The sequence below is a fragment of the Paenalcaligenes niemegkensis genome (assembly GCF_022230885.1).
Taxonomy (GTDB): domain Bacteria; phylum Pseudomonadota; class Gammaproteobacteria; order Burkholderiales; family Burkholderiaceae_B; genus Paenalcaligenes; species Paenalcaligenes niemegkensis.
Genome location: NZ_JAKGCT010000004.1, coordinates 1,607,734 through 1,665,404, shown reverse-complemented (window position 1 = coordinate 1,665,404; position 57,671 = coordinate 1,607,734). Strand labels below are relative to the sequence as shown.

Annotated in this window: 52 protein-coding genes and 5 pseudogenes (2 of these 57 only partly in view); 42 read left to right on the top strand and 15 right to left on the bottom strand. The window is 54.8% G+C overall.

Annotated features, from left to right (window positions below):
- From cueR to L1889_RS12030, 3 genes and pseudogenes are all read right to left on the bottom strand, one after another.
- Positions 1-203 carry the start of a Cu(I)-responsive transcriptional regulator gene (gene cueR, locus L1889_RS12040; protein WP_238665324.1) on the bottom strand. Its footprint begins 205 nt before the window's first position, so the window shows 203 of its 408 coding nt (coding positions 1-203); the start codon lies at positions 201-203; the stop codon falls past the left edge of the window.
- 19 nt (positions 204-222) lie between these two features.
- Positions 223-2,735 (bottom strand): annotated as a pseudogene (locus L1889_RS12035) (heavy metal translocating P-type ATPase).
- A gap of 243 nt (positions 2,736-2,978) precedes the next feature.
- Positions 2,979-3,170 (bottom strand): heavy-metal-associated domain-containing protein, encoded by a 192-nt coding sequence (locus L1889_RS12030; RefSeq protein ID WP_238665323.1) that lies wholly within the window; start codon positions 3,168-3,170, stop codon positions 2,979-2,981.
- Between the two features lie 201 nt (positions 3,171-3,371).
- On the opposite strand from L1889_RS12030, the gene L1889_RS12025 reads away from it, so the two are divergent.
- Positions 3,372-4,457, top strand: a complete 1,086-nt coding sequence (locus tag L1889_RS12025) for an LLM class flavin-dependent oxidoreductase (protein WP_238665322.1) — start codon at positions 3,372-3,374, stop codon at positions 4,455-4,457.
- Between the two features lie 93 nt (positions 4,458-4,550).
- Here the strand turns inward: L1889_RS12025 and L1889_RS12020 are convergent, their stop codons facing one another.
- Positions 4,551-5,102: a cysteine hydrolase family protein gene (locus L1889_RS12020; RefSeq protein WP_238665321.1), complete on the bottom strand. Its 552-nt coding sequence runs from the start codon at positions 5,100-5,102 to the stop codon at positions 4,551-4,553.
- Between the two features lie 552 nt (positions 5,103-5,654).
- On the opposite strand from L1889_RS12020, the gene L1889_RS12015 reads away from it, so the two are divergent.
- From L1889_RS12015 to L1889_RS18835, 21 genes and pseudogenes are all read left to right on the top strand, one after another.
- Positions 5,655-6,332 carry a response regulator gene (locus L1889_RS12015; RefSeq protein WP_238665320.1) on the top strand — a complete coding sequence of 226 codons (678 nt, stop codon included), beginning with the start codon at positions 5,655-5,657 and terminating at the stop codon, positions 6,330-6,332.
- Entirely contained in the window at positions 6,329-7,684 is a 1,356-nt protein-coding gene (locus tag L1889_RS12010; RefSeq protein WP_238665319.1) for a sensor histidine kinase, read from the top strand. Before L1889_RS12015 ends, L1889_RS12010 begins: the two co-directional genes overlap by 4 nt.
- 57 nt (positions 7,685-7,741) lie before the next feature.
- Complete coding sequence (dsbD, locus tag L1889_RS12005; RefSeq protein WP_238665318.1) at positions 7,742-9,589, top strand: protein-disulfide reductase DsbD; 1,848 nt, start codon at positions 7,742-7,744, stop codon at positions 9,587-9,589.
- Entirely contained in the window at positions 9,586-10,221 is a 636-nt protein-coding gene (locus L1889_RS12000) for a TlpA family protein disulfide reductase (RefSeq protein WP_444329665.1), read from the top strand. The genes dsbD and L1889_RS12000 overlap by 4 nt, the downstream gene beginning before the upstream one ends.
- A gap of 38 nt (positions 10,222-10,259) precedes the next feature.
- Complete coding sequence (locus tag L1889_RS19375) at positions 10,260-10,418, top strand: TlpA family protein disulfide reductase (RefSeq protein ID WP_444329664.1); 159 nt, start codon at positions 10,260-10,262, stop codon at positions 10,416-10,418.
- 5 nt (positions 10,419-10,423) lie between these two features.
- Complete coding sequence (locus L1889_RS11995) at positions 10,424-10,804, top strand: TlpA family protein disulfide reductase (RefSeq protein WP_238665317.1); 381 nt, start codon at positions 10,424-10,426, stop codon at positions 10,802-10,804.
- 195 nt (positions 10,805-10,999) lie between these two features.
- Positions 11,000-11,773 carry a thiol:disulfide interchange protein DsbG gene (dsbG, locus tag L1889_RS11990; protein ID WP_238665316.1) on the top strand — a complete coding sequence of 258 codons (774 nt, stop codon included), beginning with the start codon at positions 11,000-11,002 and terminating at the stop codon, positions 11,771-11,773.
- Between the two features lie 52 nt (positions 11,774-11,825).
- Positions 11,826-12,070: pseudogene (locus L1889_RS11985) on the top strand (sulfite exporter TauE/SafE family protein); the annotation flags it as partial.
- 949 nt (positions 12,071-13,019) lie between these two features.
- Positions 13,020-13,634, top strand: coding sequence for a cytochrome c biogenesis heme-transporting ATPase CcmA (gene ccmA / locus L1889_RS11980; protein ID WP_238665315.1), 615 nt, complete (start codon positions 13,020-13,022; stop codon positions 13,632-13,634).
- 124 nt (positions 13,635-13,758) lie between these two features.
- Positions 13,759-14,331: a heme exporter protein CcmB gene (gene ccmB, locus L1889_RS11975; protein WP_444329663.1), complete on the top strand. Its 573-nt coding sequence runs from the start codon at positions 13,759-13,761 to the stop codon at positions 14,329-14,331.
- Positions 14,324-15,061, top strand: coding sequence for a heme ABC transporter permease CcmC (gene ccmC, locus L1889_RS11970; protein ID WP_238665314.1), 738 nt, complete (start codon positions 14,324-14,326; stop codon positions 15,059-15,061). The genes ccmB and ccmC overlap by 8 nt, the downstream gene beginning before the upstream one ends.
- Entirely contained in the window at positions 15,058-15,240 is a 183-nt protein-coding gene (gene ccmD, locus L1889_RS11965; RefSeq protein WP_238665313.1) for a heme exporter protein CcmD, read from the top strand. Before ccmC ends, ccmD begins: the two co-directional genes overlap by 4 nt.
- On the top strand, positions 15,237-15,683 hold the full coding sequence (gene ccmE, locus L1889_RS11960) for a cytochrome c maturation protein CcmE (protein WP_238665312.1): 447 nt from the start codon (positions 15,237-15,239) through the stop codon (positions 15,681-15,683). Before ccmD ends, ccmE begins: the two co-directional genes overlap by 4 nt.
- A gap of 5 nt (positions 15,684-15,688) precedes the next feature.
- The gene (locus tag L1889_RS11955; RefSeq protein WP_238665311.1) at positions 15,689-17,653 is read left to right on the top strand and encodes a heme lyase CcmF/NrfE family subunit; all 1,965 of its coding nucleotides are present in this window, start codon (positions 15,689-15,691) and stop codon (positions 17,651-17,653) included.
- Complete coding sequence (locus tag L1889_RS11950; protein ID WP_238665310.1) at positions 17,650-18,174, top strand: DsbE family thiol:disulfide interchange protein; 525 nt, start codon at positions 17,650-17,652, stop codon at positions 18,172-18,174. Before L1889_RS11955 ends, L1889_RS11950 begins: the two co-directional genes overlap by 4 nt.
- A complete protein-coding gene (locus L1889_RS11945) occupies positions 18,171-18,620 on the top strand; it encodes a cytochrome c-type biogenesis protein (RefSeq protein ID WP_238665309.1) in 450 nt (149 codons plus the stop codon). The genes L1889_RS11950 and L1889_RS11945 overlap by 4 nt, the downstream gene beginning before the upstream one ends.
- A gap of 2 nt (positions 18,621-18,622) precedes the next feature.
- Positions 18,623-19,480, top strand: coding sequence for a c-type cytochrome biogenesis protein CcmI (gene ccmI / locus L1889_RS11940; protein ID WP_238665308.1), 858 nt, complete (start codon positions 18,623-18,625; stop codon positions 19,478-19,480).
- Between the two features lie 177 nt (positions 19,481-19,657).
- Complete coding sequence (locus L1889_RS11935; protein ID WP_238665307.1) at positions 19,658-20,116, top strand: TlpA family protein disulfide reductase; 459 nt, start codon at positions 19,658-19,660, stop codon at positions 20,114-20,116.
- Between the two features lie 43 nt (positions 20,117-20,159).
- The gene (locus L1889_RS11930) at positions 20,160-20,906 is read left to right on the top strand and encodes a cytochrome c biogenesis CcdA family protein (protein ID WP_238665306.1); all 747 of its coding nucleotides are present in this window, start codon (positions 20,160-20,162) and stop codon (positions 20,904-20,906) included.
- An 835-nt stretch (positions 20,907-21,741) separates the two neighbouring features.
- Positions 21,742-22,041 (top strand): DUF4148 domain-containing protein, encoded by a 300-nt coding sequence (locus L1889_RS11925; protein WP_238665305.1) that lies wholly within the window; start codon positions 21,742-21,744, stop codon positions 22,039-22,041.
- Positions 22,042-22,273: 232 nt separating this feature from the next.
- Entirely contained in the window at positions 22,274-22,582 is a 309-nt protein-coding gene (locus L1889_RS18835) for a cytochrome c biogenesis protein CcdA (RefSeq protein ID WP_238665961.1), read from the top strand.
- 12 nt (positions 22,583-22,594) lie between these two features.
- Here the strand turns inward: L1889_RS18835 and L1889_RS18830 are convergent.
- Positions 22,595-22,732: pseudogene (locus tag L1889_RS18830) on the bottom strand (hypothetical protein); the annotation flags it as partial.
- Positions 22,733-23,309: 577 nt separating this feature from the next.
- On the opposite strand from L1889_RS18830, the gene L1889_RS11910 reads away from it, so the two are divergent.
- From L1889_RS11910 to L1889_RS11865, 10 genes and pseudogenes are all read left to right on the top strand, one after another.
- Positions 23,310-23,681 carry a hypothetical protein gene (locus tag L1889_RS11910; RefSeq protein WP_238665304.1) on the top strand — a complete coding sequence of 124 codons (372 nt, stop codon included), beginning with the start codon at positions 23,310-23,312 and terminating at the stop codon, positions 23,679-23,681.
- 189 nt (positions 23,682-23,870) lie between these two features.
- Positions 23,871-25,136 carry a TolC family protein gene (locus L1889_RS11905; protein WP_238665303.1) on the top strand — a complete coding sequence of 422 codons (1,266 nt, stop codon included), beginning with the start codon at positions 23,871-23,873 and terminating at the stop codon, positions 25,134-25,136.
- A complete protein-coding gene (locus L1889_RS11900) occupies positions 25,133-26,410 on the top strand; it encodes an efflux RND transporter periplasmic adaptor subunit (RefSeq protein ID WP_238665302.1) in 1,278 nt (425 codons plus the stop codon). Before L1889_RS11905 ends, L1889_RS11900 begins: the two co-directional genes overlap by 4 nt.
- Positions 26,411-26,424: 14 nt before the next feature.
- The gene (locus tag L1889_RS11895) at positions 26,425-29,616 is read left to right on the top strand and encodes an efflux RND transporter permease subunit (protein ID WP_238665301.1); all 3,192 of its coding nucleotides are present in this window, start codon (positions 26,425-26,427) and stop codon (positions 29,614-29,616) included.
- Between the two features lie 568 nt (positions 29,617-30,184).
- Positions 30,185-31,213: a glycosyltransferase family 2 protein gene (locus tag L1889_RS11890; RefSeq protein WP_238665300.1), complete on the top strand. Its 1,029-nt coding sequence runs from the start codon at positions 30,185-30,187 to the stop codon at positions 31,211-31,213.
- Between the two features lie 369 nt (positions 31,214-31,582).
- A complete protein-coding gene (locus L1889_RS11885) occupies positions 31,583-31,990 on the top strand; it encodes a hypothetical protein (RefSeq protein ID WP_238665299.1) in 408 nt (135 codons plus the stop codon).
- A 74-nt stretch (positions 31,991-32,064) separates the two neighbouring features.
- Complete coding sequence (locus tag L1889_RS11880) at positions 32,065-33,393, top strand: TolC family protein (RefSeq protein WP_238665298.1); 1,329 nt, start codon at positions 32,065-32,067, stop codon at positions 33,391-33,393.
- Positions 33,380-34,906, top strand: coding sequence for an efflux RND transporter periplasmic adaptor subunit (locus tag L1889_RS11875; protein ID WP_238665925.1), 1,527 nt, complete (start codon positions 33,380-33,382; stop codon positions 34,904-34,906). Before L1889_RS11880 ends, L1889_RS11875 begins: the two co-directional genes overlap by 14 nt.
- Positions 34,903-38,051: pseudogene (locus L1889_RS11870) on the top strand (efflux RND transporter permease subunit). The gene L1889_RS11875 and the pseudogene L1889_RS11870 overlap by 4 nt, the downstream one beginning before the upstream one ends.
- A gap of 55 nt (positions 38,052-38,106) precedes the next feature.
- Positions 38,107-38,463, top strand: a complete 357-nt coding sequence (locus tag L1889_RS11865) for a copper-binding protein (RefSeq protein ID WP_238665297.1) — start codon at positions 38,107-38,109, stop codon at positions 38,461-38,463.
- A gap of 209 nt (positions 38,464-38,672) precedes the next feature.
- Here L1889_RS11865 and L1889_RS11860 read toward each other — a convergent pair whose 3' ends face one another.
- On the bottom strand, positions 38,673-39,005 hold the full coding sequence (locus L1889_RS11860; RefSeq protein ID WP_238665296.1) for a DUF4148 domain-containing protein: 333 nt from the start codon (positions 39,003-39,005) through the stop codon (positions 38,673-38,675).
- A gap of 607 nt (positions 39,006-39,612) precedes the next feature.
- On the opposite strand from L1889_RS11860, the gene L1889_RS11855 reads away from it, so the two are divergent.
- The 3 genes from L1889_RS11855 (at position 39,613) to L1889_RS11845 (ending at position 43,156) form a co-directional block, all read left to right on the top strand.
- Positions 39,613-40,770, top strand: a complete 1,158-nt coding sequence (locus L1889_RS11855) for a porin (RefSeq protein WP_238665295.1) — start codon at positions 39,613-39,615, stop codon at positions 40,768-40,770.
- A gap of 356 nt (positions 40,771-41,126) precedes the next feature.
- Positions 41,127-41,822 (top strand): heavy metal response regulator transcription factor, encoded by a 696-nt coding sequence (locus L1889_RS11850; protein WP_238665294.1) that lies wholly within the window; start codon positions 41,127-41,129, stop codon positions 41,820-41,822.
- Complete coding sequence (locus tag L1889_RS11845; RefSeq protein WP_257793900.1) at positions 41,816-43,156, top strand: heavy metal sensor histidine kinase; 1,341 nt, start codon at positions 41,816-41,818, stop codon at positions 43,154-43,156. The genes L1889_RS11850 and L1889_RS11845 overlap by 7 nt, the downstream gene beginning before the upstream one ends.
- A 142-nt stretch (positions 43,157-43,298) precedes the next feature.
- On the opposite strand, the gene L1889_RS11840 is transcribed toward L1889_RS11845, so the two are convergent.
- Both L1889_RS11840 and L1889_RS11835 read right to left on the bottom strand, forming a co-directional pair.
- Complete coding sequence (locus L1889_RS11840; protein ID WP_257793899.1) at positions 43,299-43,583, bottom strand: DUF4148 domain-containing protein; 285 nt, start codon at positions 43,581-43,583, stop codon at positions 43,299-43,301.
- A 319-nt stretch (positions 43,584-43,902) separates the two neighbouring features.
- Positions 43,903-45,006: a porin gene (locus L1889_RS11835; protein ID WP_238665292.1), complete on the bottom strand. Its 1,104-nt coding sequence runs from the start codon at positions 45,004-45,006 to the stop codon at positions 43,903-43,905.
- A 1,118-nt stretch (positions 45,007-46,124) separates the two neighbouring features.
- Here L1889_RS11835 and L1889_RS11830 point away from each other — a divergent pair.
- The 5 genes from L1889_RS11830 (at position 46,125) to L1889_RS11810 (ending at position 49,627) form a co-directional block, all read left to right on the top strand.
- A complete protein-coding gene (locus L1889_RS11830) occupies positions 46,125-47,276 on the top strand; it encodes a glycosyltransferase family 4 protein (protein ID WP_238665291.1) in 1,152 nt (383 codons plus the stop codon).
- Positions 47,277-47,623: 347 nt separating this feature from the next.
- The gene (locus L1889_RS11825; RefSeq protein WP_238665923.1) at positions 47,624-48,133 is read left to right on the top strand and encodes a cupredoxin domain-containing protein; all 510 of its coding nucleotides are present in this window, start codon (positions 47,624-47,626) and stop codon (positions 48,131-48,133) included.
- 139 nt (positions 48,134-48,272) lie between these two features.
- Entirely contained in the window at positions 48,273-48,620 is a 348-nt protein-coding gene (locus tag L1889_RS11820) for a c-type cytochrome (protein ID WP_257793898.1), read from the top strand.
- Between the two features lie 70 nt (positions 48,621-48,690).
- Positions 48,691-49,107: a DUF411 domain-containing protein gene (locus L1889_RS11815; protein ID WP_238665290.1), complete on the top strand. Its 417-nt coding sequence runs from the start codon at positions 48,691-48,693 to the stop codon at positions 49,105-49,107.
- Between the two features lie 166 nt (positions 49,108-49,273).
- Positions 49,274-49,627, top strand: a complete 354-nt coding sequence (locus tag L1889_RS11810; RefSeq protein WP_238665289.1) for a hypothetical protein — start codon at positions 49,274-49,276, stop codon at positions 49,625-49,627.
- A gap of 32 nt (positions 49,628-49,659) precedes the next feature.
- On the opposite strand, the gene L1889_RS11805 is transcribed toward L1889_RS11810, so the two are convergent.
- The 3 genes and pseudogenes from L1889_RS11805 to L1889_RS11800 all read right to left on the bottom strand — a co-directional run.
- A complete protein-coding gene (locus L1889_RS11805; RefSeq protein WP_238665288.1) occupies positions 49,660-50,091 on the bottom strand; it encodes a DUF305 domain-containing protein in 432 nt (143 codons plus the stop codon).
- 142 nt (positions 50,092-50,233) lie between these two features.
- Positions 50,234-50,359 (bottom strand): cupredoxin domain-containing protein, encoded by a 126-nt coding sequence (locus tag L1889_RS19215; protein WP_372871757.1) that lies wholly within the window; start codon positions 50,357-50,359, stop codon positions 50,234-50,236.
- A gap of 71 nt (positions 50,360-50,430) precedes the next feature.
- Positions 50,431-51,921 (bottom strand): annotated as a pseudogene (locus L1889_RS11800) (multicopper oxidase domain-containing protein); the annotation flags it as partial.
- 442 nt (positions 51,922-52,363) lie between these two features.
- On the opposite strand from L1889_RS11800, the gene L1889_RS11795 reads away from it, so the two are divergent.
- Entirely contained in the window at positions 52,364-52,696 is a 333-nt protein-coding gene (locus tag L1889_RS11795) for a DUF4148 domain-containing protein (protein ID WP_238665286.1), read from the top strand.
- Positions 52,697-53,006: 310 nt separating this feature from the next.
- A complete protein-coding gene (locus tag L1889_RS11790; RefSeq protein ID WP_238665922.1) occupies positions 53,007-55,250 on the top strand; it encodes a heavy metal translocating P-type ATPase in 2,244 nt (747 codons plus the stop codon).
- Between the two features lie 21 nt (positions 55,251-55,271).
- Here L1889_RS11790 and L1889_RS11785 read toward each other — a convergent pair whose 3' ends face one another.
- From L1889_RS11785 to L1889_RS11770, 4 genes are all read right to left on the bottom strand, one after another.
- Positions 55,272-55,757 (bottom strand): c-type cytochrome, encoded by a 486-nt coding sequence (locus L1889_RS11785; RefSeq protein ID WP_238665285.1) that lies wholly within the window; start codon positions 55,755-55,757, stop codon positions 55,272-55,274.
- 81 nt (positions 55,758-55,838) lie between these two features.
- Positions 55,839-56,507 (bottom strand): M23 family metallopeptidase, encoded by a 669-nt coding sequence (locus tag L1889_RS11780; RefSeq protein WP_238665284.1) that lies wholly within the window; start codon positions 56,505-56,507, stop codon positions 55,839-55,841.
- Between the two features lie 119 nt (positions 56,508-56,626).
- A complete protein-coding gene (locus L1889_RS11775) occupies positions 56,627-57,139 on the bottom strand; it encodes a cupredoxin domain-containing protein (protein ID WP_238665283.1) in 513 nt (170 codons plus the stop codon).
- 63 nt (positions 57,140-57,202) lie between these two features.
- A protein-coding gene (locus L1889_RS11770) for a copper resistance protein B (RefSeq protein WP_238665282.1) crosses the window boundary here: on the bottom strand, positions 57,203-57,671 show its 3' portion. The gene runs 668 nt beyond the window's last position; the window shows 469 of its 1,137 coding nt (coding positions 669-1,137); the start codon falls outside the window, past its right edge — the gene reads right to left on this strand; its stop codon occupies positions 57,203-57,205.

Here is a 57,671-nt window from a genome sequence, read left to right as displayed (position 1 = left end):
CCCAGAAGCTCATTGATCTCGGCCACCGGAAAACCAAGGTCACGCCCCCGGCGGATAAACCGCAGCATGTGTATATCAGATGCAGAATAATTGCGATAACCCGACTCCCTGCGATTCGCTTGGGGGATCAGTCCAGTCTGTTCATAGTATCGGATCATCTTCGCTGAGACGCCAGAGGCTTTCGCTACTTCCCCAATATTCATTTCAATATCTCCTTTCCAATTACGCCGCCGTCGGCAGTTGAGAGGATTTGGTGGCCTCTATCGGTGAGCGGAACCCACGCAAACGCAGGGCGTTGCCCAGAACGAAGACGCTGGAAAGCGCCATCGCTCCCGCCGCGAAGATAGGCGACAAGAGAATGCCCCAGGCCGGATACAGCACGCCCGCCGCCACCGGAATCAGGGCGGTGTTGTAGGCGAAGGCCCAGAACAGGTTCTGGCGGATGTTGCCGATGGTCGCGCGCGACAGGGCGATGGCGGTGGGCACACCCATCAGGTTGCCCGACATCAACACCACGTCGGCCGCCTCGATGGCAATATCCGTGCCGGTGCCCACGGCCAGGCCCACGTCGGCTTCGGCCAGTGCCGGCGCGTCATTGATCCCATCTCCGATGAATGCCAGCTGCCCATGCTCGGCTTTGAGCTTGCGTACCGCGTCGACCTTGCCTTCCGGCAGGACTTCGGCAATCACTTCGTCGATGCCAAGCTGGCGCGCAATGGCTTCGGCCGTGCGGCGGTTATCCCCGGTGATCATCGCGACCTTCAGGCCCAGCGCGTGCAGCGCGGCGATGGCAGCCGGTGTTGTTGTCTTGATGGGATCGGCGACCGCTACGATCGCAGCCAGCCGGCCACCGATGGCCGCATAGAGCGGTGTCTTGCCTTCATTGCCCAAGCGCTCGGCGCTCGCCGCAAAGACATCAACATCGAGCCCCAGCTTGCGCATGTAGCGGTCCGCGCCGACTTCAATCTGTTCTCCGTTTACCAGCGCTTTTACGCCAAAGCCGGTGACCGATTCGAAGTCCGTGATATCGGGAATCGAGATCCCCTCGTTGCCGGCGGCTTCGACGATGGCGCGCGCGATAGGATGCTCGGACTTCGTCTCGACAGCCGCGATTTTGCCGAGCACGTCCTGGCGCTCGAAGCCTTCGGCGATGTCCAGATCGGTCAGCGTCGGGCGGCCCTCGGTTAATGTGCCGGTCTTGTCCACGGCGACGACCTTGGCATCTTTAAGCAATTGCAGCGCCTCGCCTTTACGGAAAAGCACGCCCAGCTCCGCGCCGCGCCCGGTGCCCACCATGATCGAGGTGGGTGTCGCCAGGCCCATGGCGCAAGGGCAGGCAATGATCAAGACAGCCACCGCATTCACCAGTGCGAAGGTTAGCGCGGGCTGCGGTCCGAAGATGAGCCAGACGAGGAAAGTCAGTGCGGCGGCCGCCATGACGGCGGGCACGAACCACATGGTCACTTTGTCCACCAACGCCTGGATGGGCAGCTTGGACCCTTGCGCTTGTTCGACCATGCGAATGATCTGAGCGAGCACGGTGGCGCCGCCCACCGCTGTCGCACGGAAAGACAGCGCACCCTTTTGATTGACCGTGCCCCCACCAGTTTGCTGTCCACCGACTTTGCAACCGGGATGGGTTCGCCGGTGATCATGGATTCATCGACATAACTTTGACCCTGCGTGACTTCACCATCGACGGGAATGCGTTCTCCTGGGCGCACCTCGATGATGTCGCCGGCCGCGACGTCGGCGATCGGAATTTCGACTACGGTACCGTCACGCTGGACGCGCGCAGTTTTTGCTTGCAAGCCGACCAGCCGCTTGATGGCCTCGGACGTGCGGCCCTTGGCGCGCGCTTCCAGAAAGCGGCCAAGCAGGATCAGCGTGACAATGACAGCCGCCGCTTCGTAATACACATTGACGGTGCCCGCGGGCAGTAGCGATGGCGCGAAAGTGGCGGCCAGGGAATAGGCATAGGCCGCGAACGTGCCGACCGCGACCAGTGAGTTCATGTCGGGCGCAAGACGCCAAAGCGCCGGGACGCCTTGCCGGTAGAAGCGGAAGCCCGGCATAGCCAACACCAGCGTCGTCAACGCGAACTGGATGTACCAGTTCCATTGCGCGCCGATCGTGCGCAGGATCAGGTCATGCATGCCTGGAATCAGGTGCGAACCCATTTCCAGCACGAAGACCGGCAACGTCAGGACGGCGGCAAGGGTCAGATCGCGCTTGAGTGCCGCGCGCTCAGCGTCTTTGCGCTCGTTTGCCGCTTCTTCGTCGGCGGATGCGCCAGCGTCGATGGGCCGCGCTTCATAGCCTGCCGCCGCGATCGCAGCAACCAGGGTGTCGGCGTTGACGTTGCCGCGCACGTGGGCGCGTTCGGTAGCCAGGTTTACCGTTGCCTCGGCAACACCGGGAACAGCTTTCAGCGCCTTTTCGACGCGGCCGACGCACGATGCGCAGGTCATGCCCTCGACCGAAAGGTCGAGGGTGGCAGCGGGTACGCTGTAGCCGGCGGCCTCGATCGTGTTGACCAGCGCCTGGCGGGTGACGGAGCTGCGCGCCTTGATGTCGGCCCGCTCGGTAGCCAGGTTGACCGTTACCGAATCAACGCCGTCGACCTTGCGCAGGGCCTTTTCCACGCGGCCCACGCACGATGCACAAGTCATGCCTTCAATAGGCAGGCTGATCGCGGTTAGCAAATCGCTTTCTTGATGGGTCAGGGCATTCAAATCGCACCTCCTTGTCGTTCAATTCCAATGGATTAGGATAAAAGTAAGGCTTCCCATCGTTGGAAGGTCAAGCCGGAATGTAGCAGAATAGAAACGAAGGCCGGCGATCGCGGCGACAAGGCATCCCGATGTGACGTCCACCACAATACGAAATGGGGGTGATGGCCTTGTGTCATCACCCCCATTGCTTCACCGGCTAATTGGCATCACGTGTTGCGACAACGGTCAGCGACGACGCATTGCTTACATGCGCGGTGCATAACCTGCTTCACGCAACGCCGCTTCAAGTTGCTCCTGGGTTGCCGACGATGTCACTTCCACGCGACGGCTGGGCGGATCGGTCATGATTTGCGCGTCGGCATCCACCGATTGAATGGCCTTGGTTACACTGCGGGCGCATCCGCCGCAGGTCATGCTGTCGATATGAAACTGCATGAGAATCTCCTTTGATTTATCTCAACGCCAGCATAAAGCTTGCCACGATAGGAAGGTCAAGCCATGAGTTGGCCCAAATTAATCTAATATTGTTATTTAGGTCAATTGTGGGGAAGGGCTGCGTCGCGCAAACTCTTGGGTATCTATCGGGCGACTAGCGTTCGCACCGCCCGGATGACCAACCTCTGCGAGAGAAACACAGTGAATGATTCGATTATCGGCGTGCGCCACGGCGCGGCGCCATTGCCCTTATCCATCCTCGACTTCGCCCTGGCGGGCAAAGGTCTGACGGCCCGCGAAGCGCTGGCAGCTAGCATTGAGCTGGCGCGCCTGGTGGACCGGCGTGGCTTTACCCGCTACTGGGTTGCCGAGCATCACTCCAGTCCGGGCGTCACCACTTCGTCGCCGGCGATGTTGCTTGCACGCCTGGTGGGCGAGACGAAACGGATCCGCCTGGGAGCGGGCGGCATGATGCTGCCCAACTTCCCGCCGCTGGTCGTCGCCGAGCAGTTTGGCTTGCTGGAGTCCATGGCGCCGGGACGCATCGACCTGGGCGTGGGCCGTGCACCTGGCACGGACATGAACACGGCGGCGGCGCTACGGCGCGGCCAGGTCGGCGCGGAGGACTTCCCGGCCCAGCTTATGGAGCTGCTAGCCTTCCTGGACGACGACTTTCCCGACGACCATCCCTTCAAAACCGACGTGTATGCCGTGCCCGGGCCCAGGCAGGACCAGGAGAATGGTGTGCCGCGCTCGTTCGCACGTCCGCCGGTCTGGCTGCTGGGGTCGTCGGACTACTCGGCGCGCCTGGCTGCAAGGCTGGGCTTTCCGTTCGCCTTCGCGGCGCACCTGGCGGACCAGAACGTAATGATGGCGCTGGATATCTATCGCCGCTCCTTTCAACCTTCGGCCGTGCTCGACCAGCCCTATGTGATCGCTAGCTTTGGCGTCATGGCTGCGGACGATGAGCATGAAGCGCGACGGCAAGCTTGGGCCTACTCCCACGCCATGATGCGCATGAGCACACGTCGCCCGTTCGTTGTTCCTACGGCGCAAGAAGCCGAAATCTACGACTACTCGCCCACCGAACGCCGGATCATGGATATGTGGAACGCCAAGGTCATGAGCGGCAGCGGTGCGCAGGTTATTGAGCAGCTCAATGCCTGGCAACAGTGCGTCAACGCCGATGAGCTGATGATCCTGAACCTTGGGCATTCCCCGCAAGCCATTTACCGTTCGACCGAACTGATAGCCGACGCATATGGCCTGCCGCAGAACGTCAACTAATGACCGAAGCCGTGCCCAGGAAATGAACAACAGCACTCCGGCGTATACCCGAAAGATACGCCGAGGTGCTTTCACGGTCGAAATTGGCGCTATTTATTCCGCAGTCAAATACGCCTGCGTGGATTTCACGGTGCCGTAGCCGAACTCAAAGGCCGCCATCATCGCCGCGTGCACATGCGCTGCCGGTACCGTCACGCCGTCAAAGCTAAGGTCAAGCGTCGCGCAGGCGTCATGCAGCACTGTAGCCGGGTAACCCATGTCGACCGCGGCGCGCACGACTGCGTCAATACACATGTGGCTCATTGCACCAACAACTACAACCTCTTCGACACCTTTGGCATCGAGCTGTTGCTTGAGATCGGTTTCGCGGAACGAATTGATGTGGTTCTTGACGATGACCGGCTCGTCTCCGACCGGCGCCACGGCCAGCTGAATCTCGACGCCATCGGAGCCCGGCACAAACAGGGGAGCATCGGCAGTGGCGAATTCGTGGCGGATATGGAAAACCGGAATGCCCTTGCTGCGGGCATCGGCGATGGCTAGCGCCGCATTGGCGGTGGCATCCTCAATGCCCGACAGTGGTAGTTTGCCAGTGGGTAGGTATTCGTTTTGCAGATCGACGACGATCAAACCGCGCTTCTTCATGATTTCATTCTCCTGATATGAATAACTGAGTAGCTGTATCTTCGCCCACTAACTGTTCGATGTGAAGTGGCGCCATCGACAATTTAAGGGTCGATACCGACACACCCCAGCGCAGCGGATGTTATATAGACGACCCTTTTGTGCAGTTAAGCATAAAGTGGCCAAATGGCCAGCTTATGCTTTATTTCACGTTTGGCCACACTATGCTTTATTGGGGGTTGGTGGCGCATCCCGGTTCCTAATGCCCAGTGCGACCAGAGATGCGACAAAGCTTGTCGCTAACAATATTCCAAGTATTGGAGTCATAACCTATTTGCTCGATGTTTCATGACAGCCGAGTCATTCCTTGAACCCCAATGGAGCTTGCAGCACACGTGCAAAGCGGAACTGTGGTGGACGAAGCAGCGAAATTGTTGACACCTTAAGCAGTCAGGATTAAGGCAGGATTAAGAGATGGTTCTACGGAGGCGGAGCTGGAAAGCCTGATAAGATATTTGCTCTCGTTGCAATAGCTGCGAGGATTTTTAGGGCCGGCGGTTCAAGGGAAACAATATGCATGTTCTGCTCGTCGAAGACGACCCACTGGTGGCTAGCGGTATTGAAACTGGGTTAAAACTGCACGGTTTGACGATTGATCATGTCTGTACCGCCAGCCAGGCCGACACCGCTTTAGCTTTGTCGCATTTTGATGTTTGTATTCTGGATCTTGGACTACCCGATGAGGACGGCATGGAGCTGTTGCGCCGTTGGCGCGACCAAGGCCATAACCTGCCCGTCCTCATCCTGACTGCCCGTGATGCACTCAGCCATCGTATAGATGGATTGCTTGGCGGCGCCGATGACTATTTGATCAAGCCGTTCGACTTGGACGAGCTGCAAGCCCGTTTGCATGCCTTGACACGCCGGATGGCCGGTCGCAGTAAAGACTGTATCGAGCACGGAAGCTTGGTTTTTTGTTCTTCGACGGGCGAGGTGTGGCTCGATGATGCGCCCGTCACGCTGGCTCGTCGCGAGCTTTCTTTGTTACGTGCGCTATTGCAGAATCCTCGCGCTATTCTCAATACACAGCAACTTTGCGATAGCGTCTATGGCTACGAGCAAAATCTGGAAAGCAATGCGATCAACGTCCATATTTATCATCTGAGACGCAAGCTTGGGAACAATATCGTTCAGACGGTGCGGGGGCTTGGCTACCGACTCGGCTCCGCCGAGAAGGCAGAAGAACAATGAGTCTGCGCCTGCGGCTTTTGCTGATTATCGGTATTTCACTGTCGGTGCTGTGGGCTGCAGTGGCTGGCTGGATGTTCATGGATGCACGGCAATCCTTGCGCGACGCGCTAGACAATCGGTTGGCCGCCTCGGCTCGGATGGTGGCCGGGCTGGTCTCTCAGTTTCCCGAGCCCGGAGATATCGCTGCAAACAGCAGTAAACCGTTGGACGTCATGGCGCGCGATGGGCTGGCTTGTGAGGTGAGCCTTGTGCGGAGCGAAGTGGTGATTGAAACCATCGCCCGCACAGCAGGCAGTCCCGATCTTGTTCGCGCTGATCCGGGGTTCAGCACTCATGTTTACGGCAATAAGCGTTGGCGCACGTATGTGCTGCGTCAAGGCAACATTCAGATTGCCACGGCAGACAGCATTGAAGTGCGAGAGGCCCTGGTTAAAGAGTTGGTGCTATCGGCGGGCTTGCCATTTGTTGTCGCTCTGTTTGGAACGCTGATCCTGCTCTGGATTGGCATTACTCACGGGCTGGCTCCCGTAGAGCGTATTCGCCTTTTGCTGGCTCGGCGCCGTCCGGGTGACGATAGTCCGTTGCCCCAAGTGAAAGCACCGGTTGAGCTCCAGCCACTCCTGCATACTATCCAGCAGCTCCTTGAAAGATTGCAGGGCGCAATCGTGCGCGAACGCCGCTTCACCGATAGCGCCGCACACGAATTGCGTACGCCCCTTACAGGTATAAAGACGCATATTCAGGTCGCAAAGCTGGCATCGCAAAGGCCTAATGAAAGTGCAACGCTGGAGGCTGCGCTGGTTAAAGCAGATCAAGGGGTACAGCAACTGCAGGATATACTTCAACGGTTACTTGACCTGGCGAGACTGGAAGGTCAGCCTATCGAAATGGAGTCCAGCGACCCGATTGACGCGGTGTATGCCGCGATCGAGGCGGTGCAGCCTCTTTACGGCGATTCTATAAACAGGATAGTCGTGCAAGGCGCTGCTAATTCCCGCCCAGTACGTGTTGCACGTCCCCTTTTACTTGCCGCGCTTCAGAATCTAATTGATAACGCGATGCGCTATGCGCCTGCAGATACACCGCTTATTGTTCGTATCGAACGGCAAAGCGATGCTGCTATGCAGATCAGCGTGCTCGATGAAGGGCCAGGCTTGGATGCAGAAGATCGGACTCAAGCTGTTAGCCGGTTCTGGCGTGGAAATCCGACAATACCGGGCTACGGTCTAGGTTTGTCGATTGTTGAGGCCATCGCACGCCGGCATGGGGGTGCGCTTGAACTTTTGGAGCGCAGTGGCGGGGGCCTGGAGGTTCGACTTGTGCTTCCCATTGCGCCCCAGCCTACGCCTTAATTTTCTCTTAATCCTGCAGGCGCATCATCTAAGGTAGTTTATTTAGAGGAGTGCAGCTTGTCTGTTTATCGGATCGCCCGTGCAGCGTTAATTCTGTGTTGTTTTGCCGTGGGTAGTGCTTGGGCAAGCAGCAGTCTATTCTCTTCGGGCAATGAGCCTGAATTTCTCGATCCTGTGGATGTCTTCACGTTAGAGCACGTGCAACAACAGGGGGACAAATACCTGCTGGAAGGACATGTTGCCGATAGCTATTATGTTTACCGCCATTCACTGAAGTTAGTCGACAGTCAGGGAAATGACATCAGTCTGGATCTGCCCTCCGGAACACCAAAGCACGATGAGTTTTTTGGCGATACGGAAATTTATACAGGCGATGCGGCCCGGTTGCACTACCCCGCGACTGCATCTGGCCCGCTGACGCTGCATTGGCAGGGGTGTGCGGACGCCGGTATTTGCTATCCGCCGCAGACTATACAGATCAGCACGGTAGAGTCAACTGCACTGGTTGATGGTCAGACGGCCGATCAACAGCCTGCGATCTTGCAGACCGGATCGGCCTCGAGTGGGCTTGATGCGCCCAACGTGTCGTCGGGTGACAGTGTCGGCGAGGATCAGGCGGCGGCTCAGCGGCTTGCGTCGCTCGGCCCCGTCGCTGGCACGCTGCTGTTCTTCGGATTCGGCCTATTACTGGCTTTTACGCCTTGCTCCTTGCCGATGATTCCCATCGTCTCCAGCATGGTCGTTGGTAGTCAGGCTAAGCCGCGCCGGGCTTTTGTTCTGTCTTTGTCGTACATCCTGGCGATGGCTGGCACATACGCGGCAGTGGGGGTGGCGGCTGGCCTGGCGGGTGCCAATTTACAAGCCACGCTGCAGTCGCCATGGCTGCTCGGCTCCTTCGCCGCGCTGTTCCTCATTCTGGCCAGCTCGCTATTCGGCCTATTCGAGTTGCGCTTGCCATCCGCCTTGGTGAATCGCCTCCAGTCCACGGGACGGACAGGTTCGGGCGGTAGTGTCACCGGTGCGGCTGCGCTAGGATTTCTATCTGCCCTCTTGGTGGGTCCGTGCATGACCGCACCCTTGGCAGGCGCGCTGTTGTATATCGGGCAGACGGGCAGTGCGGTCCAAGGCGGACTGGCCTTGTTTGCGCTGGGTCTGGGAATGGGCCTGCCGCTATTGGCTATTGCGGTGTTCGGCGCCCGTGTCCTGCCCAAGCCCGGCGCGTGGATGGATAGGGTACGCGTCGCCTTTGGCTACGTCATGGTGGGGATGGCGGTGATGATGCTGACGCGCTTCCTGACAGGCACGATGAGTCTGTTGCTCTGGGGCGCCTGGGTGCTGTTGGTGGCGGTGGGTCTCGTCGCTTGGGCGCAAGCCGTGGCGGCCAGGCAACGGTTGGTGTGGGCCTTGCGTTCGGCGGCGGTATTCACCGGCCTGTGGTCCGTCTTGATGCTTGTGGGTGCCGCTTCAGGAGGCGATGCCATCTTGCAGCCCCTGACGCATCTGCGCGGTGCACCGGTTGCAGCTGCGGCGACGGCCGAGGTCAGCTATGTTCAGGCGAAATCGGTGACTGACGTCAATGCGCGTCTGGAGGAGGCGGCCGCGCGCGGCCAGTGGACACTGATCGACTTCTACGCCGACTGGTGCGTCAGTTGTCATGTGATCGAGCGCAATGTGTTCGGCGATCCTGCCGTCGCGGCGCGGATGGCAACCATGCAGATCGTGCGTCCAGACGTGACGCGCAATGACAGCACGGATAAGGAACTGCTTAAGCACTGGGGCGTCATGGGGCCGCCCACGCTCATACTGGTGGGGCCGGATGGTACGGAGCGCCGGGATCTGCGCGTGGTGGGCGAGATTAATGCGAGTGATTTTCTACAACGTCTGAACACGGCGGGTGTGTCATGATTGGTATTGGCCCATTCCCTATACAGGTCGTCACCATCATCGCGGCCGTACTGCTGGCCTGGTTGACGGCGCGAATTGTCGGTCGGCGGATGCCTGGTGCGCCTTACAAAGCCGCGGGATCAATGATTCTTGATGCGGTGGTTTGGGGGCTGTTGGCGGCTCGGCTGGCATATATCGCACAATGGTGGGAGGAGTACTCGGCCACGCCCATGGCGATGATTGCCCTCGGTGATCGTGGGTTTACGTGGTGGGTCGGTGTCTTGGTGGTGGTTGTCTACATCTGGCGGCGAACCCATTTGACTCAGGCGTTGCGCGGCCCCGTGCTGGCGGGCGTCATGGCGGGTGTCGTCGCCTGGGTCGTCGCGGGCGGAGTGCTCGATCTGATGCAAGGTGCCGCCCCGCCTTTACCAGACTTGCAGTTGGCGACGCTGGACGAGAGCCCCATTTCTCTGAGCGAATATGCGGGGCGTCCTATCGTGCTAAACCTTTGGGCCAGTTGGTGCCCACCATGCCGCCGTGAGATGCCGGTATTCGAGCAAGCTCAAACAGAATTTCCGGACGTTGCCTTCGTCATGGTTAACCAGGGGAAAGCGCGCAGCAGGCGCAAGACTTTCTTGATAGCGAGGGCCTGAATTTGACGGATGTGCTGCTTGATCCATCATCCACCGCCATGCAAACGATGCGATCGCGCGGCTTGCCCACCACATTGTTCTTCGATGCACAGGGTCGTCAAGTGGACTCGCATTTAGGCGAGATCACCATGCCTAGCCTCAAGGACAAGATGTTGCGTCGTTTCGACCTGTCCTCCGAATCCAGTACCGACAAGTGATAACCATGCTTATACAGCCTTTACGTTTGTCCCTCATTGTTGCTGCCAGCCTCTTGTTGATGGTTGGCTGTAATCAAGCGGACAACGCAGAAAATCCGTTAGCCACCCAAGCACTGGAAACTGACCAGATGGCGCAGCAGGCCGGGCCATCTTTGCCGGACTTGCAGTTAGTGACGCTGGAGGAGCGTCCTGCCCAATTGCGTTCGTATATGGGGATGCCGGTCGTACTCAATCTTTGGGCGACCTGGTGCCCGCCGTGTCGGCGCGAGATGCCGGTACTTGAGCAAGCTCAGACGGCGTTTCCCAATGTCGCCTTCGTCTTGATCAACCAGGGGAAAGTGCACAACAGGCCAAGGAATTTCTTGATAGCGAAGGCCTGGATTTGACGGATGTTCTGCTCGACTCATCGTCTGAGGCTATGCGGGAAATGCGTACAGGCGGCTTGCCCACCACCTTCTTTTTGATGCACAGGGGCGCATGGTGGACTTACATTTAGGCGAGATCACGATGGCTGATCTTGAGAGCAAGATCTCACGCCATTTTTGACTAATCATCGAGTTCAATACAAACAAGGAATAACTATGTTTGCACAGCGTGTGCTCTACTCTTTCATTGCGGCGGTGCCTCTGATTCTGATGCCTAGCGGCGGTCAGGCCCAGGCTACGGACAAGCCGCCGGTTATTAAGGCGTTGGAAGACCAAGGCATCATCTTCAAGCAGGAATTCGAGGCGGATGAAGGCGTGCGCGCCTTTGCCGGCGTCCTGGGCGACAGTCCAGTCGCCGTCTACGTACTGGCCGACGGCCATGCTATTGCGGGCACGCGCCTGAATGCCAAAGGCGAACCGATTGACCAAGCGACACTGCAGAACCTGGTTGCCAAGCCGATCAGCGACCAGGCTTGGGCGCAGCTGGAGTCGGCCACGTGGGTGTTGGATGGCAAGGCTGACGCGCCGCGCGTTGTCTATACCTTCACCGATGCCAACTGTCCCTATTGTCACCTGTTCTGGGAAGCTGCGCGCCCGTGGGTGGATGCCGGAAAAGTCCAGTTGCGCCACCTGTTAGTCGGTGTCATCAAGGAGGACAGTCCAACCAAAGCGGCCGCGATTCTTGGCGCCGCCGATCCTTCGGTCGCTTTGCTGGAGAACGAAGTCAAGTTCGATCAGGGAGGCATTACGCCCGCCAAGAGCGTTCCGGACGATGTGCAGCGGACCCTCGATGATAACCAGATGCTCATGTTGTCCATGGGATTTCGGGGTACGCCGGGTATTGTTTTTCGAGGCGCTGCTGGCCTCATCGAGAAGCACAACGGCATGCCGCAGCAAGGAGCACTGGCCGAAGTATTAGGTCCGCGCTGATGGGTAGCCCAAATACAGACGTACGGAACTATTTGTCCGTTAGGGATACATGATGCTTAGTGGCGGGCTGCTTGGGCTTGTAATCGGCGCTGTCTTGGGATTCACAAGGGCCGGAGGCGGCATCTTTGCCGTGCCGGCGCTGGTGTTTGGCCTAGGTATGGGGATATACGCGCGGCGGCTCCTGTGGCACTCATGGCCGTTGGCGCCGCAGCGATGCTTGGCGCATTGCAGGGGCTATGCCAAGGACTTGTGCGGTACAAGGCCGCTATCGTCCTGGCGGCTGCAGGTATTCCTTTGTGGCTGGAGGCGTTGGCAGCAGGCTACGGAGTGGGGTTCGCGCCACTGCTGCGGAGCGCTGCTTATGGTATTCCCGATGTGGTTACGCGGCAACACTCCATGAGAACGTCGCTTATGACTACCTACTTGCTCAGGAAGGCAGGTGATAGCTTGCCTGAAACGTTCTCTGCATTCATTGATCGCGCGATTCGCGAACTTGGCGAAGACGAGTATGGAGGCACCGCGCATGCAGCCGCACGCTATCGTGCAACGCTTTCGGGATGCGGGTTCTCTTGCATTTTCTATGGAAACAAACATCGCGATTGCAAAATAACCCACCCCCGACTTCGACTTTTCATACCTTCGTTTGTAAGACACGCTTTTCACTTGGTACAATCGTTCCTGCAATGAAGAAATTTCTCCTTATTTTTATGCTGGTTATGCTGCCGCTTCAGGTCTCCTGGGGCGTCGTGAGCGTGTATTGCCAGCCGGAAAGGGAGGTTTGCATCGAGCCTTGTTATAGCGAAGCTCAAGAGCCGCGTGTCGCTTTAACTGACGGGTCTGAGCAAACGGGTTCAACCTCGGGGTTCTTGGGCCAGTATGAGCATTCGTGCCAAGCGCCTGTGGCGTCGATTATTTCATCTGTACATCAAACTATTCCTTCCTTATCGTCTAGCTTGGCCCCCCAGTTTCAAGAGGTGCCGCTAAGCTTACCGACCTTGTCCGAGCGGCCCGAGCGGCCCCAGTGGTTTTTCGCTGCCTAAGCTGGCACGCCGCTGATTCGACTTTCTTCTTGCCCCACACCTACGTTCTCAGCGTCGTCGCGTTCAATTAACTTTGAGCGTGCGCCCAGCTACTTGCGACGGTAGCGCTTAGTGCCGCATGTAACGGATGGTCCGTTGCAGATCGGCGCTTAGCCTAAATACCGATATCACCTGGTGATTAACGTTTTTGCGAGCAAAGGTCGACGGTGCTTGAAGCCATCAATCTGGACTGCGTGCGCGGTGAGCGACGCCTATTTCATAACCTGAACTTTCAGCTTAAGGCTGGCGAGTGCCTGTTGGTGCGCGGCGAGAACGGCAGCGGCAAAACCAGCCTTTTGCGCATGCTGGTGGGGCTAACGCCTCCGGCTGCCGGCGTTATTCATTGGCAGACCAGCCCGATTAAGAAGCTTGGCGATGAGTATCGTCGTCAGTTACTGTATTGCGGCCACCCGTTGGGCCTGAAGGATGATCTAAGCGCTACCGAGAACTTGATTTCCAGCATGGCGTTGACTGACGAATCGGTTACTCAGGACGCTGTACACGATGCCTTAGGTGAAGCTGGATTGCAAGGCAGGGAGCATCTATCGGTGCGAGCTTTGTCGCAAGGGCAAAAGCGTCGTGTCAATCTGGCTAGGCTCCTGCTGCAAAAGCGTACCTTGTGGGTGCTCGATGAACCCCTGACGGCATTGGATACCCAAGCCAGCCTATGGATAGTGGGGGTCATCGACCAGCATCTGAGTGATGGCGGGATTGCAGTCTTGACGACGCATCAGGATTTGACCTTGGCAGGCACGGCGCACGTTATACGGGTAGGCGTATGAGCGACACGATTGGCTTATCCGTACTGCGAGGGGTAATACATCGGGATTTAAGGCTCGCTATGCGACGCAAGTCCGATGTGCTGACACCGCTTTTTTCTTTGTCATTGTGGTCAGCCTGTTTCCGTTGGGCATTGGGTCTGAGCGTGACACGTTGCGGCAGATCGCGCCGGGCATTCTTTGGGTGTCGGCGTTGCTGGCGACTATGTTGTCGCTTAATCGGTTGTTCGAACAGGATTATGCCGACGGCACCCTGGAGCAAATGGCCCTTTCACCCGCTCCGCTGGGAATGCTGGTGCTCGGCAAGGTGGTCGCGTATTGGCTGTTGACGGGTTTGCCCTTGACGCTGCTCGCTCCGCTGCTGGCATTGCAATTTGATTTACCAACCCCGTCGTTATTGGTGCTGGCTGCGTCGCTGGCCCTTGGTACGCCGGTGCTTAGCTTTATTGGCGCGATCGGAGCGAGTTTGACCCTGGGCCTGCGAGGCGGCAGTGTCCTGGTCGCCTTGCTTGTACTTCCGCTGTATGTGCCAGTGCTGATCTTTGGCGCGGGTTCGGTGGGCGCCGCCGCAGCCGGCCTGGGCGCTACGGCGAATCTGTCGTTGCTGGGCGCCGTGCTGGTTTTAACTGGTTTTTTGCACCGTTGGCCACGACCGTGGCACTACGGATTGCGTTGGAATAATGAGCAAGTGAATGATTAATTGGTTTAAGTATTCATCACCAAAAATGTTTTATCCCCTTGCCGGCAAGCTGATTCCATGGTTTGGGGTCGCCGCTGCGATTCTGGCGATCATAGGGGCGTACGTGGGTTTCTTCATGGCGCCCACTGACGCCCAGCAAGGCGAGGGCTATCGCATCATCTTCCTGCATGTGCCAGTTTCCTGGATGTCGATGTTCATTTATTTGGTCATGGCTTTCTGGGCTGCTGTGGGATTGGCATTTAACAATCGTTTAGCCGCCATGATGGCCTCGGCCTTGGCTCCCACCGGCGCCATGTTCACGTTTCTTTCTCTCTGGACGGGCGCCTTGTGGGGCAAGCCTATGTGGGGGACCTGGTGGGTCTGGGATGCGCGCCTGACCTCCGAACTGATTCTATTGTTTTTGTACATCGGTTTTATGGCGCTTCAGTCAGCGGTTGATGAGCCGCGGCGCGCGGATAAGGCCGGTGCCGTGCTTGCGCTGGTCGGCGTGGTCAATATTCCGATTATTTATTTCTCGGTGCAATGGTGGAACACCCTGCATCAAGGCGCATCTGTTTCGTTGACACAAGCCCCTTCAATGGCTGCGCTCATGCTCATTGGCATGCTGCTTATGGCTTTGGCGTCATGGATGTATACGGTGGCAATCGCGCTGATGCGCGTGCGCTGCATCATTTTAGAACGCGAACACCATGCTGGGTGGTTAGATGAATTGAAGGAGGTAAAGCAATGAATTGGACAAGTCCTGCTGAGTTTTTTGCGATGGGCGGCTATGGGCAATACGTGTGGGGGTCAGTCGCCGTCACCCTGGTCGCTCTTTGCTCTGAATGGCTCTTGCTGCGCCAGCGCCGCAAAGTGGCTTTATCGCAAGTGAAGCGCAAGTTAATCCTGAGGGAAGAGGGATCTCGATGAAAAATCGCCATAAACGTATCGCGCTTATTGCTGGTGGCGTGGCCGCATTCGGCATTGCCACAGCCTTAGTGCTCAATGCTTTTCAAAGCAATCTTGTATTCTTTTTCACGCCTACGCAGGTGAGTGCCGGTGAAGCACCCCAGGAGCGGACGTTTCGCGTCGGCGGCATGGTGCAAACCGGCAGTGTGCAGCGCCAAAGTGATGGGCTCACGGTGAAGTTCGTTGTGACCGATACCGCCAAGATGATACCGGTCAGTTATACGGGAATATTGCCCGACCTGTTTAGTGAAGGCAAAGGGGTAGTGGCTCAAGGCAAGCTCGGGGCCGATGGATTGTTCCGCGCTGAAGAGGTGCTCGCCAAACACGATGAGAACTATATGCCCCCTGAAGCGCAGCATGCGCTGGATGAGGCCGCCAAGAACACGATTACTGCGAGGCCATAACGCTCATGATTGCTGAACTCGGTCATTTTTCACTGATTCTGACGCTATTTGTAGCGCTTGCGCAGGGCTGTTTAGCCCTTGCTGGTGCGGCGCGTGGCAATGATGTCTGGATCGCCTTTGCTCGACCTGCCGCGCGCGCGCAGTTCCTGTTAATTATTGTTAGCTTCGCGACGCTGGGTTGGTCCTTCATCGTTAAGGACTTTTCGGTGGCTTACGTCGCCCAGAACTCCAACTCGCAATTGCCCTTGCTTTACCGTATCGCCGCGGTCTGGGGCGGCCACGAAGGATCGCTCTTGTTGTGGCTGCTGATGCAAACAGGCTGGGCGTACGCTGTAAGTGTGTTCTCCAAGCAACTGCCCGATGTCATGGTTGCACGTGTACTGGGGGTGCTGGGCCTGGTCACCGCTGGATTCCTGCTGTTTGTGCTGCTTACCTCTAATCCGTTCGAGCGCCTGGTACCGGCACCTATGGAGGGTATGGACCTGAATCCGCTCCTGCAAGACATTGGACTGATATTTCATCCGCCACTGCTGTACATGGGGTATGTCGGATTCTCGGTAGCGTTTGCATTTGCCATTGCCGCATTGCTGGCGGGGCAGCTCGACTCGACGTGGGCTCGTTGGTCCCGGCCCTGGGCGACGGCAGCGTGGTTGTTCTTGACCTTAGGTATCGCCTTGGGGAGCTGGTGGGCCTATTACGAACTGGGTTGGGGTGGCTGGTGGTTCTGGGACCCGGTAGAGAACTCTTCGTTTATTCCGTGGCTGGTGGGTACTGCGTTGATCCACTCCCTGGCCGTCACCGAAAAACGGGCCAGTTTCAAGAACTGGACAGTGCTTCTTGCTATCAGCACGTTCTCGCTTTCATTGCTGGGCGCTTTTCTTGTACGGTCTGGCGTGCTGACGTCAGTACACGCCTTCGCCACCGATCCGCGCCGCGGCGTGTTCATTTTGATGCTCTTCGCCGTGGTGGTCGGCTCGTCCTTGTTTTTATTTGCACTGCGCGCGCCCAAGGTGGGCATGGGCGGGCGGTTTGAACTGATATCGCGTGAGTCTCTCTTGCTGGTGAACAACGTATTGTTGGCCGTAGCAGCAGGGGCCGTCATTCTCGGAACCTTGTATCCGCTTTTCATTGATGCACTCGGGTTAGGCAAACTTTCCGTGGGACCGCCATACTTTAATGCCGTTTTCATACCGCTGATGGTGCCGGCGCTGCTTCTCATGGCGGTAGGTCCGGTGGCTAACTGGAAGACGGCCAAGATAAGCGCTCTGATAAAACACCTGCATGTTCCGGCTGTAGTGGCGCTTGTGGTCGGTGTTGGCGCACCGTTCATGCTGGGGCGTTGGTCGGCGCTGGTGGCGTTAGGTCTGGCACTGGCCACGTGGATTGCCACTGCGGTGGTTAAGGGCATCGTTGACCGTATGCGGGCTACGCGCACAGGGCTGCGAGCTCAACCGCTTAGCTGGCTAGGCATGCATCTGGCCCATTTAGGCATTGCTGTGTTCGTAGCGGGAGTGACGCTCGTCATGGGCTATGAAACTGAACAGGACGTTCGTATGACGCCCGGCAGCACGGTAAGCACAGGGGGCTATGACTTGAAGTTTCTAGGCGTCAGTAAAGCACAGGGACCTAATTATGTTGCAGAAATCGGTGACATCGAGCTGTCACGCGATGGTCGGATCTTACGTTTGCTTCATCCCGAAAAACGTAGCTACATCTCCTCGGAAATGCCCATGACAGAAGCAGCCATTGACGCCAACGGATTGCGCCATGTGTACGTCGCCTTGGGTGAGCCGCTCGCCGACGGCGCCTGGAGCGTGCGTGTTTACCACAAACCATTCGTTGATTGGATCTGGATTGGTTGCATCTTGATGGCGCTGGGTGGGCTGTTAGCTATCAGTGATCGTCGTTATCGACTTAAGAAACGTCGCGAACGTAAGGCTGCTTTGGTCGCCGCAGGAGCCACAGCATGAGTCGCTTTATATGGCCCTTGGTCGGTTTTGTCGTACTGGTTGGCTTCCTGGGTTTCGGTTTGACCCTTAAGCCCAGCGAAGTCCCTTCGCCTTTTATTAACAAGCCGGCGCCAAGCTTCACCTTGCCCCAGTTGGCGTCGCCAGAAGACACGTTTTCACCAGAAGCCATGAAAGGCCAAGTGTGGCTGCTCAATGTGTGGGCCTCCTGGTGTTATGCCTGCCTTGAAGAGCATCCCGTGATTACGGCGTTGGCTAAAACACATGGGGTACCCATTGTAGGCCTTAACTACAAAGATATACGCGGGGAAGCCATTTCGTGGTTGGAACGCCATGGCAATGGATATGTGTTGTCCGTATCCGATACGCAAGGGCGCGTGGGCATCGACTATGGCGTTTATGGCGTGCCCGAGACCTTTGTTATCGATAAGGACGGCTTCATTCGTTACAAGCACATCGGTGCAGTAACCGATAGTGCGGTACGCGACACGATACTACCGCTGATACGGGAGCTTGAGCAATGAAACGTTGGTGGCTGACATTATTGTGCTTGGTCATCGCCTTGCCATCGTGGGCGGATAACGGCGCGGCGCAAAAGCGCATGTTGGATATTGCTGGCGAGTTGCGCTGCCTGGTGTGCCAGAACGAATCAATCGCGGCCTCGCGCGCCGACTTGGCCGTGGATTTGCGTCAGCAGATACGCGAGCAGATACAAGCGGGCAAAAGCGATGCCGAGATTAGAACCTATATGGTTGATCGTTATGGTGATTTCGTACTCTATCGCACGCCATTAAAAGCCACCACGCTATTGCTATGGTTTGGCCCCATGTTGCTGCTGGCCTTTGGTCTGCTCGTTCTGGCAACAACATTGCGTCGCCGTAAAAGCAGTGTGGCTGACGCATTGTTAAGCGACGATGAGCGCAAGAGGGCGCAGGCACTGCTAGCGCAAACCACGGACAACGGAACATAACCATGAATTTGATTTTTATCCTAATTGCCGCATTACTTGCTGCTAGTGTCACCTGGTGGCTAGTGTTTGTTCTGTGGCGTAGCCCCAAGCTGGACAGCAGTGTCGAGCATCACGCCGTCAATGCGGCGGTACTGCGCGACCAATTGGTTGAACTGGAGCAGGATCGCGCCAACGGTATATTGTCTTTACCTGATCACGCTGCGGCCCAACAAGAGCTGCAACGGCGTGTGCTCGATGAGGCAACACCCGCTCAGGATACCGGGCAACGGCGCCAGAGCAGCAAGTCAGCCGCGATAGCGCTGGCCATTGTCTTGCCCGTGGCAGCAACGCTTACCTATCTTGCGATAGGGAACCCCGCAGCCATTACGCCACCGCCGGCGCAAAGTGCTCCCGTTATGACACAAGCCGATGTGCAGGCCATGGTGGATTCGCTCGCCGCCAGGTTGGCGCGCAATCCTGATGACGCGCCTGGTTGGCTCATGCTGGCGCGCTCATATCGTTATTTTGAAAAATATGAAGACGCGGCTGCCGCCTTTGCCAAAGCGGCGACCGTCATCCAGTCGGATCCTTTGGCGTTGTCCGAATATGCCGAAACACTCGCCAGAAGCAATCAAGCTGGCTTTAAAGGGGAGCCGACGCAATTGCTGGAGCGCGCACTATCGCTCAATCCCCGGGAGCCATTCGCCCTGACTTTGGCAGGCGCCGCAGCGCTTGAGCGCCAAGACTATCCGGCAGCGATTGACTATTGGCAACAGTTATTCGACCTGCTTCCGCCTGGCTCGGACGCCGCGCGGGCTGTCGCAGACAGCATAGAGCGAGCTCGCCGAGAACAAGTCGAAATGGCAACCCCCAATAACTGATGGATGCTGAACGTTAACAATGAAGAACTCTTTTAAGATAATTGCTTGGGCAGCAGTGGCGTTAATCAGCGTGATCGCCATCGCGACCGCTTTGTTTTTGTACCAACGTAACAATGCCTCGAAAAATCTCCTAGGTGGAGTACTTAATGTTGCGGTGGACATAGGGGGCAGCGATTCATGCGCTGGCATACGCCACGCGAACTGCCTTTGATCTCCTTCCAGGATGCGACGGGCAAGACCGTGACTTTGGCCGATTTTGAAGGTCGTGTCATATTGCTTAATGTCTGGGCGACCTGGTGCCCCCCATGTCGCGAAGAGATGCCATCGTTGGACCGGTTAAATGCCAACCGTGGCGGTCCAGACTTTGAAGTCGTTGCCCTGTCAATTGATCGGGATCCTGATTTGATCAAACCGTTCTATCAGGATTTTGGCATTCGAACGTTAAAGCATTACGTTGACCCGACGACAAGGGTTTCAGACACGCTGCGTGCGCCGGGCGTGCCAACAACGCTATTGATTGATCGAGAAGGGCGCGAAATCGGCCGGGCGATGGGGCCCGCTGCCTGGGATGGCCCGCAAGTTGAAGCTTTAATTGATGGCGCACTGCTGCACGCCTCTATTCGGGATTTAAAGTGATGCGAGATAAGAATAAAGCAGACTACCTACTGGGAATGATGCGATGCTTGAATTAACTGTCATTGGGCTATTAACGGCGTTTTTCGCCGGTATTGCTTCCTTCCTATCGCCCTGTGTTTTACCGCTTGTGCCAGGTTACCTCTCCTATATTGCGGGCGATTCGGTTCAGTCCAGTGCCTCTCATATCGAAGCACGTGTGGCTCGCTGGCGAGCATTGGGCCTGAGTGCGTGTTTCGTTGCTGGCTTCTCCATGGTGTTTCTGATTTTAGGGGCCAGCATCACTGTAGTTGGGCGTTTGTTTTTATCGTATCGCTACGAACTGAATATTGCCGCGGGCGGCGTTATTGTCGTCGCTGGCCTGATGGTTATGGGCGTTATACGTGCCCCGCTATGGATGCAACGTTACTACCGCTTTGAGCCGCGGGGCGGTGGGGGTAAGCCCTGGTCGGCGACCGTGCTTGGCATGGCATTCGGCTTCGGTTGGACGCCGTGTATTGGTCCCGTGCTTGGCGGTATTTTGATACTCGGCGCCACGTCTGAGAGTCTTGGGCAGGGAATATTGCTTTTGGGTATTTACGCACTGGGTTTAGGTGTGCCGTTCTTGCTTTCCGCGTACTTCATGACACCCTTTATGCGTCGAATAGGTTCATTGCGCCGAACGGGTCGTTATCTTCAGATAATCACGGGCGCGATTTTGGTGCTGATGGGCATTGCGGTGGCAAGTGGACAGTTGGTGCGTTTTGCTATTTGGTTACTGAGGACGTTTCCAGCGCTTGGGGCGATTGGGTAGTTGGGGGTGTTCCGGAAAAGGGGAAATTAAGCACGTTAAGGTCGACCTCGATCTATTTTGTTTTAAATAAATTCATTTAGATCATTAGCGCTTGGATCAATAACGAGGACTATGAGCACCCGTGCCAGCAACATAGTGGCGATATAGCTGGCGTATTAAAACCCAATGCGCCAGCCACGCCATCCATAGCTGGTTTTGGTGGACAACGCTAGCGATTCGAAATATCAGCGCAAAGGTTGTCTCGTCGGCCAGCAGACTGTGCTCAATTATCCATCCTCAGCGCATTAACAATACCTGCTGCCAAATTCAACAGCCTATGACGCCGCGTCCAACTACGCCAGCGGCTTTTTCTGCTTGTAGTCCTCGCGCTTATGAGTCGGTCCCCCGCATTACAGCCCTGAATCATGGTGCTGTGTTTCGAGCCGAAAGCGATCTATAGAGGTAGGACAACAAACAATAAGCCTCCAAGGAGATTTCCAATAGCCGCCGGAACAATACTCCAGCCAGGTGCTGAGCTCCATTCTGGTAGCTTCGAGGATTAGCAGATATCTAGTGCCTCTCGAAAATGAACTTTACCCTTTGGCTGAATCTGCGAAAAAATGACATAGGCAGTCAGGAGAAGGAAGGTCCGCGAGGGTTACTTCTAACTTAAGAGAGAAGCGACAGAAAACTGACTGCCCTCATAAAGCTTACAGAAATGTAATCCAGATGCTGGAGGTTTGTCCTTATGGCTAAAGTAAAATATTTACGGGCTTTCAACCAACTGCTTCAAGGTGAATAGAGTTAGTTCGATGAGCAACGAAGCGACGAAATTCGAGTGTTTGGAACAAGAATTATGCCTATGTCAAAAATTCATTTGGTCACGGCTGTCCTGCTCTGTGCAGTCGTGACCACTGCGTGTACATCACAGATACGTCAGTCAGGGGACTCTGGCATCTACGGAGAATCCAAAACACGCGCAGAAGTACAGGCTGATTTAGTGCTTTGGAAGCGCGCGGGGCTGGATAAATTCTGGCGAGGTCGCGGCTCCCCGGATACTTTTAGACCCCAATATAAAGCTGCCTATGCAGAATATGTCCGTTTGCGTTCGGGGCCTGAATATCAACAAGAAGTGCAACGACAGTCTGCGAAGTAAGCGCAGTTGATAAAATTTTTCTTAGCAAGAGGATGCCATTGATCACTTGGCTGGCTCAGCCCATCTTCGGCATAAATTCATCGACGTCAGACGCATACAACCTAAGGGAAAACGGAGCTGCAACGACCGAGCCATCGACTACTTTGTGCGTCTGTACCGCATTGAGCGAGGTTAAAGACCTGCGCGATGTGGGGCTCGCTCGTCAATATGCAGCGCTGATGGTGGTGGCCCAGTGCTAGCTGGACGGCTTGAATTACTTGCGCATTGGGGGTATTACACCGACACGGCTCGCTTCACTTATCACGTTTTCGCGCTAATACACCTGCTCGGATGCGCTTTTCTCGGGATGGGTGTTCCGCTTCTGATCTCTGGTACCACAGCGGGTGCACTTTTGCCTAAGGCTGGACGTTGGATGCTGTCAGTGCGAAACTTTCGAGGTGTCATGATGCTGGCTGTGGCCATCTTCCTGATTTTCCCGATTATACCTTCCGTCGTCCATATGATCCCAATCTGCGACGGAATCAACTGCGATGGACCCTAGAGCCCATCCAACTAACGGTGTGACGGCTTCGATTACACCAAAAATAATTCCGAGACGCAGCGCTTCTGATAGGCGAGGAGTGCGACGGGCAGTACCTTTGTCGACCGCGGTCACAAACGCGTCAGTTGACCTGGCCAACACCAGGATCATCGTAGAAAAAATTCATGCGGGAGTGGTTCCAGCCGAGCGACACATGGACTTTCCGGTACGGCCCGGCAGCGCACTGGAAAAGTCTATGGTCTCGCCATGCCTGTCGGCCGCTTGCGCCATGGCGTTGGAGCCTAGAATGTTGACACAACCCTTTCTCGCGAAGTCGAAAGTAAGCTACTTCCCAAAGAAGGGCCTGAATTCTAACACTTGACGGCATAGGAGCCGACGTGGGTGCTCGCAAGAGATCAAAGTAACCTAGATTGGCAGATTTCCAATCTAACGAATAGATGGATTTTCCCTAGTAGTCATTTTTTTTGTATCTATTGCTTGAGATTGAAAGAGTTTCGACACTCGTGCTGAGACATGTTTTTGGATTACAAAAAAGTAATCGGGCTGTTGCGGGCGTGACGGTTGTATTTAGTTAATATTAAAAGTTGCCAGCTTGTTGCTTCCGCCGAGCCGATAGCTATGAGCTCGATTAGCGTCCCCATATAGGATTTTCTTTGCGTGAAAGGCTCAACAGCTTTAGCCGTTACCTGCCAGTCATACCGAGCCGCAGTGTGTTAAAGGTCCAGTAATGAGAATCGGCATAATCGACGTTGGAATGAAAAAACTCGTGTTAATCCTTGTGCTTGTTCTTCTGCCGCTCCAGGTTTCTTGGGGAGTGGTCAGTGTGTACGTCGCACAAGAGCATGATGCCTGCCTCCATCTCTGTTCCGAAACCCAAGAAGCTAAAGCCGGGCAGGGCGATGAGCGCGGCTCAACCACCGTAAGCGTTCATCATGAGGACCGCTTCTGTGGTCTGCATGCCTTGAGTATTGTTGAGACTTATCCACCTCGAGTAGTTCCCATTTTATCTTCCCTCGCTCCTGAAGCCGACGAGCTGCAGCTCCTACGGCAATCTCCCATCGAAAGGCCAGAACGGCCTAAATGGACGGCGTCAGTCTGAAGCGGGACCACGCAGCAACCTTTTACCGCGTCGTCCCGCTATCCTTGCAGTAGCTGGGAGCGGCAGCGCGACACCTCATTTGGACCGAATCGCTTTCGAAAGCCTCATCTGTAGGCGATACCGTCATCGCACCGATCTCAGCACTGCTCAAGAGTCAAGTACCTCAAAATACTATCTTGGAGCAATTCCATGCGCAGTGCATTACTTCTATTTGGAGCCGCCTTGGCTCTATGCGGAGCGGCATCGGCTCAGCCGCTGCCGTCCTACCTTGGCTCGACTTCGGCGAAGCAAACTGAACCGGTAGCGTCACTGACACTCAACCAGGCAGTCAAACTGGCTCTGGATGCCAACTACTCTCTTTCTTCTGCTCGCTACGCGGCCGATTCGTCTGAAGGCATCGTACTCCAGGCCCGAACAAGACCGAACCCGGTATTGGACGTTGAAGTAGAAGACACGGCCCGCAAAGCGTCGCGCACCACGACGACGAAACTCAGTTTGCCCATAGAGCTCGGGGGTAAGCGCGAAGCGCGCGTTGCTGCAGCCGAGCTTACTCGCGATATTGCACGACAGGATCTACAGCAGACCCGTGCGGATGTGCGGTCTCAAACGGTTGCCGCCTTCTTTGATGTGCTGATAGCGCAAGAGCAAGTTGCGCTATCGACCAAAACTGTTGAAATCGCTCACGACGCATATCGCATCGCAGGCCGGCGGGTTGAGGCAGGCAAAGTTCCACCTCTGGATGCCGATCGGGCGCAGGTCGAATTGGCGAACGCAGAACTGGAGAAGGCCCAGGCGGCCAGTTCGCTGAAGCTGGCTCGATATAACCTCGCGGCGTTGTGGGGCAATCCCTCCCCGCTATTTACCAAGGTCGAAGGAGATATTGCTGCCCTACCGGGGCGCCCCGATCTAGACGATCTGACCGCAGCACTGGAGCGTTCGCCTCGCATGCAGTCAGCGCGGCTTGATCTTGAGCGAAGCCAAGCCCGAATCGCAGTGGAGCGGAGCAAGCGATACCCGGATCTGACAGTAAGCGCTGGCGTAATTCGGAACAACGAGCTGGGGCGCAATCAGATGATGCTGGGCGTGTCGATTCCTTTACCTTTTTTCGATCGGAATCAGGGGAATGTCTATGAAGCTTCGATGCTGGCATATAAGAGTCGAGACGATTACCGAGGCTTAAAGATTCGTCTGCAGACACAACTACAACGAGCCGCCAGCGAGTTCGACATTGCCAAAAGTGCCACGCAGAGATTCGAGTCCGAGATTCTGCCCAGTGCCAACACGGCGTTCGACAGAGCCAAAAAAGGATTTGAAGCGGGAAAGTTTGGCTTTATCGAGGTGCTGGATGCGCAACGGACATTATTTCGAGCGCGTGTTCGACACTTGTCCGCGCGGTCGGATGCCTATCAAGCCCTTGCACTAATAGACCGTATTCTAGGACGAGACTCACTATGAAGAACACATCAAACAACGCAGGCTCACGCGGCCGTACCAGGCAGGTGGTCTTAATTGCCGTCATTGTCGTCATCGGCGTTCTGCTGAGCACGCTGATTCTCGCCGGGACGGTGTCCGAAAACAGCGCCTCAGATCAAGATGAACACACCCAAGCGGCGGAGCAGACAGACGGCAAGCAAGGCGAAGAGGAAGCCGGACATGCTCACGAGAGTGGTGCTACGCCCACCGACAAAGATCAGCACGAGAGCGAGGTGACCTTCACCGAAGCACAGATTCAGGCTGCGGGAATCAGCATGGCTGTGGCAGGCCCAGCGCGCATTCAAGGCGCCACCAAGTTGCCTGGCGAAATCGTCTTTAACGCCGATCGCACCGCGCAACTCGTTCCGCGTCTTGCTGGCGTTGTTCAGACTGTCAAAGCCAACCTCGGGCAAGAGGTCAAACAAGGCGAGGTACTGGCCATCATAGCCAGCCCGGAGCTGTCCGAGCGGCGCAGCACGTTGAGTGCCGCGCAAAAGCGCCTGACCCTGGCTCGGACCACCTACGAGCGCGAACGGCTGTTATGGAAAGAGAAAATTTCTGCCGAGCAGGACTACCTCCAGGCGCGCCAGCAACAGCAAGAAGCGCAGATTGCCGTGGCCAATGCGCTCGAACAGCTTCAGGCACTCGGAACTGACGCGGGCAAACCGGGAAGCTTCAACCGCCTCGAAGTGCGCGCGCCGTTCGATGGCATGATCGTCGAAAAGGATATCGCGCTTGGAGAGACGGTTAGCGCTGATGCATCAATTTTTAAGATTTCCGATCTCTCCACGGTGTGGGCGGACATTATTGTGCCAGCTGAGAAACTCGGCGCAGTGCGCGTTGGCAGTAAAGCAATTGTGCAGGCTACCGCCTTTGACTCGCAGGCAGAGGGCGTTGTTTCTTATGTCGGCTCGCTGTTAGGCCAACAAAGCCGCGCCGCCACGGCCCGGGTTAGTTTGTCCAATCCCAGCGGGAGCTGGCGGCCAGGTTTGTTCGTCAACGTCCAAGTGGTCTCGGGTGAATCCGACGTTCCAGTGGCGGTCGAGCCTGAGGCCGTTCACACCGTGGAGCAAGAGTCTGTTGTCTTTGTGCGACATGATAACGAGTTTGTCGCTCAAATCGTGAAGATTGGGCGTCGCGATGCTAAGGCGGTGGAGGTTCTCGAAGGACTGAAGGCTGGTGCACGCTACGCCGTGAAAAACAGCTTTGTCATCAAATCCGAGTTAGGCAAGGGTAGTGCCTCGCACAGCCATTAAATAGAGGAAGAACCGTGTTCGAACGCATCATTCGTTTTTCAATCGAGCAGCGCTGGTTGATCATACTGGCCGTGCTCGGGATGGCCGCTCTGGGCATCTACAACTATCAGCGCCTTCCTATCGACGCCGTGCCCGATATTACCAACGTGCAGGTGCAGATCAACACCGCTGCGGCGGGCTACTCACCCCTGGAGGTCGAGCAACGCGTTACCTATCCACTTGAAACCGTGATGGCCGGTATTCCGAAGCTGGAGCAGACGCGCTCGCTCTCGCGCTACGGGCTATCTCAAATAACAGTGATCTTTGAGGAAGGCACTGACATCTACTTCGCTCGCCAGTTGGTGAACGAGAGGCTGCAGGGGGCCAAGGATCAGCTTCCTGTTGGCATGACACCGACACTGGGGCCGATCTCTACCGGCCTTGGCGAGATTTATTTCTGGACAGTGGAAGCAGACGACGGGGCGGTCAAGCCGGACGGCACACCGTATACACCAACGGACTTGCGCGAGATTCAGGATTGGATCATTAAACCCCAATTGCGCAATGTGCCTGGCGTGACCGAGATCAACACCATTGGGGGGTACGCCAAAGAGTATCTGATCGCGCCGGATCCGGGAAAGCTGCGCTCTTTTGGTCTTACCTTGCAAAATTTGATCGAGGCGGTGGAACGGAACAACAGTAACGTCGGGGCCGGCTACATCGAACGGCGTGGCGAGCAATCACTTGTCCGTGTCCCGGGTCAGGTGCAGTCCATGGATGAAATCGGCCAAATTCTTATCGCCAACGTGGGTGGCACGCCAATCCGCATTCAAGACGTTGCACAAGTCGGCATAGGCAAGGAGTTGCGCACTGGTGCAGCAACCGAGAACGGCCGTGAGGTGGTGCTGGGGACGGCGTTCATGCTGATGGGCGAGAACAGCCGGGCCGTGTCCCACGCAGTCGATAAGAAGATGCAGGAGATCAACCGCAGCTTACCCAAAGGGGTGAGCGCAGTAACGGTGTACGACCGCACCGTACTTGTGGACAAAGCGATTGCCACCGTACAGAAGAATCTTCTCGAAGGTGCGATCCTGGTTATCGTGGTGCTGTTCCTGTTCCTGGGCAATATCCGTGCCGCAGTGCTCACAGCACTCGTTATTCCCTTGGCTATGCTGTTCACCTTCACCGGCATGGTCACGGGCAAGGTCAGTGCCAACTTGTTGAGCCTGGGTGCCCTGGATTTCGGCATCATCATCGACGGTGCTGTGGTGATCGTTGAGAATTGCGTGAGACGGCTGGCGCATGCCCAAGCACACCATGGTCGCCCGCTTACGCTTTCGGAGCGGTTACATGAAGTATTTACTGCGTCAAAAGAAGTGCGCCGCCCGTTGTTGTTTGGGCAACTCATCATCATGATCGTCTACTTGCCGATCTTCGCCCTCACGGGCGTGGAGGGCAAGATGTTTACTCCTATGGCTTTTACAGTGGTAACAGCGTTATTGGGAGCGATGATCCTCTCCGTGACTTTTGTGCCCGCAGCGATGGCACTATTTATCGGAAAGCGGGTCACGGAAAAGGAAAGCCTTTTCATTCGTGGCGCCAAACGCGCCTATCGTCCCGCCCTGAATCTAGCAATGGCCAATAAACCTGTTGTGCTGGTTTTTGCGGCCGTCACCATTGTGCTCTCGGCCTTGATCGGTGTGCGTATGGGTAGCGAATTCGTTCCGAGTCTTAATGAGGGTGACTTCGCGATCCAGGCGTTGCGGGTACCGGCCACCAGCTTGACCCAATCTATCGAAATGCAGCAGCAACTGGAACGCAAGCTTTTAAAGGAATTCCCGCAGATAGAGCGCATATTCGCTCGCACCGGCACGGCGGAGGTGGCTTCCGATGCCATGCCGCCCAATATTTCCGATGCCTATGTCATGCTCAAGCCCCAAGACCAATGGCCAGACCCCAATTTGTCCCGGGATGAGCTTTTGCGTCAAGTGCAAGTGTCGGCTGCGCAGCTACCTGGCAGCAATTACGAGTTCTCCCAGCCGATCGAGCTTCGTTTCAATGAACTGATATCAGGTGTGCGCTCGGACGTAGCGGTCAAGATCTTTGGCGATGATATGAGCGTGCTGGAGTCGACCGCGACAGAAATTGCACAGGTGCTAGAGCAGGTACCCGGCGCCAGCGGCGTTAATGTTGAGCAGACAACGGGCCTGCCTGTGCTGACTATCGCTATCGACCGCTCACAGGCCGCCCGTTACGGATTGACCCTCCAGGAGGTGCAGGACGCGGTAGCCGTCGCCATTGGCGGGCGCGATGCCGGGACACTCTTTCAGGGCGATCGCCGCTTCGGGATCGTTGTGCGGTTGTCCGAGGCCCTGCGCAGCGACATTGATGCCATCAAGCAGTTGCCGATTGCGCTGCCGACCGCTGGCGGCGCGGTAAACCACATTCTGCTTGGCTCGATTGCAACGCTCGAAACGACAGCGGGGCCGAACCAGATCAGTCGCGAGAACGGCAAACGGCGCATCGTCGTCACGTCCAATGTTCGAGGACGCGACATCGGAACATTTGTGTCGCAGGCTCAGGAACGCCTCCAGAAGCAGGTACAAGTACCAGCTGGATATTGGATCGACTGGGGCGGCACGTTCGAACAGCTCGAGTCGGCGACACAGCGGTTACAAATTGTGGTGCCGGTTGCCCTGCTGCTGGTGTTCATCCTGCTCTTTATGATGTTCAACAACGTCAAAGATGGTCTGTTGGTATTTACTGGCATTCCTTTTGCGCTTACCGGGGGTATCCTGGCGCTTTGGCTGCGGGGCATCCCGCTATCGATCTCTGCGGCGGTGGGATTTATTGCCTTGTCGGGCGTGGCTGTGCTGAACGGCCTTGTCATGCTGTCCTTCATCCGTGGCCTGCGCGAGGAGGGCCTATCGCTCGATGCGGCGATCCGAGAGGGTGCGTTGACTCGGCTCAGGCCAGTGCTGATGACCGCACTTGTGGCCTCGCTGGGTTTCGTGCCCATGGCGCTGAATACCGGAACGGGTGCGGAGGTACAGCGCCCGCTTGCCACGGTCGTGATCGGCGGCATCGTTTCTTCGACTTTTTTGACACTGTTGGTGCTGCCCATATTGTATCAATTGAGCTACCGCCGTTCTGCTGCCCGAGAATCTGATGAGCAGCTTCTGGAAAAGGGAGATAAGCACTATGAGTCGAATTCTGCTTCTGCGTAGGCAGTAGCGCATTCAAAAAATTCACAACCCTCTAAAAGTGCGATATTTGTTAGCTGTTTCGGTGGACGACGGGCTCTTTTAACAGATTAGCGTCATTAGCCTCTATCAAGACTAAATCGCCCGCAAATCCGGGCCAGATGTAGGCCCTACTGCTACGAGCTTGGCGTCCATGGTAGCTAATACTGGAGAATGGCAGTGAACGTCAACTTAAATAGCGCGACTTTTGAGTCGGCGAACCGCGAATCAAAAGGCATTTTCCAATGGGTCCACAAGCTGGCCTTCCAAGCGGATTACAAAAAGTAATCCAGGCGTCACGGATATGACAGCTGTATTTAATTACGATTAGAAAATAGCATCGTGTCGTTTCAGATGATTCGGCTGCCGTGGGGTTAAAAAACTATTCATGCAGGATGCTCTTGGGCGAAGCATTCAACTACGTTAGCTATTCCTGGGGAACTCAGGCGGCGACGCCATGTTGTCCAGCCACCAATGGTCAGTTGGTTCGCTCCCTATACCAACGCTGCAATTGCGGTGATGAATGTCGTTTGTTACATAAGGATTGTGTTCCATGAGCACGTTGGTTGAGATAATGAGCCCCGAGTTAGATAAGGGTGACACGGTGGAGTTGTCGGTAGTGATTCCACTGTACAACGAGCAGGAGGTCATCACGGTTATGTACGAGCGGTTGACTGCAGTGCTCGCCGGACTGCGGGTTGCTTATGAATTGGTCTTAGTGGATGATGGTAGTCGCGACGGTACGCCGGCTATGATGAGGCGGCTGGCCAAGGATGACCCGGCCGTCACTGCTGTATTTCTAAGCAGAAACTTTGGAAAGGAAGCGGCCCTGACAGCAGGCCTAGCGTATGCCGTCGGCGCTGCGGTCGTCATCATGGATGCCGATTTGCAGGATCCTCCAGAGTTAATCCCCAAAATGATGCAAGCCTGGAACGAGGGTGCGGACGTCGTTTGCATGCGCCGCAGCTCAAGAGCAGGCGAAACCTGGTTCAAGCGCCGTAGCGCACATCACTTCTACAGAGTGCTCAATGCTGTCAGCGACGTGGAGATCCCAGCCGATACCGGTGATTTTCGCTTGCTAAGTCGCAAGGCTATCTATGCCCTGCAACAGTTGAACGAGCGGAACCGCTATATGAAAGGTTTGTTCGCCTGGATAGGCTTGCCCACGACAGTCATTGAGTATGATCGGATGCCGCGTGTGGCGGGCACTACCAAGTGGGACTACGCCAGCCTGTTTAACCTTGCCTTTCAAGGCATTACTTCTTTCTCCACGGCTCCGCTGCGCCTGGTCATTGCTGGAGGCCTGCTGACGGCATTTCTTGGCATTGTTTTCGCCCTGTGGATTGTCGTCAAGGCGCTTGTCTTCGGCGACCCGGTGCAAGGTTATCCTTCGCTCATTTCCATGATCACATTTCTTGGCGGTGCCCAATTGCTGTCAATTGGCCTGCTTGGCGAGTACATCGGCAAGACCTATTACGAAACTAAGCAACGTCCCGTGTATTTGGTGCATGAGGTGCTGAAGCGAGGAAGAATAGTGGACAAAATGACTGTCAATTCTGAGCGTTCGCATGCAGAAAAGTAGCCTCATACAACGACCTGAACGGTAGCGCATTACGATTGGCTTTAAACATGTCAAAAATGTAATTGCAGCGACCTGTCATTGTCAGTAGCGGTTCATTAGAATAACAAACAAATGAAATAGATGGAGTCAGTATGAAAGCTTTGCGTAGCGCATTAGTGGCGTCGCTTGCACTTGCCAGTGCATCCGCTGCAAAGAAAATCGATGGCCTGTCAACCGTGTGCCGCGAAGGGATTTATAATTGCTTGCGGCAAGTGCACGCAACCCTCTTTAGGGCTGGGTATTATCCCAAAGCACCCTCCGTAATCGCTCCAATGTGTGGACAACTGCGAGGCAAAAGGCAATAGTCTTGGGACTATTGATTAGCGCATCATGCAACTGACTCGGCCCAATGCTCGTTGGCTATTGATCGTAGTGATGCTCACTGCACTACTATTCTCGCGCCTGGCATTGGCAAGCTATGTGTGTCCCCAACCTCAATTGCAGGCCGCTGCCTCAACCGAACAACCAGCGGGCCACGGCTGCACCCAGCCCGCCGGTAATTTGAGGATAATCGATGAGGCGCAACCATCTCTATGTGCACAGCATTCTTCAGATGAAAGCCAGCTGAACCAGGCTAGTGCACAGCCGAATGCGTCAGAGCCAGTTTTCTTATTTTCATATCCGGCCGCGCTATCGTCTGCGTTGCCCACATGGCCGATAGCCATCTACGCTGACTTGTCCGAAGGCGGCACTGACCATAACGCTGTATTTCTGTTGACACGTAGGTTACGCATTTGACTTGACTCCAGGTTCCGTTTTTTGTTCCACGGCTATAGCCGTGAGCGATCCCAAAAAACTATTCGGAGTTAATCATGTTTGCAGTTATACCTCCGCGCGCATCGCCGCGCGTTATGGTGAGTGCTGCGGTGCGCGTCGGCTTTTTGTGCGTTCTACTTGTAACGGCAAGCGGATCCGCCTATGGTCAGGGGGCCGGCCTCACTCTCGAGGAAGCGCTTGCTCAAGCCACGAACCGATCAGCCGCCATACAGGCTAGCGAGTCATCTATATCGGCCAGTTTGAATGCTGTCGTATCGGCTGGCGAACTACCTGATCCAGTACTGAAGTTGGGTATCGACAGCGTTCCCATTGAAGGACCAATGCGTTATTCGATCAGTCGAGATTCGATGACAATGCGACGCATTGGTATCGAACAGGAGTGGGTTTCAGCAGATAAACGCGGGCGCCGCGAGAACCTTGCCGATCAGCAGGTGAATAGGGCGCGAGCAGATCTGACCTTGCAAACTGCTAACACTCGACAGCAGACGGCGATCGCTTGGCTTAACGCGGCTTATGCCCAACGAGCCCTTCGATTGTCTAACGCGTTAATGACTCAGATGACAGAAGAGCTTACTACGACGCGTGCTTCCTATCGTGGTTTGCGCGCGACCGCAGTTGATGTAACGCAGACGCAGATGTTGCGCTCGCGGACGAAGGATAGTCTGTTCAAAGCCCAACAGGATCTTCGTTCAGCACTGATTTCACTAAGCCGATGGGTTGCCGCACCTGTGATACGGGTAGAGGGAAAAATCCCGTCGCTGCACAGCAAGGTGTCCTCGCTCACGCTACAGGAGCTCAATCGGGTTCAACCTGAGCTGTTACTTGCTGAGCGGGAGATATCAATAGCAGATGCAGCTACCGCCGTCACTACCAGTAATAGATCTCCAAACTGGACATGGGGCGTGACATACCAACAGCGAGGTAGCCAGTACCAAGACATGGTATCGGTGGGTGTCAGCATCCCGTTACCCATCGCCAGAGCTAGCCGGCAGGACCGAGATGTGGCTCAAGCGGCTGCAATGGGCAATAAGGCCCGTTTTATGTTGCGTGAGACCCAGCGCCAGGTTCAAGCGGATATCGAAAACTTGTCCACGGCGCTAGCGAACGGGCGGGAACGTGTTGACAGTCTCAACACTACGCTACTGCCAGCAGCAGAGCGACAAGTTGGGCTAGCAACGGCGGCTTATAAGGCCGGTACGGGGTCGCTGGCAGAGGTATTTAAGGCGAAGCGAGACCTGTTGGACGCGCAACTTCAGGTTCTCGAACTGGAACGGGATGTTGCCCAAATTTGGGCTCAGCTTGAGTACCAGATTATCCCAATTTATGATGAATTTACACAAAGGGTTAATCATGCAGCCGACTAAGTGGATACGTGTTATCGCTGTGCTCGCAGGGGTAGCGATACTCCTTGGCGCCAGCTATTTGTTCGGTGTGCGACAAGGGGGTAGCGTCTCAGAGCGCCTTGGTGCAAATGTGGGAAATGATAGTAAGGCGGCAGCTCAATCGGATCGAAAAGTTCTGTACTGGCAAGATCCGATGGTGCCAGGCCAACGATTTGATAAACCTGGAAAATCACCCTTCATGGATATGCCACTTCAGCCGGTGTATGCCGATGAGGGTGTAGCCAACGGAATCAGCATAGATCCGTCCCTTCAACAGAGCCTAGGCATCCGCTACGCGACGGTCACTAGAGAACAGACCAAGCAAGGGTTTGACGCGATCGGTACGACACAGTTTGACGAGTCGCAAGCGGTGTTTATCCAGTCTCGCGTGAATGGATTCATTGAACGGCTCCATGCAGATGCACCTTTGCAACACATCAAAGAAGGGACAGCCATCGCATCGCTGTTCGTTCCGGATTGGCTCGCGCCGCAGGAGGAATATCTCGCGCTTAAGCGCGGCGGTGCTGGTGGAGAAATGCTGTCGGCATCGCGCACACGCATGCGGGCACTGTCGATACCGAAAGACCTGATCAGTACCCTGGATAGAACCGGGAAGGTGCAAAGTTATATTACTTTGCGTGCACCTGTCTCGGGAGTGATCACCGAGCTTTCGGTGCGTAACGGCGCGATGGTTGCACCCGGCCAGACCTTGGCCAAGTTGGTGGGGTTGAACAATCTCTGGCTTGTGATCGAGGTGCCAGAATCGATGGCGTCGAGGGTTCGCCCCGGCATGATAGTTGACGCGGTATTTTCGGGCGACTCAAATCGGCGCGTGAAGGGAAGGATTCGAGAGATCTTGCCCGGAATCAGTACGAGCAGTCGGACGTTGCAGGCACGGCTGGAGATCGACAATACTGAGCTGGGATTGACGCCCGGAATGCTGATGCGCGCGCATATCAGCGCGGAAGAGTCAGTTTCGCGCTTACTTGTCCCCTCTGAGGCTGTAATAGCAACGGGCGAGCGTTCGGTGGTCATTGTAAAGAACGAGGCGGGGCGGCTTCAGCCAGTACAGGTTGAGCTGGGCATTCGCCTTGATGATATGACGGAAATCCTACGCGGGCTGCGTGAAGGTCAACAGGTCGTCGCCTCGGGCCAATTCCTGATCGATTCTGAAGCGAATCTGCGCTCGATCCTTCCCAAGCTTCAGGGAGAAACTCCATCTGGCGAGGAGGAAGTCGGCGGAACAACAGCGGTGCCCGCACCGTCTTATGGAACGACCGGCAAAATCGAGCAAATTACTGCCGATGGCATCACGTTCTCGCATCAAGCAGTCCCTGCATTGAACTGGCCCGCCATGACGATGATGTTCAGCAAGCCCGATGCTGACGCGTTCCCGGACGTAAAGCTAGGTCAAACTGCGCGATTCTCGTTCAAGCAGTCGAGCGATGGCTATCAGTTACTGTCGGTTGATCCTGTTATGGAGAACGCCCGATGATTGCGCGCCTAATTCATTGGTCCATCTATAACCGCTTTCTCGTGTTGCTAGGGACCGTCGTTATTGCAGCATGGGGCATATTTTCGCTGTTGGATACGCCGATTGACGCCTTGCCAGATCTCTCGGACACTCAGGTCATTATCAAAGCGTCCTATCCCGGCCGGGCGCCGCAAGTTGTGGAAGATCAGGTGACCTATCCGCTCACTACGACCTTATTAGGGGTTCCTGGCGCTAAAACAATCCGAGCGTATTCGTCATTTGGTGATGCATTTGTCTACGTGCTCTTTGATGACGAAACTGATCAGTATTGGGCTCGGTCACGGGTACTGGAGTACCTGAACCAAGTGCAGAGCCGGTTACCCCCTGGCGCAAGCGTTTCACTTGGACCGGATGCCACCGGCGTGGGCTGGGTCTATGAGTACGCATTGGTGGACCGAACCAATTCTTACGACTTGGGCCAATTAAGAGCCTTGAATGACTGGTTTTTAAAGTTCGAGTTAAAGGCCGTGCCAGACGTTTCCGAAGTGGCCTCTATAGGCGGTATGGTTCGCCAGTATCAGGTAGTGGTGGATCCAGACAAGCTGCGCGCCTATGGGATTACATTGGCCGAGGTAAAAGATGCACTGGGTAAGTCGAACCAGGAGGCAGGTGGTTCTGTGCTGGAACTGGCTGAATCCGAGTACATGGTTCGCTCTTCGGGATATCTTAAGACGTTGGCTGACTTCAGGAATGTCGTACTGCGCGCGAGCGACTCAGGCACACCCGTCTTGCTAGGCGATGTCGCGCGTATTCAGATCGGGCCGGAAATGCGTCGAGGAATTGCTGAGTTAAATGGCGAGGGTGAGGTGGCAGGAGGCGTGATCGTCATGCGGTCCGGAAAGAATGCGCTCACTACGATCGACGCGGTTAAAAATAAACTGGCTGAACTGAGCAAATCGCTGCCGCCCGGGGTTGAAGTGGTAACGACTTACGATCGCTCGCAACTGATCGAACGCGCTGTATCAAATCTTACGAACAAGCTTCTTGAAGAATTCGTTATCGTCGGAATAGTTTGCGCTTTGTTTCTATTTCATTTGCGCAGTGCGCTCGTCGCTATTTTTTCATTGCCGCTGGGCATACTTGCGGCATTCATTGTGATGCGCTATCAAGGTGTTAACGCGAATCTCATGTCTCTTAGCGGCATCGCGATTGCAATTGGTGCGATGATTGATGCGGCGATCGTAATGATAGAGAACGCGCACAAGCATCTTGAAGCGTATGAACACCAGCATCCGGGCACTCCACTCACGACATCGCGACGATGGGAGCTGATCGCGACGTCAACCGCAGAGGTGGGGCCAGCCCTGTTTTTTTCGTTACTCATCATTACGCTGTCCTTCATACCTGTTTTTTCTCTGGAGGGACAAGAGGGCAAGATGTTCGCGCCCCTTGCATTCACCAAGACATACTCGATTGCAGCCGCTGCAGCCATATCGGTGACATTAGTCCCAGTGCTAATGGGCTATTTGATTCGAGGACGTATTCCTCGTGAGATGGCTAACCCTATCAATCGTGTATTAGTTTGGATGTACCGGCCAATGCTCGAGGCAACGCTGCGGCGTCCCTGGGCAGTTATCGCGTTAGCTGTTGTTGCTTTAGCAGTGACGCTGGTTCCCATATCACGTCTGGGTAGTGAATTTATGCCAGCTCTTGATGAGGGTGATCTCTTGTATATGCCCACGGCACTGCCCGGATTGTCAGCCCAGAAAGCCACTGAACTCTTGCAACAGACCAACCGCATGATCAAGTCTGTTCCTGAGGTGGCAACAGTTTTTGGCAAATCTGGCCGCGCCGATACGGCCACGGACCCTGCACCACTTGAAATGTTCGAAACTACGATTCAGTTCAAACCTCGAGACGAGTGGCGCGTAGGAATGACGCCTCAAAAACTGATTGAAGAACTGGATCAGGCCGTCAATGTACCGGGCTTGACCAATGTCTGGGTGCCACCCATCCGAAATCGACTCGACATGCTATCGACGGGGATCAAGACGCCGGTAGGCGTCAAGATATCAGGCCCAAGCCTGGAGGAAATCGATCAGATCGCCTCGCAGGTTGAAACGGCGGTCAAGGGCGTTCCAGGCGTCTCGTCGGCGTTGGCCGAACGTTTGACGGGCGGACGCTACATCGACGTCGATATCGATCGGATGGCTGCTGCGCGTTACGGCCTCGCCATTACCGACATTCAAGGCATCGTGTCCTCGGCCGTAGGGGGCGAGAACGTAGGAGAGGTGATCGATGGACGTCGGCGCTTCCCCATTAATGTTCGATACCCGCGCGAGATACGTGATTCACTGGACGATCTGCGACAGTTATCTATCGTGACTGATCGGGGCGCGCAAATTCGCCTGGAGGACGTCGCGGACGTCAAAATCTCCGATGGTCCACCGATGATCCGTAGTGAGAACGCACGCTTGACGGGCTACGTCTACGTTGACATACAAAATGCAGATTTGTCTTCGGTCGTCCAAGCGATGCAGAAGGTCGTTGCGCGGGACGTGATGCTGCCAGTAGGCTATTCCATTGCCTGGTCCGGCCAGTTCGAATACCTTGAGCGGGCGGAAGCTAAGCTGCGAACAGTCGTGCCCATGACGCTGGCACTGGTCTTTGTGCTTTTATTTCTCACGTTCAATTCCGTGGCTGATGCAATGTTGCTGATGGTGACTGTGCCGTTTGCATTGATTGGGGGCTTCTGGCTCATCTGGATGCTGGGACATGCAATTTCCGTGGCAACTGCGGTTGGTTTCATTGCTCTTGTCGGTGTGGCAGCTGAATTTGGCGTTGTAATGTTGCTTTACCTGAAAACTGCCTTGAATGATCGTCTCAAGTGCGGGAAGCCATTTACTGAGTCATTGCTGATGGAAGCCATTCGAGAAGGGGCGGTAGTACGGGTTCGACCGAAGGCCATGACGGTGGCCGTCGTGCTGGGGGGCTGTTTCCGATCATGTTGGGTCAAGGTACTGGCTCGGAAGTCATGCAACGTATCGCCGCACCTATGATTGGCGGGATGGTTACGGCACCTATTCTGTCGATGTTTGTTATCCCAGCCGCCTGGCTTTTGCTGCAACGGCGTCAAATCCGTCGCCTTGAAAGAAAGCATCAGTAAGGAAGTACTCGTCCGGTGCATACGCACCTTATTTTCCATCTACGGAGAAATTGTTATGAAGAAACTGATCTCATGTTCGCTGGGTGCTAGCCTAGCGCTTGGCATATCCATTACAGCTTTTGCAGGCGATGGGAATGTTAACGGTCCGACCGGAAATATCAGTGCGGCGCCTTCGGAAGTTAGGGCTGACACCGCTTTGTCTAATGGTGTGGTTCGTAAGGTGGACCGGCCAAGCGGCATGATAACGATTGAGCATGGCGCACTCGAGAACGTCGGCATGCCACCGATGACGATGGCTTATAAAGCCAAAGATGCAGCGGTATTGCAGCAGGCCAAAGAAGGGGAAAAAGTTAAATTCAGGCTTGAGAACCTGAATGGAACCTATACCATCACGACTTTGAAGAAGCGCTAGTGTCTGCTGCTCGGGAGCCTTTAAGCATCATTGACTGCATTTTTAGGTTATCTGGTATTCCTGGCGAGAAAGCCAACGTCATGATTGCTGCTGGATGGTACGTCTATGACACGGAGGGCACCGAGCCGTAGGTACAAAGTTGTGATTCCAGAAAGGAGTAGGGCAGCCGTTTGGCTGCCCTAGCTGTATGAGAAAGAGATCGGAACGGCTTACGCGCCGGTGTAGAAGCTTTCGATGTAGGCTTTTTCTTTCGCGCTCATTGATTCCAGTTCCTGTCGAACTTCGGCGCGCGATTTTGTCTGCTCAGTGCCGGCCATAGACCAAGTCCCAGTTTCTTCCCCCTGGCGGGTGGCCCATGAAGGGTCTGCCTTTGCCTGCTCGAGCTCCTCAAGCACCTGTGCACGGCTCTTCATGTTGGACCAATCGACGACTTCGGTGCCCCCCTGTTCACTATTGTCAGGGATCCAGTAAGCAAAGCTGGTAGCGGGAACTGCAATAACTGCTGTAAGCAAGGCGGCAAGAGTTTTGGTACGAAGGGACATTATTCATTCCTTTTAAAAGAGTGGTTGCCAGCGGAGTCGTTGATTTACTAGCGCCGTGCTAGTCCTTCTGGCGATGGGTCTAATGTATGTCCCGAGCACCAACAGGCCGATGACGACAGCATGACATTTGCGTCATCTTCGTCATTCTGTCGTCATGGTCGTTGCTGGTTGTATCGGTCGTGCGTATACACGTGCTGACCCGCTGATTGACTAGCCGGACTGTGCTGTCGCGGAGAACTCGCTGTTTCAACCATTATTCGCGCCTACAGCCTGCGGAGATGTGCCGCGGCGTGGCAGAACCAAAACTTGAGAAACAGTTTCGCGGCTTCATTCGACTGATTATCGGCAGCAGGAAATCTTTGCAAAATTATTAGAGCTAATCGGGCGTTCGGAAACCCAAAGGGGCCGGAGTGTTGCTCTCGGCGTTATGCAGATAACGCATTTGTAATCGATGAGTTCGTAGATTGTTGGGCACCGCCGACTAAGCTCCTAATCCCGCAGTCTTAGATTCGTTTCATGTATGGATCTCGCGTTAACGCGTGCATGCAGGAACGAGCATTTACTGCAATCAGCGCCATGTCTACCTCAGGGTTAAAGGAGCCTTTCAATGAAAAATACGCTAAAAATAATGGCCGCTCTGGCTACGATACTATCTAGTACTACTCAGGCGGAGACTTCCGTTACGCTATACGGAATACTCGACGCGGGCGTTGGCTACTCGAAGGTGGACGGGACGATAGTAGATCCTGTCAGCAATCAGAGAGTGTCATTAGATCGCAGCCGTTTCGGCATGACGGATAGCGTCAAGAACGGCTCGCGGTGGGGAGTACGGGGAAAAGAGGATCTTGGCGGCGGACTGTATGCCAAGTTTCAACTGGAGTCCGGTTTCAATCTTAGCAACGGACAATCGACTCAAGGTGGTCGCCTGTTCGGTCGTAACGCGACAGTTGGGCTTGGCAGTGATAATTGGGGTCAGTTTAATATAGGCCGCCAGTACAACATTGGGTCGCGCTACTTTTACAGCGTTCTTGGCCCAATGTTTGGCGGAGGCTTTACTCAACTGAATATGGGCAGTGGGTCCGGATTTAGCTCAGTAAATTGGGTACGTTACGACCAATTGGTCACCTATGAGACGCCGACGATAAATGGCTTCACAATGGGCCTGGGGTACTCATTTAGTGCGGATGACTCTAAATCGAATCAGGTGGGATTCAACACGGCCGACAATACACGCGCCATAACTGCAGCGCTTCGCTACGCGAATGGGCCGTTGTCAGCCTTCATATCGTATGACCAGCTAAACCCTTCGAATAAGCTGAGTGATCAACAGACGCAGGCGACGCCCAGGTCGTATGTCGTGGGCGCAGCCTACGATTTTGAATTAGCCAAGCTGGCACTTGCGTATAGCAGGACGACTGATGGTTGGTTTGGTGGGGCAGGCTTGCCTGGGGGCGCTGTAGGGAACTTCTCCGGTGTGCCGAGCAATGTTTTCGTCGACGGTTTCAAGTCAAATTCATACTTAGTTGCAGTCTCTGCACCGGTAGGGGCAGCGGGCAGCATGTTCGGCTCCTGGGCACGAGCAGACGCAAACAACAAAGATCTTACCGGAGGAGATGCAAGCTCAAATACGTTCAGCCTAGGTTATACCTATATGCTCTCAAAGCGGACCGACTTATATGCAGTCGGCTCGTATACCGACAACTTCGCATTCTTGGATGACGCGAAGGTTAAAACCGTCAGCGTAGGACTGCGCCATCAGTTTTGATTCTGATGGGTGCAGGATGCCCGCTGCGTTCAGTTAGCGCAGCGGGAACGGGATCGAATAGGCTTGTGCATGGGGTGGAGAGAGTTCCTTGAACATAGCGTGACAGTCCCAGCGCCTTTGCCGCGGTGATACTGTGCATTGCCCGAGGCCGTATGGCGCACGGCGCACGGCGCATGCCCCCAAGGTTACGTATTCGTAATGACCGTGTCCTGCTAATGTCAGGTTGACTAACGTAACGTGTACGAGTTCTGAACATACCGTGCGTTAGAGACGAGCTGCTAACGAGAATAGTAGGTTCGTTCCTGCCTCACGCCGCTGAGCGCTTAGTCATTCTTCATGGAGGAATCATACCAGCGATGAAAGTTCTTGTGGTCGAAGATGAAAGAAAGCTTGCGGACTACTTACGTCGAGCGTTGACGGAGCATGGCTATGTGGTTGATGTGGCTGGCGATGGTAGAGAGGGTCTATATTTTGCACAAGAGACCCCATACGATCTTATCCTTCTGGATGTGATGTTGCCGGGTATGGACGGGTTTCAATTGTTACGCGAACTGCGCAAACAGAGTCGTGTGCCAGTGCTCATGCTCAGCGCAAGAGATCGGGTTGAAGACCGGGTAAGAGGGCTGGAGGATGGCGCTGATGATTACCTTCCTAAGCCCTTCTCACTGACTGAGCTCATGGCTCGGATCTTTGCGTTGGCTCGCAGGAACGACCCTGCAAACTTGACTGACTCCCACACGAATATCGTTCGCGTAGCCGATCTAGAGCTAGACCTTCTGCGCCGACGCGTCTTTCGGAACGAGCAGCCGATCAACTTGACTGTGAAGGAGTTCGCTTTGCTCCAGTTGTTCATGCGTAAGCGTGGCCAAGTCTTGTCTCGGCAGACTTTAGCCGAACAGGTATGGGATACTAATTTCAACAATAATACTAACGTAGTTGAAGCGGCCGTGCGGCGATTACGCGCAAAGGTGGATGGCCCGTTCGAGAACAAACTCATACACACCGTGCGCGGCATGGGCTATGTAATTGAGGCTCGGGATGGCGAATGTTGAGTTGCTCAAACTCAATTCGAGGCCGACTTTCGCGTTGGCTCGCAATACAAACCTTGGTAAGTGTAGGACTGATCTGTACAGCTGTCTATCTTGTTATTGGTTCGAATTTCGCGACCCGCCAGACCGAACTTTTGAGGGAAAAGCAGAGAGCGATTCAGCATTTGGCTACGGAAAATGCATCTAAAGATAGCCCCGAATCGTTGCAACATCAGCTCTTGGATTTCTTCCATGGCCATCCAGAGCTCTCGTTAGTTCTGCAGAGTAACAGTGTGACCCAGACGTTTGGTAAGAGACCGTTAAACGCCAAGGCAAGCATGTTTCGGCAGCTTACGTTTATGCTACCCGAGTATGGACTATCGACGGGACCGATCGAAGCGCAACTGAGCATGGACATCACTTCCGACATCCGTTTTCTCAAGCGCTTGGCACTGGCTCTGTTTATCGGCGCAATTTTAGGCGCAGTACTCGCATCGTTAGGTGCCGCGTGGTTGGTTCGCAGGGCGCTGACTCCGATCGATATATTGAGTCGCCAGGTCGCGAAGCTGTCTCCGGAACGGCTTGGCGAGCGACTGGAGACGAAGGCCCCTCCGGCAGAAATTCTACCGTTGATGGCCCACTTCAACGCGTTGCTTGAACGTATCGAAGGTGCTTATGCTCAGATGGAGGAATTTAATGCCAATCTGGCCCATGAGCTAAGGACGCCGTTGGCAACGCTGATTGGTGAAACCGAGCTGGCATTAAGTTCTAAACGGTATGAGCGCTCGCTTGAAGAAATGCTCGTTTCTAATCTGGAAGATCTGCACAGAATGGAAAGAGTCATAAGCGACATTCTGCTCCTCGCACGGGCCGATGGTGGCACGAGGATTAAGACGGAGCCGACCAACAGTATTGCCATTACAATCCAGGAGGTTATGGATTATCATGAGGCTCAGGCCGAGGAAGCTGATGTGAAGTTACTGCTAGTGGGCGACGCCTCAGCATTGATTAGTCGTACGCTTTTTCAACGCGCCGTGTCGAACCTACTATCTAATGCGATCCGGCACGCCGACGCGTTCAGCGATGTGCTGATTGTCGTGGAAGCAGCAGACGAAGAAGTGCGGATCGCAGTTTGTAATCTTGGCACGCCTGTCGCACAAGAGCACCTGGTAAGGTGCTTTGAGCGGTTCGTCAGGCTACCGGCAGAGCGGGTGTCTAGTGATCAAGATCATTTTGGGCTGGGGTTAGCAATCGTTGCTGCGATAGCTCGAATGCACGGCGGAAAAACGTTTACCCGGTCGGTTGATCGATTGGTCACGATGGGATTTACCGTGGCTAGACCAATACCAATACATTAGCTTCGGTTTTCATTTGAGGATACTCAACACCTCCATACATGGAAATGGATGGTTGGGTGTTGGATGAAAAACCGCGCACAAGTGTAGCCGTGCGCGGTGACTATCGCCATCCCATCGCGGAGAAGAGCGTCGTCAAATCGAACTATCGTCCCGATTGTTGCTGGACCTCTGCGTTATATTCGGGGCCACTACGCATACGAACATACTCGGCATAGGCAGACCTGTATTCACGGCTAAAGGTATCAGGAGTGCTCTCGCCAGCCCAGAATTTATCGAGTCCTGCTTTTTTCCACAATGCTAGATCCGCACGTACCTCCGCACGCGTCTTGGGCTCTCCGGAACCGGAGGTATGCGGCTGTGCGCTGACCGCCATCGTCGTTGTTGCCAGCAGCACTGCTGCGAGAAGGTTCTTTTTCAAGTTGGTCATACGTTTACTCCTAGAATTTACGAACTCATGCGGCTGCGCAATGGCGCGTGATGAAAGTTAAGCCGCTTGAATGAATTGTAGGAAATCAGCCCAGTCAGTTTGCGAACACGCGCATTACTTTTTTGTTACCCAATTCAAAGCGTAATGACGTTTGTCTAAGCGGATTCGGTAGTGCACACAGTCGATCACGTCTGGCTTCTTCCCCGACATGCCGTCGTTTCGGAAAGAAAAGCAGCACACCATAGCGGCTATCGAGGCAAGCACAATCGCCCATCAGCGTGCATGGAGTTCCTGCACCGCTGATGGACATCATGCCAACTTAGAAGCTGTGGCGCAGGCCGACGCCAATCGACTGAGTCTTGTTACCCGAAACGAAGGAGACATTTTTGCCATAGGCGCCTTGCGCATAAAGATTGGTGCGCGCGGAGAGTTTATAGGTATAGGCCAGACCAAAAATGTGCTGCGCTTTGAGGTCGCGGCCGTCGTAGGCTGCACCGTTGTCCCGCGGGTCGACCATGCCCCAACCGGCGAGCAGCTTACCGCGCGTGCCGACAGGGGCGCTCAGGCCTACAGCGTAAGAGTTGGCACGGAAGCCGTCGTTGTAAGCGCGGATACTGCCGAAACCGAGTTCCGGATTGCGCAGTTGAGAAGGAGTGCCGAACCAGCCGCCATCAGTGATGCCGAAGCCCAGGTGCACCTCGGCCACCTCGAAGTCATAACTGCCTGCAAGGTTCCAGGATTTGGCCTTGATGCCGGTGGCGGTCTTGGCGTCGTTTATCTGGTCATAGGTCAGAACCGCAGCCACGGGACCATTCGAATAGCGTAGACCCGCAGTCACGGCGCGGACATTCGGCTCGTTCTGGTCCCTCTGCTTGAACTCTTGCTCACCATCCGCATTGAACGAATACCCGACACCAGCCTGGAAGCCTGAAATGGTGGGGGTCAGGTACTGAATCTGGTTATCGTAACGTACCTCAGCCACGCTGAACGTGCCGGCGGTACGAGCTTGATTGAAGTTGTTGCCGAAAGGCGTGGCGACACTAGCCAGCCAGCGATAGGCTATGTTGCCCTGGCGGCCCAGCGTGATCGTGCCCCAAGCATCGGATTTCAGTCCCAGTACCGCTTCACGACCATACAGACGACCGCCTTGGGCTTGTGTGCCGTTCATCAGGCTGTAACCGCTTTCCAGCGTGAAGATAGCTTTCAGGCCATCACCCAGATCTTCGCTGCCCCGCAGGCCCCAGCGATTGCTCGACTGAGCGCCATCCCAGCCGCCAGTTTTGGATGCGCTAGCTGTGTCGCTTTTAAATTTTGTATAGCCAACTCCACCATCCAAAAGACCATATAGCGTTACCGATGTATTGGCTTGCGCCGCTCCTGCAAAACCGGTTAACAAGGCGGCTGCCAGCAAACTCTTTTTCATGAAAACTCCAGAAATTAGCCTTAATCAGTTGCAAGACCCCTTGAGGAGTCAACTGATCAAACTCCCGAATGGAAGTTGTCGGCATTTCAACAGTGCTTTGTTAACATGCCGTGAATTTCGGGCTTCCTGACGGAGATGTAATGCCGTAATCATCTTCCGGTAATTAAAGTTGGCTGGGAACAAAATTCGCTGAAATTTAGTGACCGTGATCATCTCGAATACGTCGCCGTTCAGAGCTGAGTTGACGGTTGATAGCAACTTCAAACGTCGATTCAGGTAGTAAAAATAACGCTGAAGTTCGCGTCTACATAATTCATTGAAATGCGCCACGGCGCTTTTTTCGTCCTGCTTGATCATATTGATTGTTCCGCTATGCCGTTCAAAGAGCGGAGTGGGTAGCTCATCGTTGAACCTACGAAGGAGGCATACGAACTTAGGCGCTGCTTCGTCGAGGCCCTGAAACCAGAAAGTCACCATGGCTATGGTCTTTATTCGTCTTGTCGCACTGTTTGTGTAAGTGTCGTTGTGGCCCTTTGGCATAGTCCTTCCGCTTGTTAGCAGTCTTGAGTGTCATTCGGTCAACCGGACGGTACTGCGTGGCCAAATGCCATGAATTGGACCATGCTCATGCGAGTGGACGCTATTGCGCTATCGGAAGTCTGCAGTCTTCAAAGCTGCCTATCTGGATGGGCGCGCTTCTAATGTGTATTGCAAAAATGTAATCCTAGAGTTTGACGTTTGTCACGTCTATACGCTTACCATTCGCGTCTAGCAGACGAAGAGCCAGCCATGCTCCGTAGCCGAGGCTTGGTTAAGTAACCAGGCTTCGATCTCCTCAGCATTTTGTATTGATGCTTCGCTTAAGCAACCGTCGTTTGGTCAAGGCTTAGCTTGTTTTCTCGCGTTGATAAACAGCGAGTCTGCAGTTCTACGTGAATGCGCGAAGGCATCGAAGTAGACAGTTGGCTGCAAAAGAAGGCTAGGTGGATACTCCAAAGCCCGGGTCAGAAGCATTTCAAGCTCTAGTAGATATCTCGTATTGTCCTGAGCCATTTCTAAACGATAGCGACCATTTCGAATATGAAAAAGATATCTCGTTTCACCGCACCGCTGTCATTATGAAGATTCTCTATACCAACTTTCATCGAGGTGACGGCGGAGGACACACTACTTACATTCTCTCGCTTGCGCGTGAACTCAGCGGTGTGCATCAGATCGTCATAGCAGCGCCCAAAGAGAGCCGCCTTTTCGAATCAGCAGTGGCTCTGGCCGGCGTTCGGACTATGCCGCACGAATTCAAAGGAGGATTGCTCAGAACGCTGCTGAGCCTTCGGCGCCTTAGAGCATTCTTGCGACGCGAGCAATTTGACATTATTCATGTTAATGGTGCGACAGATCATCGCGCTTGTATGTTCGCCTTGATTGGATCTGGCTCTTGGCGTCCAGTGCTCGTGTATTCTCAGCATAGTGACCGCCTATCTCGAAGCGTCGGAGCGCTAGCTCGTGCAAAGCTTGCTACGGATCATGTCATTTGCGTCTGCGATCACACGCGAAATAAGTTGGTCCATTCATACTTCAGCGGGTGCCGCCTGCACGTAATCCGTAATGGTGTTGACTTAGACAGGTTTGTTCCCCCTTCGCGAGAGGACCGATTGGCTGCGAAACGCTGCTGGATTCCGACTCACTTGGCGGGGCGATTAGTTGTGGGTAGCAATGCGGGGACCGCGGCGTACAAGAACTGGCTGGATATGGTGGAAGCGGTCTCTCTTCTTCCTGCTGTGCTACGAAGCCAAATCGTCATCTTGATTGCCGGCGTCCTTCCATCAGATGCTCAGTGCGCCAGAGTCGAGGCACTAAACCTACGCAATAGTGTGGTTTTCACAGGGCTTTTGGATGATGTCCGTTCATGCTTGGCAGCGTTGGACGTCGGGTTTGTTGTGTCATCTGAGATAGAGACTATTTCGTTTGCATGCCGAGAAATGATGGCTATGGGTATACCTGTAATCGTAAGTGATGCGGGCGGTTTACCAGAGAACGTCGATAATGGACATGATGGTTGGATTGTGCCAATCCGAGATCCGCAGGCGATAGCTTCCGTTCTAACGAAGGTGTTGGAAAGCCCTACAGATCTAGTTTCCATGGGTCAGCGCGCGCGTCAGAAGGCTGTTCAGGAGTTTTCGATTGGTTCTTTCGTCTCGTCTACGCAGGAGGTGTACCAACGTGGCAAAGTTTCGCCCAAGAAAAGCACATGGATTGTACGCCCCGACTAGCTCCGATGGCCTTAACCGTGCGCATGGCACAAATATGTTATGGAACAGTTGCCTGTGGCAGAGATGGCAGACGCCATGGAGGTGCTCGTAGTAACTTAAATAAGTCCTCCGTTAGAACGGGCGTGCCTATATTACAAAATTGTAATTTGCACGTCAGTAGATCGGCAGTTGTACTTCGTTAAAGTGCAATTGATTGATCAATGCTGTTGCCATTAAAGTGACTAACTCGGGCGATGAAGCAGGAAGCCCGTTTCGTGGATGGCTTGAGTTTTCGGTTTCGATATTGCCTTTTCTTGGGCGGTTTGAAATGGCTGCCTACTTAAACAAACTCTAGGAGTGTACTCATGATGAAAAAGACCCTTTCTATTTTGGCTTTAAGTGTCCTTCCGGCCCTCGCATTGGCTGCGGGCAGCCATGGCGGGGGGCATGGCGCACCGGCGCATGGCATGCCTGGGCACGATATGTCCACCATGTCGAATGCACCTTCGCCAACTGGTCAGCCTGGCGATCCGGCTAAAGTTACTCGCACGATTGAGCTGACGATGGACGACACCATGCGGTTTACGCCTGGTGACATCCAAGTCAGCGCTGGCGAGACCATTCGTTTCTTTATCAAGAACACGGGCAAAATCCCCCATGAAATGGTGATTGGATCCCTCGCCGATCTGAAGGCCCATGCGGCCGAAATGCAAAAAATGCCGGGGATGCAGCATGCGAAACCGAATATGATCACATTGGGCCCGGGTAAGATCGGTGGCTTGGTGTGGCAGTTCGACCAGGCTGGCACCGTCGATTTCGCTTGCCTCATTCCGGGCCACATGGAGGCCGGGATGGTCGGCAAGGTAAAAGTTAGCTGATCTAGCGCATTAAAATGGCACGGAAGAAATTGGTCTTTGGGGTAGTCGGCGCTGTCGTCGTCGGCGCCGCGCCGTCCTTTACAGCGTCATACGGGGATCCGGCTCGGCATTCATCGACCCTGCGGATCAGGCTCTTGTGATGCAGGGCAGGGCGATCTATGCGAACAATTGCGCAGCTTGCCATGGTGAGTCCCTGCAAGGGCAGCCGAACTGGCGTGACCGCATGCCCAATGGCAGGCTGCCCGCACCGCCGCACGACAAAACCGGCCATACCTGGCACCATCCTGATGCGATGTTGGTCGATATGGTAAAAAACGGCCTGGTTTCTGGGAGCACGGCGCCGCCAGGCTATGTTAGCGACATGCCCGCGTATCGGGACATCCTCAGCGATCAAGAGATCATTGCGGTACTGGCTTACATCAAGAGCAATTGGCCGCCCAAGGTCCTGGAGGCACAGAAGGACGTCACATTGCAACGACAGAACTAATCTGCCCGAGCGTGGTCTTTATCTATACTATGAATCATTCAAGTTTTACATTTACGCTGGAGCAGGTTTCATGAAATTATGGCTAGCAGCGGCTGCCTTGGCTGCCGCATCATCCTTTGCCCATGCTGCCGGCACGGCCATTACCGTATATCAGGATCCCAATTGCGGTTGCTGCACTGGGTGGGTCGAGCATATGCGGGATGCTGGCTTTGATGTTACGGCGATCAAAACGGCCGACATGGCTTCGGTGAAGCAAAAACTCCGTGTGCCACCAAAGCTTGGATCGTGTCATACGGGCGTGGTAGAAGCCACTGGCCAAATCATCGAGGGGCACGTACCGACCAATGCTGTCAACAAATTGCTGGCTGACTCATCAGTGAAGGGTGTGTCGGCGCCTGGCATGCCGTTGAATGCGCCAGGCATGGGCGAGTTGGACGGCAATCTGGTTACTGTGGACTTTAACGGTAAACCATTTTCCAAGGACTAAAATCTACATAAAAGCAATGGTATAGCCGGGTACGCCACGATTGGTACGCCTTCCTGCTCTGACGCTGGAAGACATCTACACCTCTATATCTACATCTCTCTTGCGCCACAAATTCAAGCCGGTTCGTGAAAAGTCAATTTTCTGGATTTAGGAGATACAAATAAATATGAAAGCACTATTTATTGCGCCCATTACGGCGCTCTTGTTGGGCGTAAGCGGTGCGGGAGTAGCAGCGACTTCCAGCAGTGATGGCACTAGCGCGGGCATGAAAGCTGAATCAGGCATGATACAGAATGGTGACGCGGCCAAGATGGGCGATATGCAGCCAGGCAAGATGAAAGATCACGGCATGATGGGCGGCGACATGATGAGGATGATGGGCAGCTGTCCTATGATGGGCGCTGCTAGCGGAGCCAATAGCAAAGTGATGATGCAGATGCATGGCGAGATGATGCGTGCCATGGGCGACATCATGATCAAGTATGCCGACAAGCTTGAAGCGCCGTCCTCACCTCAATAATGAGATCTGAGTTCGAACCGTAGACCTGAGAGCTATTTCGATGGCTTTGGGTGCGCAGCGAGCCATTCATCAAACTTCGCGATTTCTTTTTTCTGGTCTGCGATGATTTCTTTGGCCATTTGTTTCATCTCAGGATCTTGACCTTTTTTCAGCTCTAGCTCGGCCATATCTACGGCGCCCTGATGGTGGACCCGCATCATGGCGGCAAAGTCATAATCAATATCACCTGAGGGCTTCATGGCATTCATGCTCTTGCGCATTTCCATCATGGAACCCCGCATATCCATAGAGATGCCGTTTTTGGCGGTTTCCGACTTCATTGACGGTTGATTCGACTGAGTTGCTGTCGATTGGGCGGGCGCTGGCAATGAGATGGCCAACATACTGGCTCCGAGCAGCAATGGCAAGAGGTGACGTACGGCGCGGATGCCCGCACCGTGCGCTTTTTTCGGTTGATTGAACATGATCGCTCTCAGGAAAGTTAGCCAATGTTGGCGGTACGGTACCGGCCAGCAAGTGTCATGCCCTCCTTTAATGCCAACGGCCTTCGCTATGGGTGGTCGTTCAATGGCAGCTACTAATCAAGCAACGTTGGTTTGAACAGAGCTAAGCCTGAACGTCCAGGACCATGGTCAGGCCCCCGGCGCCTTCTTGTTCTACATTGTTGTTGGTCGTATGGTGCGGAATGTGACAATGCACAATCCACTTGCCTGGGCGGAGCGCCGTCCATATGACGTCATAGCGTTGCCCTGGGCCGACGTTGACTGTATCGGCTTCGAATCGCGCCGCGGGGGCAACACATTTCCATCGCGGGCCACCACGGTAAAAGGCCCACCGTGAACATGCATAGGGTGTACAAAATTGTTATTACTGCCGATGAAGCGCAATTTGATCGTCTCGCCCACTTTCATCTTCACCGTGTCCGTGGCCGGGTATGCTTTGCCATTGATAGTGAAGTAATTGGGCAAGGCCCCTTCCATCAGCATGGCAGGGTAGGTCAACCCTTCGCGCTCGAGCCACTCCTGTAACTGCAATACATACTCATGGTCGGCCCGGGGTTCTTCATCGCGGTTCTTTGGGTCGATAATGAGTGCGCCATATAGGCCGAAGGCTTGCTGCCGATCGACATGGTCATGCGTATGATAAAAATAAGTACCGGATTGTTCGGTCGTGAACTCATAAACGTATTTACCGCCAGGAGCAATTGGCTTTTGGGTAATGTTGGCCGGTCCATCCATTTCATTGGGTAGGATCAAGCCATGCCAATGTACTGTCGTCGATTCCGGTAGTTTATTGGTGACATTGATACGGACCCTATCGCCTTCAGTGACGCGCAGCCGTGGACCCGGAATCTGGCGATTGAACGCATAGCCTTCCACCTGTACGTCGGGCAGGATGTTCCAACGCACAACGCTCGCTTCCAGATCAAAAACCTTGACACCGTTTTCAATACGAGGTTCAAGTGCTGTATCGCCTTGGGCGTCTTGCGCGGCGGTATGCGCGACCAAGCGCGGTGCGATGGCTGCCATATCGCGCATGGCAGCACCCGGAGTGTCCCACCCCATGATCATGCCTGGCGGCATAATCGCTCCTCCTACGTCGCGGGCAGACAGGCGCATGTTCACAAACAGCGCCGGAAACGTCATGCCAGCCAATAGCATTAAGCCGGTGCCCATCGTGACAGCTGCTAATTGCGAGCGTGTCACGTTAGGCTGCATGGCGTGATGGTCACCTGGAGACGACTTTGCCGAAGCATGGTCCCCACCAGCGTGGCCATGCTTCTTTGTCTGTCCGGTTTTGTTTTGGCGTTCGGTCATTAAGCCATGTTTCATCTGCCTGGAAACCATCCAGACATTGACCGGATAAGTCACGACAAAACCGACAATCACGCCCATTGACATGACTCCCCAGAAAAGCAATTCGGTCGGCTCCATCGCCCTCATGTCGTGTCCCATCATCAGGAGCGCCATAACGGGGGCCATGCCTGCCATCATGGCATTCATACTAATAAACTCGGGCATGAATGATTTTTTGACATTGTCCCAGTAGCTGCCGCCCATCATGTTTTTCATGAAAAGAGACTGGAAGATGAAAAGACCAAACGCGAATCCCGCTAAATACTCAACGATGAGATCCAGCCACATAGGCAACCCCAGCGCTGCCGTGATCACCGCCGCCAGGATAATGCCAGTGGCGTCGCCCGCCACGCAATGGATGGTCGACCCCGCGCCTTGTTTCCACAGCGGCTTGATGAATTGTTCATGCTCGCCTGGTCCGGGCTCTTTATCGGCCATCACATATAGCAGCAAGCCGATGGGCCCCATATAGAGGGTCACCAATACGAAACCCCACTTCATTACCACCGGCTCAGGGTTATGGCGAAACTGATCCCAAGCAACGTAGGCTGTGGATAAAGCTGCTAGAGCAAACCAGACAATAAGAAAGTAATCGATAGGTTGAGCGATCATGGGAATCCTGGAGCAATGACGCTCGCGTTTCAGTCCGCACTTGCTGCATGAACGTTGGTTTATCAGCAATTCCTGTGCCGTTACTGGGTCATCTCTCGAATGCGGCCTACATTACAAAGATAAGTCAAATCATGACGTATTCGTCATGCCAGCGTCATCGGACTGTTGGGTGCTGCTCGCTAAAGTGGAGTTCTAGCCAGAAAGAACTGGCACCGTGATCACTCAGTATGACGGCGTCGCGGGACAACGACTCTCAAAGGAATCTATTATGTCTTTTCGCTCAAAAACGCTTTTCGCCTTGCTAGCCGCTGCATTAGCAGTTCCAGCTACCAGTTTTGCTTATTGGATTCCCGATAATAGTGAGCAGGGCGGCGTGGAGGTGCAGGACTGGTCGAACACGAAGAGTCGAGCACAGGTGCTGCAGGAGCTTGAGCAAGCCAAAGCAGACCCTACTTGGGCTACACGTCAGGGTGAAGCGACAGGAACTGGGCCCCAAATAAATGCTGAGCAGACGAAATCACGAGCACAGGTACAGCAGGAGCTAAAGACGCTTACCGTTGAAGAAAAAGCATACATTCGGAGCTTTTATACGGGCGCTTAATGCCTCGTAAACCGTCGCTCGTCATGACAAAAATGTAATGCTGCTGACGGCGAACTGTCAGTTTCGCAAGCACTAAAGTATGGCATGATTGATACGCCTACCATCCGTTGCAATCTCGGGCTCTACGCTGTTTTGGGATGGTGAGAGGTCAGCGTAGCCCAAGACTAACTGGGAAAGCGGCTACCTCATGACACCACACGACCACGAACATGCGCAACACGGCCGATCAGGTCACGTAAGCAGCGGATCAACGGGAGTTGACGATCGCGACACTAAACCGGCCTCGCGGTTAAAGGATCCGGTGTGCGGAATGTCGGTGACTGAGCAATCGCCACACCATCTTGAGCATGACGGCCAGCCATTTTATTTCTGCAGCACGGGTTGCCAGATCAAATTCAGCGCGGACCCGGCCAAATATCTTAAACAGCCAAACGGACAACACACTGAGGTAGCCGCACAGGGCACGATCTACACCTGTCCGATGCACCCCGAGATTCGCCAAGATCACCCTGGAAACTGTCCTAAATGCGGCATGGCGCTGGAACCGCTTATGCCCACACTCGATGATGATAATCCCGAGTTGGCGGACTTCAGTCGTCGGTTTTGGTGGACCTTGCCACTCACTCTGATCGTCACCACGCTGGCCATGTTCGGCCACCAATTGGGCTGGTTTGGGATGGCAGCCCAAAGCTGGATTGAACTGGTCCTTTCCTTGCCGGTCGTGCTTTGGGCTGGCTGGCCGTTTTTTGTACGGGGTGTGCAGTCAGTCGTTAACCGTAGCCCCAATATGTGGACGCTCATCGGCTTAGGAACGGCGGCGGCTTTTATCTATAGCTTCGTGGCGACTGTGACACCAGAAGTGTTTCCCGATACGTTCTTGTCCATGGGGCGTATCGCGGTGTATTTTGAAGCGGCAGTCGTCATCATCTCCTTGACGCTTTTTGGGCAAATCCTTGAGCTGAAAGCCCGCTCGCAGACCTCTGCGGCCATCAAGTCGCTAATGGGACTAGCGCCCAAGACGGCCCGGCGTATCTTGCCGGACGGTACTGAAGAAGATGTGCCGCTTACCCACGTTCACGAAGGCGATCGCTTGCGTGTTCGTCCTGGTGAAAAAGTGCCAGTGGACGGGGCGGTGGAAGAAGGCGCAAGTTCAATTGACGAATCCATGCTGACCGGCGAACCGCTTCCTGTTAGCAAACGCGTGGGCGATAAAGTCATTGGCGCGACGATGAATACATCGGGCGCACTGGTCATACGTGCCGAGAAAGTGGGTACGGCTACCGTGCTGTCGCAAATCGTGCAGCTCGTGGCGCAAGCCCAACGCTCCCGAGCCCCTATGCAACGCATGGCCGATCGTGTGGCGGGCTATTTTGTCATGGCGGTGGTTGCCATCGCCGTGATGACGTTTTTCGTGTGGGGATTCTGGGGGCCACAGCCCAGTTGGGTGTACGGTCTGATCAATGCGGTGGCTGTACTGATCATTGCCTGCCCGTGCGCGCTAGGCCTGGCAACACCAATGTCGATTATGGTCGCCACTGGCCATGGTGCGACGCACGGCGTCCTATTCCGGGATGCCGCGGCCATCGAAAACTTCCGCAAGGTCGATACCTTGATCGTCGATAAGACCGGCACCTTGACCGAAGGACGGCCCACGTTTGAGCAAGCGATTCACGTCCAGGGCGGTACCGCCAAAGAAGTGTTGCGTCTGGCCGCGAGTCTGGATCAAGGCAGTGAACATCCGTTGGCTGACGCCATTGTTAGTGGCGCGCGAGCGCAGGGCATCGCATTGGCTATGGTAGATGAATTCGAGTCGGGCTCCGGAATTGGTGTTCGCGGCACAGTCGAGGGCAAACGCCTGGCGCTCGGTAATACCGCGCTGATGCAGCAGGAAGGTGTCGATGTGGCGATACTGAGCGAAAAGGCAGATAACCTGCGTATGCAAGGCGCGAGCGTCATGTATCTGGCTGCGAACGGCGACTTACTGGGTCTACTTGCCGTGTCCGACCCTATCAAAGCCAGCACCAAAGAAGCCGTGGACGAACTGAAAACGGCGGGTATCCGCGTCATCATGGCCACGGGCGACGGCGTGTCGACAGCTAAGGCTGTGGCGCAGCGCTTGGGTATCGACGAATTTCATGGTGAGGTAAAGCCCGCCGATAAGCTTGATCTTGTCACAAAGCTTCAAGATCAAGGGCATATCGTGGCGATGGCGGGCGACGGCATTAACGATGCGCCCGCGTTGGCCAAAGCCAACGTCGGCATTGCCATGGGCACCGGCACCGATGTCGCCATGAACAGCGCCCAAGTTACGTTGGTCAAAGGCGACCTACGGGGAATCTCGATTGCCCGTCATTTGTCTGATGCCACCATTGCCAATATGAAACAAAACCTGGGGTTTGCTTTTGTTTATAACGCTTTGGGCGTACCCCTGGCGGCGGGCGTGCTGTATCCATGGACGGGGTTATTGCTCTCACCCATGTTTGCCGCCCTGGCGATGAGCTTGAGCTCGGCTTCGGTGGTGACGAACGCCTTGCGGTTACGTAAAGCAAAATAAACGGCTAGCGCGCCCAATGAGTTACTGTGGCCGTTGTTGCGTGATTTCTTTTTGAGCCGCTAACGCCTGCTTGGGCCAGGAGCTTTTGATATAAGCGAGCACAGCCCGGATGTCGTGATCGGTCAGCAACTTGCCATAGGCGGGCATATCGCTCACATACTCGGGTGGGGCTGTCACGCCAGGGACCAGGCCATTTTTAGTAATGTCAATTAAAACGGTATCGGGATGATGCCAGGTGTGCCCGGTCTCATCATGCGGCGGCGCAGGCAAACGACCATTGGCCTGACGGATACGCCAGTCAGGCTGGCCCTCCAACTTTGCGCCATGGCAAGATACGCAGTTGTTGGCGTAGATTTGTTGGCCGTTAGCCACGAGCTCTTGATCAGAAGGGTCAATAAATGCCGGTCTTGAGTCCGTCAAGGGTTTATACATTAACAAGCCGGCGCCGAGCGCCAGGGCACCAAGCACACCGGTAATCACGCCCGCTTTTTTCACAGTTATTGCCATTGGAACTATCCCACTCACTTTGTTGCACGATCAAACAATGTAATTTGCGGGCTATCGCTACGCTGGCCGCACAAGGTAACTTCATCTTTGGACATAGGAGGCAAGTTGCCGTTTTTCTTGGATGGGGTCTACCGGTTGATTGTTGACGCGCAGCTCATAATGCAAATGAGGGCCACTGGATGTTCCGGTTGAGCCGACATAGCCAATGATTTGTCCCTTTTCTATGCTGACACCTTTTCTTAGGCCTTTCTTAAAACGGCTTTGATGCGCATAGACAGTGGAATACTCATTATCATGTTCTATGAAAATCACTTTGCCATATCCATTTTGGACACCAATAAAAGAGATCTTTCCCTGAGCCGTTGCGCGGATGGGAGTACCTTTTGGGGCAGGGTAGTCAAGACCTTGATGGCCTGCCCACTTGCCTGATACGGGATGCAGCCGGTAGCCAAAGGATGAGTTGATACGCGCGCGGTCAATCAGCGGCGTGGCAAGAAACATCTTGCGCAAGCTCTCGAGTCGAGGGATCGCCTTATGAGCGTGTTTGCCGAGTGTGTGAACAGGGCTTTCGATAATAGAAGTCAGTCTGACTTCCGATGCCACGGCGCTATTCGTTAGAAGATAACCGAAGACGAGAAGCAGGCTTTTTAATATCGTATGCATGTCATATAGAAAATATTTGGATAATGCGAGAGCGTGGTTCGCCTTTTGTGGCTGGATCGACTGTGATTCGTGTGGGGAAATAAGCATTGGCAGCACTGCATACGCAGTGCTGCCGCTCTGGGGGAACGCATTGTAGCTACTGTGCCTAGTAATCCATCACGCAGTGGATGAATAATCTGGCCATAAGGCGCCGCCTTTACGTTACCTTATCCGACTTTTACCTTACCAATCATGCCCGCTTCCATGTGCCCAGGAAGAAGGCAGGCAAAGTCAACGGTTCCGGTCTGAGGAAACTGCCAGACGAGGCCACCTTTTTGGCCAGGATTGACCGTGATCATATTGGGCTCGGCATGTTTCATTCCCGGCATTTTTTGCATCATGGCTGCATGCTCTTTGAGTTCTGCAACGGAGCCGATCACCATTTCATGAGGAATCTTGCCGTTGTTCTTCATGAAAAAACGGATCGTCTCACCGGGCTTGACGTTGAACTGGCTTGGAGAAAAACGCATGGTGTCGTCCATGACGAGTTCGATCGTACGCGTGACCTTGGCGGCGTCGCCAGGTTGTCCCACCGCGGAGTCACCTTTGTTCATACTGGACATATCATGCCCTTGCATCATGGTGCCGTCCTTCATCTCGTGACCTCCACCATGGCTTCCGGCGGCTAATGCCAGGGCGGGTAATGTGCTTAATATCAGTATAGATAGTGTCTTTTTCATGAAAACCACTTTTGGATAAGGGAAAAATAAGAGCATCAGGCTTGATGTTCCCTGGTACAACAGTTAAAAGCGAAAACTCAAACCGGCCACGAAACGGGTTTCCTGCTTGGAGTCGCCCGCCGCGCGCGCGTAATCCGCCGTTTTTCCGAATTTGCTGGACCATTCCACGCCAACGTAAGGAACAAACTGACGCGTGACTTCGTATTTGAGACGCAGGCCCGCAGTACCGTCTGTCAGGCCGCTGCCAATGCCCCAGCGTTCATCGTCCTTGCCATGGAGATTCACTTCCACGCTTGGTTGAAGGTAGAGCTTCTGGGTAAGCAAGATGTCATACTCCGCCTTCAGCCCCAGAGCGGTTCGTCCGCTGGGGCCGACATAGGCGGTGGCATCGACTTCAAACCAGTAAGGCGCAAGCCCTTTAAAGCCGAATGCCAGCCATTCTCGGTTTGGCGCGCCTTTGGCATGGTCGAATCGTACGCCCAGTTCCGTATTCCAGAACGTTGAAACCGCATGGCGCCACAGGAGCTGCGTC

Excerpts from the sequence above, each read along its gene's own strand:
- L1889_RS12010 (WP_238665319.1), top strand. The coding sequence starts at position 6,329 with ATGAGTCTGCGCCTGCGGCTTTTGCTGATTATCGGTATTTCACTGTCG.
- L1889_RS11925 (WP_238665305.1), top strand. The coding sequence starts at position 21,742 with ATGCCTATGTCAAAAATTCATTTGGTCACGGCTGTCCTGCTCTGTGCA.
- L1889_RS11885 (WP_238665299.1), top strand. The coding sequence starts at position 31,583 with ATGCAACTGACTCGGCCCAATGCTCGTTGGCTATTGATCGTAGTGATG.
- ccmD (WP_238665313.1), top strand. The coding sequence starts at position 15,058 with ATGAATTGGACAAGTCCTGCTGAGTTTTTTGCGATGGGCGGCTATGGG.
- L1889_RS11825 (WP_238665923.1), top strand. The coding sequence starts at position 47,624 with ATGAAAAAGACCCTTTCTATTTTGGCTTTAAGTGTCCTTCCGGCCCTC.
- L1889_RS11810 (WP_238665289.1), top strand. The coding sequence starts at position 49,274 with ATGAAAGCACTATTTATTGCGCCCATTACGGCGCTCTTGTTGGGCGTA.
- L1889_RS11835 (WP_238665292.1), bottom strand. The coding sequence starts at position 45,006 with ATGAAAAAGAGTTTGCTGGCAGCCGCCTTGTTAACCGGTTTTGCAGGA.
- L1889_RS11935 (WP_238665307.1), top strand. The coding sequence starts at position 19,658 with ATGCGCTGGCATACGCCACGCGAACTGCCTTTGATCTCCTTCCAGGAT.
- L1889_RS11780 (WP_238665284.1), bottom strand. The coding sequence starts at position 56,507 with ATGCTTATTTCCCCACACGAATCACAGTCGATCCAGCCACAAAAGGCG.
- L1889_RS11905 (WP_238665303.1), top strand. The coding sequence starts at position 23,871 with ATGCGCAGTGCATTACTTCTATTTGGAGCCGCCTTGGCTCTATGCGGA.
- L1889_RS11955 (WP_238665311.1), top strand. The coding sequence starts at position 15,689 with ATGATTGCTGAACTCGGTCATTTTTCACTGATTCTGACGCTATTTGTA.
- L1889_RS11945 (WP_238665309.1), top strand. The coding sequence starts at position 18,171 with ATGAAACGTTGGTGGCTGACATTATTGTGCTTGGTCATCGCCTTGCCA.
- L1889_RS11900 (WP_238665302.1), top strand. The coding sequence starts at position 25,133 with ATGAAGAACACATCAAACAACGCAGGCTCACGCGGCCGTACCAGGCAG.
- L1889_RS11910 (WP_238665304.1), top strand. The coding sequence starts at position 23,310 with ATGAGAATCGGCATAATCGACGTTGGAATGAAAAAACTCGTGTTAATC.
- L1889_RS12000 (WP_444329665.1), top strand. The coding sequence starts at position 9,586 with ATGATTGGTATTGGCCCATTCCCTATACAGGTCGTCACCATCATCGCG.
- ccmI (WP_238665308.1), top strand. The coding sequence starts at position 18,623 with ATGAATTTGATTTTTATCCTAATTGCCGCATTACTTGCTGCTAGTGTC.
- L1889_RS11950 (WP_238665310.1), top strand. The coding sequence starts at position 17,650 with ATGAGTCGCTTTATATGGCCCTTGGTCGGTTTTGTCGTACTGGTTGGC.
- L1889_RS11890 (WP_238665300.1), top strand. The coding sequence starts at position 30,185 with ATGAGCACGTTGGTTGAGATAATGAGCCCCGAGTTAGATAAGGGTGAC.
- L1889_RS11785 (WP_238665285.1), bottom strand. The coding sequence starts at position 55,757 with ATGGCAATAACTGTGAAAAAAGCGGGCGTGATTACCGGTGTGCTTGGT.
- L1889_RS11880 (WP_238665298.1), top strand. The coding sequence starts at position 32,065 with ATGTTTGCAGTTATACCTCCGCGCGCATCGCCGCGCGTTATGGTGAGT.
- L1889_RS11875 (WP_238665925.1), top strand. The coding sequence starts at position 33,380 with ATGCAGCCGACTAAGTGGATACGTGTTATCGCTGTGCTCGCAGGGGTA.
- L1889_RS12020 (WP_238665321.1), bottom strand. The coding sequence starts at position 5,102 with ATGAAGAAGCGCGGTTTGATCGTCGTCGATCTGCAAAACGAATACCTA.
- L1889_RS11775 (WP_238665283.1), bottom strand. The coding sequence starts at position 57,139 with ATGAAAAAGACACTATCTATACTGATATTAAGCACATTACCCGCCCTG.
- dsbG (WP_238665316.1), top strand. The coding sequence starts at position 11,000 with ATGTTTGCACAGCGTGTGCTCTACTCTTTCATTGCGGCGGTGCCTCTG.
- L1889_RS11805 (WP_238665288.1), bottom strand. The coding sequence starts at position 50,091 with ATGTTCAATCAACCGAAAAAAGCGCACGGTGCGGGCATCCGCGCCGTA.
- L1889_RS11840 (WP_257793899.1), bottom strand. The coding sequence starts at position 43,583 with ATGACCAACTTGAAAAAGAACCTTCTCGCAGCAGTGCTGCTGGCAACA.
- L1889_RS11865 (WP_238665297.1), top strand. The coding sequence starts at position 38,107 with ATGAAGAAACTGATCTCATGTTCGCTGGGTGCTAGCCTAGCGCTTGGC.
- ccmC (WP_238665314.1), top strand. The coding sequence starts at position 14,324 with ATGATTAATTGGTTTAAGTATTCATCACCAAAAATGTTTTATCCCCTT.
- L1889_RS11860 (WP_238665296.1), bottom strand. The coding sequence starts at position 39,005 with ATGTCCCTTCGTACCAAAACTCTTGCCGCCTTGCTTACAGCAGTTATT.
- L1889_RS12030 (WP_238665323.1), bottom strand. The coding sequence starts at position 3,170 with ATGCAGTTTCATATCGACAGCATGACCTGCGGCGGATGCGCCCGCAGT.
- L1889_RS11815 (WP_238665290.1), top strand. The coding sequence starts at position 48,691 with ATGAAATTATGGCTAGCAGCGGCTGCCTTGGCTGCCGCATCATCCTTT.
- L1889_RS11850 (WP_238665294.1), top strand. The coding sequence starts at position 41,127 with ATGAAAGTTCTTGTGGTCGAAGATGAAAGAAAGCTTGCGGACTACTTA.
- L1889_RS11855 (WP_238665295.1), top strand. The coding sequence starts at position 39,613 with ATGAAAAATACGCTAAAAATAATGGCCGCTCTGGCTACGATACTATCT.
- L1889_RS11930 (WP_238665306.1), top strand. The coding sequence starts at position 20,160 with ATGCTTGAATTAACTGTCATTGGGCTATTAACGGCGTTTTTCGCCGGT.
- L1889_RS12015 (WP_238665320.1), top strand. The coding sequence starts at position 5,655 with ATGCATGTTCTGCTCGTCGAAGACGACCCACTGGTGGCTAGCGGTATT.
- ccmE (WP_238665312.1), top strand. The coding sequence starts at position 15,237 with ATGAAAAATCGCCATAAACGTATCGCGCTTATTGCTGGTGGCGTGGCC.
- L1889_RS11795 (WP_238665286.1), top strand. The coding sequence starts at position 52,364 with ATGTCTTTTCGCTCAAAAACGCTTTTCGCCTTGCTAGCCGCTGCATTA.
- L1889_RS11845 (WP_257793900.1), top strand. The coding sequence starts at position 41,816 with ATGTTGAGTTGCTCAAACTCAATTCGAGGCCGACTTTCGCGTTGGCTC.
- L1889_RS11790 (WP_238665922.1), top strand. The coding sequence starts at position 53,007 with ATGTCGGTGACTGAGCAATCGCCACACCATCTTGAGCATGACGGCCAG.
- L1889_RS11820 (WP_257793898.1), top strand. The coding sequence starts at position 48,273 with ATGCAGGGCAGGGCGATCTATGCGAACAATTGCGCAGCTTGCCATGGT.
- L1889_RS19375 (WP_444329664.1), top strand. The coding sequence starts at position 10,260 with ATGCAAACGATGCGATCGCGCGGCTTGCCCACCACATTGTTCTTCGAT.
- L1889_RS11995 (WP_238665317.1), top strand. The coding sequence starts at position 10,424 with ATGCTTATACAGCCTTTACGTTTGTCCCTCATTGTTGCTGCCAGCCTC.
- L1889_RS11830 (WP_238665291.1), top strand. The coding sequence starts at position 46,125 with ATGAAGATTCTCTATACCAACTTTCATCGAGGTGACGGCGGAGGACAC.